Genomic DNA, 56,621 nt, shown 5'->3' with positions numbered 1-56,621 from the left:
ACCGGCGGCGTCAGCCGTGGGCTGCCGCTCAACCGGTCCGGCAGAGGCGGTCACGCACGACGGTAAGCGGCAGCGCCCACGGGAAGGCATGCTGGTGCCGCTCACCCGTCCCCGGCGGATGCAGGGGGTAGACGTCATCGCCGAAGAGCACGCCCACCCCCCATTCGGAGAGCCGGGCGAGGCCCGCCCGGAAGGCGGGGTGGGCGGCCATCGCCGCGTTGGTGTACGGCACGGCCACCAGCGGTATCTCCCGGCCCTGGGCCTCCACCAGCAGCCCCAGGGCGAGGGTGTCCGCGATGCCGGCCACCCACTTGTTTACGGTGTTGACCGTGGCCGGGCAGACGATCATGGCGTCGGCGGTGGGCAACACGTCGGGGTCGCCCGGGTTCTTGTAGTGGGTGCGTACCGGGTGACCGGTCTGGCGGGCCAGTGCGGTGCGATCGACGAACTTGGCACCGTCGGGCGTGGTGATCACGCAGACGTCCCAGCCGTCCTGCTGGGCCAGGTCGACGAGCCGGCCCACGTCTCGGGCCAATGGCGAACCACAGGCGATGATGTAGAGCACCTGGCGGCGCCCGTCGTGGCGGTGCGAACCGGTCATGCCGGCTCCGAGGTCATACCCCTACTCCCATGTGCTCAGCCAACTCTGCGATCGGAGAAGGCGGCGCACCACGTGTGCGACGAAGAACGTCCGACATCACCTCGTGGGCGATCGGGCGGCAGCGGATCTCGGACGGCGCCAGGCGGTCACCGCGCAGCAGCATCTCCCCGGCGTTGGCCACATCGCCGATCAACGCGAAGCCCCGGGCCAGGTCGAGCAGGTGGTGCGCCCGGCGCTCGGGCAGCATCGCGTCGAACGGCGCGGGCTGGATCTTCTGGCGGTGCACCTCGACGGCCCGCCCGCCGTCGCCCAGCTCGACGGCGGCTGCCGCCCGGTGCAGCTCCACATTGGTCGGCCCGAACGAGGTCCAGTAGTGGTTGTGGTCGCCGCCGAGCTCGACCGCCGCAGCATGGGCTCCGTCGAGCAGATCCTCCACGGTGGCGGTGTCACCGATGCGGGAGGCGGCCATCGCACCCTGGAGCAGCAGCATCCCGTAGACGGAGAGGCGCTCGGGTCGGCTGTCGTTGCCGCCGCCCGGGGCGAGTTGGTTGGCGATCCGCACGTTCAGCTCCAGCGCCGGCCGGGGCCGGCCCATCGCCACCAGGGCGTTGCAGACCCGGGTGGTGGCGACACCGGCGAGCAACTGGTCGTCGGCGCGTTGCGCGACGGCGATGGAACGGTCGGCGGCGAGCCAGGCGAGGTCGCACTCGCCCAGCTTGCGCAGCACCGAGGAGGCAAGCTGGTAGACCTGCCCGAGCAGGTGGGCGGCACGCTGGGCCTGGTCACCGCCGTACGCGGCGTCGGCCGCCTGGGCGTCGCGGAGCAGCTTCGGCAGGGCCCGGGTGAGCATCCCGTAGCGGCCGTACTGGTAGGTCAGCCAGGCGTGGGTGACCGCCTTGCTCATGTCGGCCAGCGGAGGTGGGCTCGGTGCCGCGTCGAAGTACGCGCTGATCGAGTCGTAACGTTCCAGTGCGGCCCGGATCTCCTCGACCTCGAACTGGTCGATGCAGTTGAGCGCGTCGGTGCGCCGCTCCGGATCCTTGCCGAGCAGCAGCTGCACGTCCATCTGGAGGATGTCGGCGATCTCGTAGAGCACGGAGAACTTGTCCAGTCGCCGCACGCCCCGCTCGATCTTGTCGACCCAGCTCTTCGATTTGCCCAACCGGTCGGCGAAAACCTGCTGCGACATCTTCCGCCGGCCGCGCCAGTAGGCCACCCGCCGCCCGATGGGTAGCTCGTCCATCTCCCCAGTCCTCCCCTTGCTGGAGCCCTGGCCGGGGGCCGGGGGCCGTTCGTGGGCGCGGCGATCCGTCCGTATCTCAGGTTTCCGCTGGTCGCACAGGAGGTGCGTCAGCCGTCCGGCCGAACCTCGTACTTTTCGTGCAAGTTGCATCAGCCACTTTGCCAAACAAAACGAGGACGGGCTGCGGCAGTGACGGGTCTCGACGTACGAGCTGACGCCGGTCGGGCGCGGCGAGGGGAGATGGCACCAATGTGGGGGAATGTCGGTCCGCATGTGGCGCGGCTGTCGCCGTTGGAACGGGTACGGCTGCGCCGGATCGCCGTGCGCTACGCCCTGCACGGCTGGGCGATCACCCCGGGTGCCTGCCTGGCACGGAGCCGCTTCGTCTGCGGCCGGGCCGGCTGCCCGACGGTCGGCTGCCATCCGGCCCTGGAGGACTGGGAGCACGCGGCCAGCACCGACCCGGCGCGGGTGGCCACCTGGTGGCGGTCCCGGCCACACGGCGTACTGCTGCCCACCGGCCGCTCCTTCGACGTGCTGGAGGTCCCCGCCCACCTGGGCCGGCTGGTCCTGGACGCGGTGTGCGTCCACCCGGTCGGCCCGGGGGTACGCGGACCGGTGCTGGTCACCCCGACCGGGCGGTGGATGTTCCTGGTCCGCCCGGGCGACCCGCTGCGACCGGAACTTGAGCACTGTTTCGACGTGGTGCTGCACGGTCGCGGCTCGTGGGTTCCGGCGCCACCGACCCGACTGCCCGAGGGACAGGTCCGCTGGGCGGTCGCACCGGAACAGGCCCGATGGCAGCTACCGGACGCCTACCTGGTGCAGAACACGCTGGTCGAGGCGCTGCGAGCGACCGGAGTGAGGCTGACCTCGGCACTGGTCCCCGGCCATCTACCGCTGCCCCGCCGAGGCCGCTGACCGGGCGCGCGGTGCGATGGCCACCGGCCCCTGCCAGACACTCCGGCACGCACGTCGCCGCACTCCCCGGCGCCGGCAGCGAGACCCGAACGCACCGGCGCTCGTTGGATCCTTCGACGGCGCGCCTGCGCCGGGAGCGGGGATGCGATGTCCACCGGCGACACCAGACACCACCCGGGCGGAGCAGAGCCGCCCCGGCGACACCGGCCCGGCCACCGATGGGCGGCCACCCGTCCACCGGGTGCCCGGCCCGGCCGTCCCCGACCGACCGGATCCCGCCCAGCCATCACCCACCGCCCGGCCCGCTGGCCCTGACCCGCCCAGCTATCACCCACCGCCCACCTTCGAGCGCCACCCCGACCCCGCCGTCTGCGCCTGGTCAACGCGCAGCCGCGATCCGTGGCAGTGGAGGGAGTTCCTGGCCGGCGTGTCGGCCACCTTCGCTGCCACCGAACACGGCTGGCCGGGCCGGAAGGGCGAGGGGGCGGGAGGGCGAGGGCGGCGTCGGTGCGGTCAGTCGACGGGGTTGTCGGCCAGCGGCAGGTTGACGGAGTGCAGGCACCGCGCGTCGTCGGTGACCACCACGTGCCGGTGCGCGGGCAGCCGGTCCAGCCAACCGATCCCGGCCACCCCCATGGCCACGGCTGCGGTGGCGTACGCGTCGGCCAGTCCGAGGTCGTGCCCGACCACCGTCACCGACCTCAGACCCCGGGCCGGGGCTCCACGACGCGGATCCCGAACGTGGGGGCCACGTTCGTAGACACCCGACGTGGCGACCGCCAGGTCCGTCCCGGTGAGCACCAGACAGACCGCCGACGGGTTCCAGGGGTGCCGCACACCGATCCGCCACGGCAGTCCGGTCGAGGAGTGGCCCCGCACCCGGACGTCACCACCGGCGTTCAGGCAGTGGTTGTCGGCACCCGCCGCGCGCAACCGGTCCGAGGCCACCTGGACCGCCCAGCCCTTGACGTACCCGGACGGGTCCAGTCCGCCGGTGGCGTACGCGTCGAAGAAGCCGTCCGTGGCACCCCACAGGTCGGCGCAGCGTTCCAGCACCCGGCGCAGGTCGGCCGACGCCTCGGAGAGCAGCAGTTCGCCCCGGTCGAAGCGGCACACCTCGCTGTCCGGCCGGTAGGTGCTGAACCTCGCGTCCACCTCCCGCAGCCAGGCGAACACCTCGTCGGCCAGCGCGGCCAACTCCGTCGTGGGCCGGTCGTCGGCGATGTCGAGGCTGACCGGGGTACCCATCACGTGTTCGACCCGCCGCAGCCCGGGTCGGGTCAAGGTGTCCACGCTCATCGGGTCTGGTCGATCGCGGCCTGCAACGACCGCCGGTAGGAGTCGCTGGTCGCGGTCGCACCCGAAACGGTGTCCAGGTCGGCGCCCTGCCGTTCCACCACCATCCCCACCGCACCGCTGTAGCGGCTGTCGACCTGGTCGCTGCGCTGGTCGGACTGGGCCGTCCTGCGCGGCAGCTGAAGTGCAGCCGCATTGACGATCTGGTCGCCGACCACCGTGATGCGGACCTGCACGTCGCCGAACTCGTTGCTCACCACCGGTCCGACGACCGTGCTGGCGGTGGGTTGCGCGGCGGCCGGGCCGGTCCGGGACGCGGCCGGGGTCTTCGGTGCACCACTCGAAGCGGACCGGCTCGCCCTGGGTGCGCTGCGCGTCGGTTTCGGCGAGGTGCTGGCCCGCGGCGTCGCCTCCTCCGGGCGGGCTGCTGGTGCCGGTCCCTCGGCGGCGGTGGGGGCCTCCTGGGCGGGTTGACCGGTGCCCGGGGCGGCCTTGAACACCACCAGCGCGGTGGTGCTGGCGGCCAGGCCGGTGATCGCGAGAAGCGCGCGACGCATGCGGTGTGGGCCCTCTCAGAGTTCGAAGGTGGCGAGGTGGATCTGGCGGCGGCGGACGCCGGCCTGGCGGAGCACTCGGCGGTACTGCTCGACCAGGCCGGGTGGGCCGCACAGGTAGACGTCGCGACGGGCCACGTCCGGCACCAGCTGGCGCAGCCCGTCCGGGGTCATCACCTGCCGTGGGCCCGGGTCGTTGCGGGAGCCGACGACGTACCAGACCCGCAGACCGCGGTTTCGGGCCAGCCAGTCCAACTCCTCCTGCAACAGCACGTCGGCGGGGGTACGGGCCCGGTAGATCAGGGCGGCACCCGGCGGCAGTTCCTCCAGCATCGCCCGCAGCGGGGTGATGCCGCTGCCGGCGGCGATCAGCAGCGCACGTTCCCGGGTGCGGTGGGCTGCCGTGCAGGTGCCCGACGGGCCGACCGCCCAGACCCGTACGCCCGGGTCGAGATTGCGGAGGTCCTGGGTGTGCCGACCGACCACCTTGACGGTCAGTCGCAGCCAGCGGTCGTTGGCCGCGGCGGAGACCGAGAACGGGTGCGACTGCCACCAGCAGCCCCGGGTCAGGAAGCGCCAGCGGAAGAACTGCCCACCCAACAGCTCCAGCCGATCGAGGCCCGACCCGGTCAGGTAGAGCGAGACGGCGTCGGGACTTTCGGTGACCACGTCAGCGACCCGTAGCCGGTGCCGCAGGTTGAACCGCAGCGGGACGACCAACCGACCCCACAGCCACGCGGCGGCCACCAGCACGTACAGGGCGATCCATCCGGTACGCGCCGGACCGGGCCGGAACAGCTGGCTGCCGTTGCTGAACTGGTGGGCGAAGCCGAGCAGCAGCACGGCGTACGCGGCCAGGTGGGTGGCGTGCCACAGCTCGTACGGCAGCACCCGACGTACCGCCCGCACGCTTACCAACCCGACAAGCACCAGCAGACCGGCAGCGGCGAACGCGGAGACCATGTCCTGGTACTCGCGCAGCATCACGCCGGCCTGACCGAGCAGCGAGCGACCCTCCAGCCCGGCGTAGCCGACCAGGATCAGGGCCGCGTGGGCGAGCACCGCGACCAGCAGCGTGGCGGCGACGTCGCGGTGCCAGCGGGCGATCCGCTCGCCACCGGCCCACCGTTCCAGCACCGGCAGGCGGCTCATCATCAGCACCTGGACCAGCAGCAGGTAGCCGGCGACCAGTCCGGTGATCTGCCCGGCGGCGGTGGTCATCGCGGTGGAACCGGTCAACGAGCCGGCCGGGGTGTCCAGCCACCACGGCAGCACGCTGGCCACGAGACCGCCCAGGAACAGCACGATCAGCAGTCGCCGGCCACCGGCGCCGCGCCGCGGCACGGCCGGCGGTGGGGCGGGTGGATGCGACCCGGGCCCGGCGCGGAGATCCGGCCGGGGACTGACGTACGGGCGGGGGTAGGTCGTCACGCCCGGCCGCCGCACTCGTCGAGCTGATCGGCCATGCACCGTTTCCGATTCCTGCCGGGCGTCGACCCAGGACGTGACCGGTCTCCCGAGGTGCGACGCCTGCTGCCTGAGGGTTTGCCCCGGGAAGGTAGTCACCGGTCGGCATCCCGACAAGGCCGTCGACCGCCCCCCGGCCGGAGCACTTAAGGCGGAACTCATCAGGGGCAGGCGTCGGGCGGTTCTCGGCCTATTCGGGTACGCACGTCACAAGCAGGGCCTTCGCTGGTCGCCGATGCTCAGCGGGCGGCAATCCGACAACCGGTACCGTCGCCGCGCCACCCCGCCGCGAAGGCGAAATTTAAGCCTCGGATAAGGGGCCGCTCAGCTCTCGCCCGGCCGCGCTCCCGAGCCGTGGGCGCCAAAGTAGCAACAGGAAGAGCGCGTGAGCCCTCTCCGCAGCGGGTATTCCGTCGCACCGTTGCTGAACGCGTGAGGGGAAGGCACATGCTCAGCAAAGAGGATCAACGCAGATTTGAGCAGATCACCCGCCATTTGCGGGAGAGTGATCCGGCGTTCTTCGCCCGGCTCGACCACCGGGCCCGGGGCCGTCACGGCCGCTGGCTGCTGTTGTTGACCGTCGTGCTCTGGGCGGCGCTGCCGGCGACCACCGTGCTCGCCGGCCGGCTGGCCGGGGCGATCTTCGCGGTGGTGCTGTTGACCAATGCGGCGCTGATGTGGCGGTTCCGGCAACGTTGGCTGTGACCCGGACGGTCGTGGTGGTTCACTCTTCGCCGAGCTGGCGGTAGGCGGGGCGCAGGCGTTCGACGAGTCCCGGCCCGCCGATGGCCGGCGCGGGTGCGCCCAGTTGCCGCAACAACAGGTCCGGGTGGGCGGTCAGGCTCGGCGGGCGGTCGGGCAGCGGCACGGGCGGCAACCAGAACCGGTCGACCGCCTCGGCCAGCGGCGTGACGGACAGGTCGGCCAGCGCCCGGGCGGCACCTGCGGCGGGCACGTCCGCCTCGTGGTGCCCGGGCCACCCGCCGCCATCGCGGCCGGTGTCGACCGGCCCGGTCGCCAGCGCGTCCGAGTGGCCATTGTGGCCGGTCGGGTGCGGCGATGCTGTGCCGCCCCGATCCGCAGGGAAACCGGCACCGGCTGTCGACTCGCCGTCCCGGGCTTGCGTTGTCGTCGACGCGTGGGCGTCGGCGCGCAGGTGCCGTAGCCGGGCGAGCAGGTCCGCCCGGCTGCGCCCACGCCAGTGCAGCAGGGTGAACGGGTCCGCGTCGAACGCCTCGGCGAGCAGGTAGAAGGTGGCGGCGAGGTGTTTACAGGGCACCGCGACGTCCGGGCACGAACACCGCTGGTCCAGGTCGCTGATCGCCGCCGGGAACAGCGGCGCCTCGGCCGCGATGAACAGCTCCTCCAACTCGGCCGGCAGGTCGCCGGCGAGCAGCCGCGCGCTGAAGAACGCCTGGTCGGCGAGTTTCCCCTCGATCCGGGCCCACAGCCGGGCCGGAAAGGGCGGCAGTGCGACGCTGACCTGGTACGGCTTGGCCCGGGAGCCCTGGACCACCGCGGTCACCACGCCCGGCGCGACGTCCAGGCTGAGCACCTGGCCGGCGCGGGCGTACGACCGGCCCCGGGTCAGCCGGGTGCCGAGCGCGAACGACTCCAGCACCTCCAGGAACCGGCGGGACCACCAGGAGACGCCGATCGCGCCCCGGGTGCTGCGGGCGCGCAGCCCACCGTCGACCCGGCGCGGCGGGCCGTAGTCGGCGAACCTGCCGCCATCGTCGGCGCTCACTCGGCCACCGCCCCCGCCTCCAGAGCGAACAACTCACGCAGCTGGGCGGTGGACAGCTCGGTGACCCACTGCTCGCCGGTGCCGACCACCGAGGCGGCCAGGCCACGCTTGTCGGCGATCAGCGCGGCTACCTTCTCCTCCACCGTGCCGGCGCAGACGAACTTGCGGACCTGCACCCGGCGGCGCTGTCCGATCCGGAACGCCCGGTCGGTGGCCTGGTCCTCCACCGCCGGGTTCCACCACCGGTCGACGTGCACCACGTGGTTGGCGGCGGTAAGCGTCAGCCCGGTCCCGCCGGCCTTGAGCGAGAGGACGAACAGCGCCGGACCGCCGGCGGACTGGAAGCGGGCCACCATCGCATCCCGGTCGGCCTTGCCGACCCCGCCGTGCAGGAACAGCACCTCCCGGCCGAACCGGGCCGACAGATGCCCGCGCAGCATCCCGCCGAACTCCGCGAACTGGGTGAACAGCAGGGCCTTCTCCCCTGCCGCGAGGGCCTCGTCGAGGATCTCCTCCAGCCGGGCCAGTTTTCCCGACCGTCCGTCCAGGGGCGAGCCGTCGCGTAGCAGCTGGGCGGGATGGTTGCAGACCTGCTTGAGCCGGGTCATGGTGGCCAGCACCAGCCCGCGCCGCTCGATGCCGTCGCTGGATTCGATCCGGGCCAGCATGTCGTCGACGACCACCCGGTACAGCGCCGCCTGCTCGGCCGTGAGGTTGCAGAAGACCTCCATCTCCAGCTTCTCCGGCAGGTCCGAGATGATCGACGAGTCGGTCTTGAGCCGGCGCAACACGAACGGCCCGGTGATCCGGCGAAGCCGTTCGGCTGCCTCGGTGTCCCCCTGCCGCTCGATCGGCTCGGCGAACCGCTTGCGGAACGTCGCCGCCGGGCCGAGCAGGCCCGGGTTGGCGAACTGCATGATGGACCAGAGGTCCGCCAGCCGGTTCTCCACCGGCGTGCCGGTGACCGCGATGCGGTGCCGGGCGGGCAGTGACCGGACCGCCTCGGCCTGCCGGGTGGCGGCGTTCTTGATGGCCTGGGCCTCGTCGACCACGACCCGGTGCCAGTCGACGCCGGCCAGCTCCGCGGCATCGCGGGCGGCCACCGAGTACGTGGTGAGGACCAGGTCCGCGGCGTGCACGGTGGCGGTGAACTCCGCGCCGCGTGCCCGCTGCGCGCCGTGGTGCACGTGTACGCGCTTGTCCGGGGTGAACCGGGCGGCCTCCCGCTGCCAGTTGCCGACCAGCGACATCGGACAGATCAGCAGGGTCGGACCGGCCTGTGGCGGGTCGGCGGCCAACAACGCCAGCAGCTGCACCGTCTTGCCCAGCCCCATGTCGTCGGCGAGGACCCCACCGAGCCCCAGTGACTGGAGGAACGCCAGCCAGGCCAGCCCCCGCCGCTGGTACGCCCGCAGCGTGCCGTGGAAGGACGGCGGCTCGTCCAGCGGGGCGAGCCGCCGGTCCACGGCCCCGGCGAGCAGGTCACCGAGCGCGCCGTCGGCACTCACCTCGAGCACCGGCAACGCGTCCGGCTGCTCGGCGTCGGACAGGCCGAGCCGCAGCAGGTCGGCCACGGTCAGCTCGCCGGTGGACCGCAGCAGGCGCAGGCCGGCGGCGAGTCGCTTCGGGTCCAGTTCGACCCAGCGCCCCCGCAGCCGCACCAGCGGGGTCTTCAGCGCCGCCAGACGGGTCAGTTCGTCCTCGGTCAACGGCTCGTCGCCGAGGGCCAGCTCCCAGCGGTAGTCGACCAGGGCGTCCAGTCCCACCCGGTCGGCCGGGCCGGTGACCGCGCCCGGTGCGCTGCGGGAGCGGGCCCGCAGCCGGGCGCCGAGCCGCGACGCGGGCCGCCGCCACCACGACGGCAGCAGCACCGTGAAGCCCGCCGCGTGCAGCGTCGGTGCGCCCTCGCGCAGGAACCGGTGCGCCCCCTCGGTGTCCAGCTCCAGCACCTCCGGCCGGGCGGTACGCAGGGCCACGTCCAGTTCCGGCCACAGTCGGCTGGCCCGGCCGAGCTCGGCCAGCAGGATCTCCTGCGGATGGTCACCGACCACGGTCGTGCCGTCGCCGCGCCACACCTGTCCGGCGTCGACGTGCAGGCCCGGCTCGTCGTTGGCGCGCAGCCCGAACTCGACCCGCCACCGGCCGGTGGTGGCGACGACGGCGTCGGGGGCGGCCGGCACCACCGTCACCGGTTCGGTCAGCTCGTCGGCCGACGGCTCGACCAGCCGGAAACTGGCCCGCACCGGGCCACCGGCGGCGTCGCGCTGCCACTGGTCCAGCTCGGCGCGGAGCGTGCGCAGCGCCGCCGCCTCGGCGGTGAACCCGCGCTGCGGTCCGGTCAACCCGCCCAGCCAGGCCGCCACTGCACCGTTCGGTCGCACTCCCCGGGCCAGCGTCATCGGCGGCAGTGCGGCGCGCACGGCCGCGTCGGTCAGGGCGTCGAGCGCGTCGGCGACCAGCAGCCCGGGCACCTCGACCGACATGTCGGACGGGCCCGCCGCCCGGTTCGTGGACCGTCGGCCGGATTCGTCCGCACGCTCGCCGGCCGACGCCGGCCGACGCGGGTCGGCGTCCGGCGGGGCCGCCCGGCGTCGCCCGTGCCGGTCGCCGGGGACCAGCGCGGGCAGCTCCGCCTCGATCACGGCCCGGGCGGCAGGGGGCAGGGCCAGCGCCAGCGACCGGGCCCAGGCGGCGTCCGTACCGGTGAGCAACGGCCGCCACACCGCCCAGGCGTCGGACGCCGCGGTGGCCGAGGACGGGTCGGTGGCCGAGGACGGGTCACTGGCCGAGGGCGGGCCGGCGAGGCTGGGCAGGACCCGGCCACGGGCGGCCAGTTCGGTGGCGAAGTCGGCCAGTTCGGCCAGGTGTCGCAGGCTCGCGCCGGGTGCGGCGGCCAGCTTCTCGACGGTACGCAGCAACGACAGCGCGGCGTCCGGGGCGTACGCCAGCACCGGGACCTGCCACCCGGCGAGGGTGACCGGGCCACGGACCGGTTCCACGACGGCGGTGCGGACCAGCTCCGGCGAGTCCACCGGCGAGCCGGCCCGGGTGGGCAGGCGCAGCAACGCTGTGCCGAGGTCGTCCGGTTCGGCGGCATCGGCCAGCAGCGCGACAAGCGTGGCGTGCGCGGCGGCGAACGGGTGTGGGCGGGCTCGCGGTGCCCGACCGGGACGACGCGGGGCGTGGGGTGGCAGGGTGCTGTCCTCGGCCCAGACCGCCAGCGCCCGGCCGGGCAGCCACATCCCATGGACGACCAGCACGCACTCCCCCTCGGACCGGACAGGCCCGCTCGACGCCGCGCGGCCCGGGGGCCCTGACGACACCCGGGGCCAGGATAGGCGGCACCGACCGGCTAGCGTCGGCGCCATGTGCGACCTCCTGGTGATCGGCGGCCTCGGCGTCGACGTGCGGGTGCGGGTGCCCCGACTGCCGCTGCCGGTGGTCGACTCGGTCACCGTCGACCCGATCGAGCTGCGCATCGGCAACACCGGAGCCGGTGTGGTGCTCGCCGCGCACTCGCTCGGGCTGCGGGTGACGGTGGTCGACACGGTGGGCGTGGACCCGGCCGGCACCGTCGTGCGGGCCGCGCTGGCCCGTACCGGCGTGCGCGCGGTCCTGGCCGACGACCCGGCGGGTACCCGACGATCGGTGAACCTGGTCGACCCCGGCGGGCGGCGGATGTCGCTGTACGACCCCCGAGCCTCGGACGGTCCACCACCGTTCGCGGCGGCCCGGGTGGCGGAGCTGATCCGGGACGCCAACCACGTGCACCTGTCGATCATCGGTTGGGTGCGGGAGCTGCTGCCCGACCTCGGTGACCTGCTGGGCGAGGGGGTGGGCAGCTCGACCGATCTGCACGACTGGGACGGGCACAACCCGTACCACCGCCCGTTCGCCGACATCGCCGAGCTCGTGCTGGTCAGCGGCGCGGCGCTCGGCGACCGGGCGGCGACCGTGGCCGGCACGCTGGCACCGCGCCCGGTCCTGGTGACCCGGGGCGCGGACGGCGCCGATCTGTACCTGGGCGGGAACCTCCACCGGATTCCGGCGGCCGTGCCACCCGGCCCGGTGGTCGACACCAACGGCGCCGGGGACGCCTTCGCGGCGGGGATCATCACGGCCCGGTCGCGCGGCGCGACCTGGGCGGAGGCGGCCGGCTACGCGTCCCGGGTCGCCGCCGCTGCCTGCACCCACGACGGCATGGAGTACCCGCCGGGGCTGCTTCCCCGCGATTGACCGGTCGGAGTGCACCGTCATCGACCGGCAGGCCGGCACCCGGCGGGTCTACCGGCTCAGCCCGGCAGGCGTGGCCGCTCTGTGCGCCGCGCCCGACCGACGGCGGGATCATCCCGCTTCGCCCTGCGGGTCACCGACGGCCGGGGCAGGATGGGCGCATGGCATCCACGGTTGAGATCCCACTTGTGGGCGGCACGGCCGACGGCGAGCACGTCACCGTCGAGCTGGACCCGAATGGCCGGCCCCCACTGACCCACCATCACCTGGGGCCACAAGGGCTGGCGGCAGCGGAGATCTACGAACTGGAGTCTGTCGACACCGACCGCCAACAGTGGCGCTACTGCTGGCGGGGGCCGGCGGTCTGAAGCCGACCCCCGCGCCACCGATCAGGCACCGACCTCGACCAGGGACCGGTTGCGCAGGCTCTCCAGTACCGCCCGGGTGACCTGAGAGGTGCCCCTGGCCTCGTCACACACCCGCGCCACCCGCTGGGCGGTGACCTCGGCCCGCTGCTCACGCTCATCCCACAGCTGGTCCACCTCGGCCAGCAGGGGGCCCTCCACCTCGCGCTCCACGCCACGCAACGCCGGCACCCCGAGTCGCTGCGCGAGGTCGAAGACCTTGCCGGCGTACGGCAGGGGCAGGAACGGCGTACCCATCATCGCGGCGAAGATCAGAAAATGCAGGCGCATACCGACCGCCAGGTCGAAGTGCCGCATCAACCCGAGCACCTGCTGCGGGGAGTAGGTGCCGTGCAGGATCCGCCCCCGCTCGGCGGCGATCATGTGCGACAGCACGCCGTGCGAGTGCCGGATGTCGTCGCGTTCCATCGGCACGAACAGCACGTGCGCGTCGATCCGGTGCACCAGGAAGTCACCGATCTGCGCCAGCAGGCGGTGGTATCCGTCCACGTCCAGCCGTTCCGCCGCCCGGCCCGGCTCCCGCACGCTCATCCCGACCAGCCGTTTGCCGGCTGGCACGCCCTCCTCCCGGAGGAACTGCGCGGGAAAGTCCTCCGGTTCCAGCAGGAACGCCGGATCGCCGGTGACGGTGATCGGATTGAGCAGGCCGGCCTCTTCCAGCACCATCCGCGACTCCTGGTCGCGTACGGTCACCTGGACCGCACCGGCCAGCGTCTCCCGGACCATGCCGGTGTCCACCATCTCGTTGAGCGGCCCGACGCCGACGGCGTACGTCAGCAGCGGCAGACCCCGCTCCTGCGCCACCCGGACCACCCGCAGGTAGCGGCGTGCCTCCTTGTCGTAGAGGATGCCACCGCCGCCCAGGATGAGCAGGTCGAGTTGAGACAGCACGAGGGCGGAGTCGGTTCGGCTGACCCCCTCCCACGGCACCGCCTCAACGTCCGGGTGGGCGACCGCGGTGTGCGCGGGATTCCGCGAGAACACGATGATCCGCGCATGCGGCTCCTGCTGCCGCAGATCGGTCAGCAGACCGGTGAGGATCGCCTCGTCGCCCAGGTTGCGCCCACCGTACGAGCCGAGCACGCCGATGGTCAGTCCGGCACGCGTCATCCGTCGCTCCTCCCCAGGTGCGTCCGCTCCGCCGTTTCCCCGCTGCGCTGGTGAACAGTCCTCGAGGGCTCCTCGGCCACCCGATCAGACCGTGCGGCTGGCGGATCTGGCGTGGCCGAGACCAGCGGCCGACCGCACAGACTGCGGCATTCCAGGCGGGGCCGCTGTCGACAATTCGACTTCCCCGGCACGCGCCGACCCCGACGCGCCACAGACGGTCACACATTAGCCCGATGGGGTGACAGACCGTGGTTGACCCTGGTTGACGGCTTTGCGAGGGTGGCCGGCGGATCCCCTCGACCCCGAGCGGCTGATCCACGCGGCGGCCGGGGTACGACTGGGGCTGCATCCTGGCCGCCGTCACAGCCCCCGCAGCCCCGAGCGGAGAACTCGATGTCGTCAGGTAGCACCCTGCCTCGCACCGGAGTCGACGTAATCACCATCGGCGGCACGGCTGGTGTCGGCCTCGTACAGCTGTCGTTGCCGCTTGTCATCGCGGCTGTCGGTGTGCTGATGGTGATCGTCGGTGCCGGCATGATCCGGCTGACGTTCCGACGCGGACGGTCGATCAACGGATGAGCGCGCGCATCGTACCCAGACGGGTCTTGCTCGCGGCGGCGGTCGTGCTGGCTGCCGCGGCAGTGTGGGCGATACATCATGTGTTCGCGGTTCTTGGCGCCTTCGACGGCGCCGGACACCGCTTCACCTACGTGTACGCGGGCATGTTCCTGTTGTTGTTGTGGCAGATCGGCGGCGCCTACCTGGAGCGGCCGGCGACTGCGACCTGCCAGGCTCGTGAGTACCTCGACGCGTTGCGGGTGGTGGCGATCGTGCCGGTCTACAACGAGGATCCGGCGGCACTGCGTGCCTGCCTCGAATCCATGGTCGGGCAGACCCGGACCCCTGACGTCATCTACGTGGTGGATGACGGCTCGACCAATGTCGACGAATACGAGACCGTGAAGCGGTGGTTTCTCGATGCCGCCTCCACGCGCGGGATCAACGTGGCATGGCATGTCCAGGAGAACGCCGGCAAACGACATGCGCAGGCTGTGGCCGTGCGGACCACCGGCGACGCGGACATCTACTGGACGGTCGACTCGGACACGGTCTCCGATCCGCGGGCGCTCGACGAGTTGTTGCTGCCGTTCGCTGATCCTCGCGTGCAGTCGGTTGCCGGGGTCGTGATGGCCGCGAACGTCCGGTCATCGTTCCTGGCGCGGATCACTGACCTGTGGTTCGTCACGGGTCAGCTCACGGACCGGTCGTCGTTGTCGGTGTTCGGGGCGGTGTGGGTCAACTCCGGGCCGATCGCCGCCTATCGGGCGGCTGTCATCCGGGACAACCTCGACGGCTACCTGACGGAGACGTTTTTCGGCCGGAATGTGCTCTTCTCGGATGATTCGCTGTTGACGTTGTTCGCGATGGTCAGGGGCCGCACCGTACAACAGCCGACCGCGTTCGCCTTCGCGTTGATGCCGAACCGGTTCGGGCACCTGTGCCGCATGTATCTGCGGTGGATGCGGGGCAGTTTCATCCGCTCCTGGTGGCGGGTGCGGTACCTGCCGCTGCGGTCGTACGCCTGGTGGGCGCATCTCCTGCGGTGGGCGTCGATGGTGGTCGCCACGGTGGTGTTCGTGACCGTCGTGTTCGTGTCACCGGTGGTCGACCCGACGCTTACCGCACTGCCGTGGTTGTTGTCGGTGACGTTCATCGTGGGGTGGGCACAGACGTTGCGCTATCTGGCGGTCTGCCGGTCCGACGAGTCGACTGGCCGGCGGGTGTGGACATGGTTGTTGGCGCCGGTGGCGGTGGTGTTCGCGGTGGTGGTGCTGAGAGTGATCCGCTGGTACGGGGTGGCCACGTGTTGGCGGACTGGTTGGGGTACCCGACAACAGGTGGAGGTCGTTCTCGCGCATTGACCGGCGGTGCCGCTGCTCGACGCCGCTCGGGCGGCACGCGTGCCGCCCTCCCGCCTGGCAAGACGCTGTTGCCAGGCGGGAGGGCGCGACAGGTTACGAACCTGGTGGTCCCTCGCGTGGGCGAGTGCTTCCCGCTGAGCTACGCGCCCGGAATGCCGTACGACCGACGGGAAACGACTTGCCCGCCCGGGTGCCTGACCGGCAGCGTGAACGACATGCAGGCGCAGACGCGGAATCGGCTACGGTGGGCCGAGTTGCCCCCTGATATCCGATCTGCCGTGGAGAAGATCCTCGGCGACCGGGTGGTCGAAGCGGTGTCACAGCCGGGCGGGTACTCCCCCGGCACCGCCGACCGGGTACGCACCGCCAGTGGCCGTCGCGCCTTCGTCAAAGCGGCCAGCCCGGCCCAGAACCCGGACACCCCGGACATGCACCGGGCCGAGGCGCGGATCACCGCCGCACTGCCCGCGTACGCCCCGACCCCCCGGTTGCTCGGCTGTCACGACGACGGCCACTGGGTGGCGCTGGTGCTCACCGACGTCGCCGGGCGGCACCCGGTCACTCCGTGGCGCACCGAGGAACTCGACGCGGTGCTGGACGCCCTGGAACGGATGTCGACGGCGCTCACGCCCAGCCCGGTGACGGAGGTGCCGGCCATCGCCGAGCGGCTGGCCGATGAATTCGCCGGCTGGCGGCGGATCGTCGACGACCCGCCGCCGGAGTTGAACTCCTGGGCCCGGGCCCATCTCGACGAACTCTGCTCCTGGGCGGACCATGGCCTGCTGTCGCTGACCGGCGACACCCTGTGCCATGTGGATCTTCGTACGGACAACCTGCTCGTCGACCAGGCCGGCCGCGTCACCGTGGTCGACTGGCCCTGGGCGGCTCGCGGCCCGAACTGGCTGGACACCGCGATGCTGCTGCTCGACGTACGCCTGCAGGGCGGGCACGACACCGAGGCCCTGCTACGTCGGCTTCCGCTCACCGCCGCAGCCGACCCAGACGCGGTGACCGGCCTCTACGCCGGCCTCGCCGGCTTCTTCACCGACCGAGCGCGCCTGCCCCCGCCGCCGGGCATCCCCACCCTCCGGGCGTTCCAGCATGCCCAGGCCGAGGTCCTGCTCACCTGGCTGGCCGAGCGCGTCGCCACCTGACGCTCGCCGCCCCGCCCGCACCCCGCACATCTTTCGAGGCAGCAACATCCCCGAACCTGCTGCCCCCGAGCAGCCGTGACCCCGCAACACTCAGGTGGGTGGGGTGGACGGGTGGGTGAGGAAGGGGAGGACCGCCGCGGGGAGGGCGGGTGAGTCGACGATGTCGTAGTGGGTGAGTCCAGGGAGGACGGCCAGCCGGGCAGCAGGGCGATCGGTGCCGTCCCACCCGGCGTCCCGGTGGCCACCGCCGAGCAGACCGAAGAACTCCACCATGTGTGCCGGGCGAACCGAGTCGGCGTCGGCGAAGACCAGCATCGTCGGCGTGGTGATCGCCGCGACCTCCGATGACCAGTCGTAGTCACGGCGCAGCAGCTCACCGGTGCTGGCCCAGAGCCGCGGCCAGTCCTGCGGCCGGGGCGCCACCCGTCGGTAGAGCTGCTCGGGCGGAGTGCCACGCATCCGCTCGGCGTCCGCCTCGTCGGGCTCGGGCATGCCGGCGAGCACCTCGGGAAACCAGCCCTGCCGCCGACACGGCGCGGAGACCACCACCAGACGGCGGAGCAACTGCCGGTGCTGCACCGCCAACCGCACGGCGACCCCACCGCCGAGGGAGAAGCCGAGCACCTCGGCCTCGGCCAGCCCGAGGTGCACGATCAGCGCCGCCACGTCGTCGGCCATCGACTCGTACCGCAGGGGGCGGCCGACGTCGGCGGTGCGGCCGTGGCCCGGCAGATCGACGCTGACCACCAGGCGACGCCGCGCCAACGCCGGCCGGATCGCGGCAAAGGTCTCCACCGCGCCGAACCCGCCGTGCAGCAGCACCAACGGCCGCCCGGCACCGTGCGTCTCGTACCAAAATCGGACGCCGTTGACCTCGGCGAAAGCCACCTGGTCCCCTCTCATCGAGCTGCGGAGCTTGACACGGTCGCGCTGGGGCGCCGATCGGCGGGGGCCCAGGCGTCAGACGCAATCCCAGAAGAAGCGGCCTTCGCGCAAATCTGGAGACAGGAAGCTGTAGCCGGTCCCGCCGCCGAAGTTGAGAGCGTAGGGGTCATCGGGTCCGTGGCCCTCTCCGCCGTCAAGTTGGAAGTGGAACCGCCAGTCGGCCGGTACTTTCTGAAAATCGGTCTGCCACAGGTGGGCCTTGCCGCCGACGTAGCTGTAGGGCGGAAGCGCACTGGCGGGTGCATCGTCAGCGTCGGGAAGGTCCAGCAGTACGCCCGCCCGCTCGGCCTCTTGAGGTGCGATGTCCGCATCCAGGGATGCCTCGGCGGCTGGGTCCGGCGGGACCAGGTCTATGGCGAGTTCCACGCCTACATGCTCGTTCCACGTCATGCCCCGTCGCCACAGGGACGGACCGGTGGCCGTGCCGGTCGTAACGATGAAGTGTGGGATTCGGCCACCCGGTTGGACCAGTAGTGCGTTCTCGCCGGCCTCAGCGTCGAAAGTCTCGGCCATGCATTGAGGGTCGTCGGTGACGAACAGGTAGGCGAGGCTCGCTGGTTCACCGGGGATGGGAATCTGACCGACGAACATCATGGGCGTTCCCAGGCTGCGAGACAGCGGCCAGGTGGGCGGCTCCAGCCACACGGGTTGGCCACCCAGCTTGGCTCGCGGGGCGTGGATCGGCGCACTGACCGGTCGCAGCCGCATCTGCAATCGGGGAAGTAACCAGGCATCACCAGGGCCGTTGCAGTCCGGCTGGATCGTGACGGGGACCGGCGGTACTCCATACATCAGGCGATGCTAGGCGGGGTCGAGCGGCATCAGCAGCTGCGGAGGTGGTCCAGGCTGCGGCTGACTGTCGTGGCCGCCCCTGCTGTCACAGTTGCTGTCACGGCCCGGAGAATTGATCTCCGGGCCGTCGTTGGTGCTGGTGGTGTGTGGTGGGCGCGGCAGGTTTCGAACCTGCGACCCCTCGCTTGTAAGGCGAGTGCTCTCCCACTGAGCTACGCGCCCGGAACGCCGTACGGCGGGCCGGCGGTTGGCAAGCTTACCCTGCCACCCGCCGGCCCGGACGGACGCCTCGCACCCGGTGGACCGGGTCAAGCCGTGGCCTCCGCCAGAGCCTTGCGCCAGCCCTGCTGGTCGCGGGCCTCACCGGGCATGTTCATCTCGGCGAAGCGGACCACGCCGGTTTGGTCGATGACGAAGGTGCCCCGGTTGGCGATGCCGGCCACATCGTTGAAGACGCCGTACGCCTGAGCGACGGCGCCGTGCGGCCAGAAGTCGGACAGCAACGGGAACTGGTAGCCCTCCCGCTCCGCCCAGACCTTGTGGGCGTAGACCGAGTCGACGCTGACGGTCAGCACCTGGACCTCGTCGTTGACGTACTCGTCGAGGTTGTCCCGTACCTCGGTCAGCTCACCCTGGCACACCCCGGTGAACGCCAGTGGGTAGAAGACCAGCAGGACGCTGCGCCGGCCCCGGAAGTCGGAGAGTTGGACCTGCTGGTTGTTCTGGTCCTTCAGCACGAAGTCGGGCGCCTCGGCGCCAACCTCGATGGGCATGCGAACTCCTCGAATCGATTCGGACGGCTCGCCGTGGGTCGGGTTACTTCTTGCCCTTGGCGCCGCGACGTAGCACGAGTCGGGCACCGCTCCAGTCCTTGCCAGCGTTGACCGTGGAAGTCTGCTGAAGGCCGGCGGTGGGTGCCGACTCGGCGATCTCGCTCGGCTCGACGTGGCCTTCGCGGCCGGCCTTGGGCGTCAGCAGCCACACGACTCCGTTGTCGGCCAGCGGGCCGAGGGCGTCGACGAGTAGCTCGAAGAGATCACCGTCGCCGTCCCGGTACCAGACCAGCACCGCGTCGACCACCTCGTCGGTGTCCTCGTCGACCAGATCTCCACAACGGTCGGTCAGGGCGTCCCGGAGATCGGAGTCGACGTCGTCGTCGTAGCCCATCTCCATGACGACCATCCCCGGCTCGATGCCGAACCGGTCCGCCAGGCTGCGTACCCCGTCAGCAGCCTGACCAGCGGTCGCGCTCACTGTCGCGTGCCTCCTCATCTCGTCCGAGCCGGCGTCTGCTCGACGCCGTCAGGCAAAGTCCACACAGTTGTGCCCTCCTGCGCAAGTGGCGCACCGGGTGGAACGAAATTTACCGTGCCAGCAGCGTACGGGCACCCTGGGTGATGGCCTCCTCGGACACCAGGACCTGTCGGGCAGCCGGACCCAGCGGCACAAAAGAGTCAACTGCGGCCACCCGCCGTGCCGCCCCGACATATCCGGCGTCCACCAGCGCGGCGATCACCCCCTCACCCACCCCACCGGACCGGCGGGTCTCGTCCACCACCAGCACCCGGCCGGTCGCGGCGGCCTCCCGGATGAGGTCGGCCACCGGCAGCGGCGCGAGCCAGCGCAGGTCCACGACCCGGGTGCCGATCCCCTCGTCGGCCAGCGCCGACGCCGCCCGCAACGACATCCGTACGCCGTTACCGAAGGAGATCATGGTTACGTCTGCGGCCGAACCGACTCCGTACACGCGGGCCCGTCCCACCGGGACGTGGCCGCCGGCCCAAGCTCCCGGCTCGGCGTAACCAGCCAGCCACTCACCGTCACCGTCGGTGTAGAGATCGCGGGTGTGGTAGAGCGCGATCGGCTCCAGGAACACGCAGACGCTGCCGTCCACCGCCGCACTCGCCAGGCAGGTCCGCAGCATCGCCGCCGCGTCGTCCGGCCGCGCCGGCACGGCGATCACCAAGCCCGGCACGTCCCGCAGTACGGCCACCGAGTTGTCGTTGTGGAAGTGCCCGCCGAAGCCCTCCTGGTACGCCAGCCCGGCCACCCGCACCACCATCGGATTGCGCAGCGCCCCCTGGGAGAAGAAGCGCATGGTCGCTGCCTCGCCCCGCAGCTGGTCCTCGGCGTTGTGCAGGTACGCCAGGTACTGGATCTCCGGCACCGGCAGCATTCCGGCCAGCCCCGCACCGAGACCGAGGCCGAGGATCGAGGTCTCGTCGAGCAACGTGTCGAACACCCGGGCGGCACCGAACCGGTCACGCAGCCCCTTGGTGACCCCGTAGACCCCGCCCTTGGCGGCGACGTCCTCACCGAAGACCGCCATCTGCGGATGGCTGAGCAGCCCGTCGGTGAGCGCCGCGTTGATGCTCTGCGCGAGGGTGAGCGGCCCGGCCAGTTCCGGTGGCTTACCGCCGAACGCCTCGGCCCGCGTCGCGGCGTCGGAGCCGGCGGCGCGGGCACCCGCGTCGGCGACCGCCAGGGCGACCCGCACCGGGCGGCGCGGTGCCAGCGGGGCGATCACCTCGGCGGCGTCGGCCAGCTTCGGCTCGTCGAGCACCTCCTCGGCGATCCGGCGGACCTGCCAGCCGATCTCGTCGTAGCGGTCCAGCAGTTCCGGGCCGCTGGCCAGGCCCGCGTCGACCAGCAGCCGCGCGGTGGCGACCACCGGATCACGGGCCACGTCGGCGGTGATCTCCGAGGCGGGGCGGTACGCGCTCTCGGCGTCCGCGCCGGCATGGCCCATCAACCGGACCGTGGTCAGGTGCAGCACGGCCGGGCGGCGGTGCCGGCGTACCCAGGCCGCCGCCTCGGCCGCCACCTCGTAGGTGCCGACCAGGTCGGCACCGTCGGCGGCGAAGTACCGGATGCCGGGCTTGGACCGCAGGGCCGTCGCCACCCACCCCTGCGGAGACCGGACACTGATGCCCAACCCGTTGTCCTCGCACACGAAGAGCACCGGGATGCGCAGGCCGGTGTGGTCGTACCAGCCGGCGGTGTTGAACGCCGCCGTGGCGCTGGCGTGGTTGATCGAGGCGTCCCCGAAGGAACAGACCACGATGGCGTCGGCCGCCCAGGGTGTCGGTTCGGGTTCCGCGACGGGTCGGTTCGCTTCTCCTCGGGCGTCCAGCCGGCGTAGCCGCTCCACGGCGAGCCCCATCCCGACCGCCCGGGGCAGGTGCGAGGCGATGGTCGAGGTCGTCGGGACCACCGCGAGGTCGGCACGGCCGAACACCTTGTGCCGGCCACCGGCGATCGGCTCCTGGCTGGAGGCCACCATGCCGCGCAGAACGTCCCGGGCCGCCTCGGCGTACGCCCGGGGCACCGGCCGCTTGACCACCGTCATCCTGATCCCGTCGGGTCCGACGCCGTCGCCCGGCCCGGGGATCGGCTCGGTCACGGTGGCGGGTCGGGAGCCGGCCAGTGCGGCTGCCGGTTGGTCCCCGGCTGCGGTCACCTCCGACTGCGGGGCCGCTCCGGGCTTGGCGGCGGACCGGGCGGGGTCGGCGGCGGACCGGGCGGGGTCGGCGGCGGACCGGGCGGGGTCGGCGGGGTCACCCTCCGCCCGGTCGACCGCCGTCGCGTCGGGCCCACCGCCGGGCGAGTCGGTGCCCGCCGTGACCGGGCCCGTCGCCGGTTCGTCCAGCGCGGCGGGGGCGGTCCCCCGTTCGCTGGCCTCCGGCTGGTCCTGGGTGACGGCGGACCGGCCGGACGAGCCGCCCTCGGCGTCCCCAGCCTGGCCAGCCCCGGCCGCCTGCGCGGCCGGTAACGGCGGCGCAGGCGGCGACACAGACCGCGACGCGGACGGTACAACCGGCGCGCTCGACACAGCAGGCGCGGACGACGACGCAGCCTGCGGCGCGGTCGACACAACCGGCGTGGACGGTACAGCCGGCGTGGACGGCGACGCAGCCGGCGTGGACGGGTCGGCCTGGGCGGCGCGGACGCAGTAGAAGGCGCCGGAGCGGTAGTGCAGCAGGGCCGGGTCCGTGGGCCGCAGGGCCGCCGCCACCGCGGCGTTGCCCTCGTGACCGGCGGAGCCGATGGTGTAGTAGCCCTCGCCGAAGCTGCGCAGCCAGCGGCCGGCCAGGTCAAGTTGCCGGCTGGTGACCTGGGCGTCGAAGAGGTCCAGCAGTTGGGCACCGGTCAGCGCGCTGTCCTCGGCCACCGGCTGCGCCGGGTCGCTCCGGTGCGGCGGCGCGGCGAGGGCGGCCAGGGACTCCCGGAACCGGTCGTCGAGATCCTGCGGGGTGGTCACGTCCGACAGCATTACCGACCGGGGCACGCCGCGCACAGTCGAGTGCGTTTCACGCCGGCCCGGCCGGGCCGCAGTCCTCCGGGCAGCCGCCGTCGGAAACCTTCCACACCAGGTCACGCAGTGCGGCGAGTTCCTCGTTGTCGAGCGGGGTCAGCAGCCGGGAGTCGGAGAGCACGAGATGGACCCGCTCGCGCATCCGCCGACCGGCGTCGGTGACCACCAACGATTTCTGCCGTCGGTCGGTCGGGTCGACCCGACGCTCGACCAGCCCGGCCTGCTCCAACTTGTCGACCAGGGCGGTGACGTTGGACCGGTCGCAGCGCAGCTGGTCGGCCAGCTCACGGGCGGGCAGCGGACGGTCCGGGTCGAGCTGGTACAGCGCGCGGGCCACGGCCGGGGTCAGGCCCAGCGCGGCGATGTCGAGATCCTGGTGGTGCCGCAGGGCAGCGGCGACGTGCATGATCCGGCGTACCGCGTCACCGGCCAGCCCGGTCCGGTCGGCCGGTTCCGGGCCGGCCGGGGCGATGATCGGCCGTGACATGGTCACATCCTAGGGTCGCGGACCGCCTTCGACCTCGTCCACCTGGCGACGATGCGGACGGCGGACGTCCGTCGGTTCTGCTCCGCTCGGCCCTTGTTCGGAGAACAGCTCGGCCCTTGTTCGGACAACAGCGGCGGGAAAGGGTTCTTTCTTTCACCCACGATTCATCGACGGAAGCGAGTCTCCCGGTGGACCACGTACCGACCTGGGGAGGCAATCGTGCCGTTGTCCCGACGTACCATCCTGCTCTCCGGCCTGACGGCGAGCGCCGCCGGAGTCGCCGGTGGCGCCCTGCCCGCGAGCGCCGCGCCGGCTCCGTCCCGGTCGCTCGCGAGGGCCCTGGCCTACCCGTTCACCCTCGGTGTCGCCTCCGGTGACCCCGACCACGAGGGCTTCGTGCTCTGGACCCGGCTGGCACCGCAGCCGCTGGCCGCGGACGGTCTCGGTGGCATGCCCGATCGCACCGTGCCGGTTTTCTGGGAACTCGCCGCCGACGAACGGTTCCGGCATGTTGTCCGGCGCGGAGTGGTCGACGCGCACGCGGCGAGCGCACACAGCGTCCACGTCGAACTCTCCGGCCTGCTGCCCGGCCGCGAGTACTTCTACCGGTTCCGGGTTCAACGGCACCTGTCGCCGGTCGGGCGGACCCGGACCGCTCCTGCGCCGTGGAGCCTGCCCGCGACGCTGGCGATGGCCTTCGCCTCCTGCTCGCAGTACGAGCACGGGTACTTCACCGCGTACCGGCGGCTGGCCGAGACCGAGCCGGAGATCGTCCTGCACCTGGGCGACTACCAGTACGAGTACGCCCGCGACACCTACACCGCACCGGGTGGGAACCCGCGCGACCACGACGGCCCGGAGACCCGCACGCTGGCCAACTACCGGCAGCGGCACGCCCAGTACAAGACCGACCCGGATCTTCAGGCGGCCCATGCCGTCGCGCCGTGGGCGGTGGTCTTCGACGACCACGAGGTGGAGAACAACTGGGCCGACGACGTCCCCGAGGCACCCGACCCGGACTTCCCGGCCCGGCGGGCGGCGGCCTTCCGCGCGTACTACGAGAACATGCCGCTACGCCGGACCTCGCTGCCGCGCGGCATCGACATGCAGCTCTACCGGCGGCTGCGGTGGGGCCGGCTGGCCACCTTCCACCTGCTCGACACCCGGCAGTACCGCGACGACCAGTCCTGCGGTGACGGCTACCAGTCGTGTCCGGAGGCGGCCGAGCCGAGCCGTTCCATCCTCGGCGAGCGGCAGGAAGCATGGCTGCTGGACGGGTTCCGCCGTTCCTCGGCTCGCTGGGACCTCCTCGCGCAGCAGGTCTTCTTCGCCCAGCGGGACCGTGACTCCGGCCCGCTCACGGTGACCAGCATGGATGCCTGGGACGGCTACCTCGCCTCGCGGGACCGGATCACCCGGGGTTGGCTGGCGGCCGGGGTACGCAATCCGGTCGTCCTCACCGGCGACGTGCACGCGCACTGGGCCAGCGACCTGAAGCTCGACTACGCCGATCCGACCTCACGCACCGTCGGCAGCGAGTTGGTGTGCTCCTCGATCACGTCGGGTGGCGACGGGGCGGACTCGGCGACCGGCTCGCACCCGTGGCTGGCCTGGAACCCGCACCTGCGCTTCCACAACAACCTGCGGGGGTACGTCCGCACCACGATCAGCAGGGAACAGCTCACCGCCGACTTCGACGTGCTGCCGTACGTGAGCAGCCCGGGTGCCCCGGTCCGCACCCGGGCCCGGTTCGTCATCGAGGACCGTCTCCCGGGGCTGCACCTGACCCGGGACGATCCGCCGGCCGCCGCGCGGGCCGCCGGTCCGGACGCCGACGCCGGGCACCACACGGTGGAGAGCGAGACCCGTCGTCCCTGACCGGCGAGCCCGGTCGGGCTCGCCGGTGTTGCCGGGCCGCGCCGCCTGCTGAGGCGGCGCGGCCCCCGGCGGCGGTACGACGGGGGCGGGCGAAGCGGACGGACCGTGTGAGCGGGGACGAGGGGACGCAATCAGCCGGACAGGAAGGAGAAGCGGACCTGCCGGGTGGGATTGTCACCGTTGGTGTCGACCAGGCAGATCGACTGCCAGGTGCCCAGGGCCAGCCGCCCGCCGAGTACGGGCAGCGTCGCGTACGGGGCGACGAAGGCGGGCAGCACGTGATCGCGGCCGTGCCCCGGTGAGCCGTGCCGGTGCCGCCAGCGCCCATCGGTGGGCAGCACCGCGTCCAGCGCGGTGAGCAGGTCGTCGTCCGAGCCTGCCCCGGTCTCGATGATGGCCACGCCGGCGGTGGCGTGCGGCACGAAGACGTGCAGCAGGCCGTCAGCCGCGCTGGCGACGAACTTTTCGGCCTCGGCCGTGATGTCCCGGACGGTCGGCCGGGAACCGGTCCGGACGGTGATCAGCTCACTGCGCACGCCCGTATTCTTCCGCACCCGGCCAGCGCCCGCCGGTCCCGCTCGACGCGCCTGCTCGCCGCCGTCACGAAACCGACATAGTTACTGGTGGGTACCTGTGTCGAGCGTCGCCCTTCGGCCGGGTGGACGTGACGCCGAGCGCCACGACGGGGCAGGATGGCGCTAGAGACCTATCCCACACACAACCGAGGGAACGCCTGTGGCTACGGAACGCAAGCGCCCGGTGATCACGGCCGGCCTGCCTAGCCAGCTTCCGGACATCGACCCCGAAGAAACCAGCGAGTGGGTCGAGTCGCTCGACGGTGTCATCGACGACCGTGGCACCAAGCGAGCCCGCTACGTCATGCTGAGGCTGCTGGAGCGCGCCCGGGAGCGTCAGGTCGGGGTGCCGTCGCTGACCACCACCGACTACATCAACACCATTCCGCCGGAGCGCGAACCGTGGTTCCCCGGCGACGAGCACGTCGAGCGCCGGATCCGGGCGTACGTGCGGTGGAACGCGGCGATGCTTGTACACCGCGCGCAGCGGCCGGAGATCGGCGTCGGTGGCCACATCTCGACCTACGCCAGCTCGGCCTCGCTCTACGAGGTCGGCTTCAACCACTTCTTCCGGGGCAAGGGCCACCCGGGTGGCGGCGACCACATCTTCTACCAGGGGCACGCCTCCCCCGGCATGTACGCGCGGGCGTACCTGGAGGGTCGGCTCAGCGAGAACCAGCTCGACGGGTTCCGGCAGGAGCTGTCCCACCCCGGCGGCGGTCTCCCCTCGTACCCGCACCCCCGGCTGATGCCGGACTTCTGGGAGTTCCCCACGGTCTCCATGGGTCTGGGCGGTCTGAACGCCATCTACCAGGCCCGGTTCAACCGGTACCTGCAGCACCGGGGCATCAAGGACACCTCCGACCAGCACGTCTGGGCCTTCCTCGGCGACGGCGAGATGGACGAGCCGGAGACGCTGGGCGCGATCGGGGTGGCCGCCCGCGAGGAGCTGGACAACCTCACCTTCGTGATCAACTGCAACCTGCAGCGCCTGGACGGGCCGGTACGCGGCAACGGCAAGGTCATGCAGGAGCTGGAGGCGTTCTTCCGGGGCGCCGGATGGAACGTCATCAAGGTGGTCTGGGGGCGGGAGTGGGATCCGCTGCTCGCCGCCGACACCGACGGCGCGCTTGTCAACCTGATGAACACCACGCCCGACGGCGACTACCAGACCTACAAGGCGGAGTCCGGGGCGTACGTGCGGGAGCACTTCTTCGGCCGTGACCCGCGCACCCGCAAGATGGTCGAGGGGCTGACCGACGACGAGATCTGGAATCTCAAGCGGGGCGGGCACGACTACCGCAAGCTCTACGCGGCCTACAAGGCGGCGACCGAGCACACCGGCCAGCCGACCGTGATCCTGGCCAAGACGATCAAGGGCTGGACGCTCGGCTCGCACTTCGAGGGCCGCAACGCCACGCACCAGATGAAGAAGCTGACGCTGGAGGACCTGAAGACCTTCCGCGACCGGCTGTACCTCGACATCCCGGACTCGGCGCTGGAGGAGAACCCCTACCTGCCGCCGTACCTGCGGCCGGACGAGAAGTCCGACGAGATGCAGTACCTGCACGAGCGGCGCAAGCAGCTCGGCGGTTACCTGCCCACCCGGCGGACCAGCACCAAGAAGCTGGGCATCCCGGCCGCGGAGCGCTTCGCCGACGTCAAGCGTGGTTCGGGCAAGCAGAAGGTGGCCACCACGATGGCCTTCGTCCGGCTGCTCAAGGACCTGATGAAGGACAAGGAGTTCGGCAAGCGTTGGGTGCCGATCATCCCCGACGAGGCGCGCACCTTCGGTCTGGACTCCATCTTCCCGACCGCCAAGATCTACTCGCCGCACGGCCAGCGGTACACCTCGGTCGACCGGGAGCTGTTCCTGTCGTACAAGGAGTCGACAGTCGGGCAGATCCTGCACGAGGGGATCAACGAGGCCGGCTCGGTCGCCTCGTTCACCGCGGCCGGCACGTCGTACGCCACCCACGACGAGCCGATGATCCCGATGTACATCTTCTACTCGATGTTCGGGTTCCAGCGCACCGGCGACGGCTTCTGGGCCGCCGCGGACCAGATGACCCGGGGCTTCGTGCTCGGTGCCACCGCCGGACGCACCACGCTCAACGGTGAGGGGCTCCAGCACGAGGACGGTCACTCCCTGCTGCTGGCCGCCACCAACCCGGCGGTCGTCGCGTACGATCCGGCGTTCGCGTTCGAGATCGCGCACATCATGGAGAGCGGCCTGCACCGGATGTACGGCGAGGAGCCGGAGAACGTCTTCTACTACCTCACCGTCTACAACGAGCCGATCCACCAGCCGGCGGAGCCTGACGGCGTGGACGTCGAGGGCATCGTCAAGGGCATCCACCGCTACTCCCCCGCCCCCTCCCTGGACGGGGACGCCCCCCGGGCGAACCTGCTGGCCTCCGGCACCGGCATGCAGTGGGCGCTCAAGGCGCAGCAGCTGCTGGCGCAGGACTGGGGGGTGGCCGCCGACGTCTGGTCGGTCACCTCGTGGACGGAGCTGCGCCGCGACGCGGTGGAGTGTGAGGAGTACAACCTCCTGCACCCGGGTGCCGAGCAGCGGGTGCCGTACATCCAGCGCAAGCTGGCCGACGCCGACGGCCCGAAGGTCGCGGTCAGCGACTGGATGCGCGCGGTGCCGGACCTGATCTCCCGGTGGGTGCCGGGCGACTGGACCTCGCTGGGCACCGACGGCTTCGGCCTGTCCGACACCCGCCACGCCCTGCGCCGGCACTTCCACGTCGACGCCGAGTCGGTGACGGTGGCGACCCTGCGCCAGCTCGCGCTGCGCGGGGCGGTACCGGCCCACGTACCGGCCGAGGCGGCCAAGAAGTACGCCATCGACGACGTCAACGCCGCCCCGGTCGGCGAGACCGGCGGCGACAGCTAAACAGTTCCACCCCGAAGGGCCCGGCGCGCACCCCACGCCGGGCCCTTCCCCACCCCACCCTCCCCCCACCCCCTCTCCCACCCGCTCCCCCCACCCCCAGCCCTGTTGATCATGAGGTTAGCGGCGTTTTGAAGATCAACAACTGCCGCCAACCTCATGATCAACAAAGGGTGGGGGTGGGGAGGTCGGGATGGGGGGTGGTATGACGCAGGTGGTATTGGATGGTGCTATCGCCTGTAACAGGGACTAATTCAGAATGGTCGATAGGCGTTGGCCCTTGCGGGCATTGGGTCGGTTCGGTGGACTATCCCGTCGCGCCGTCCCACCGCCGGCCCGGACGCTGTCGACGCTCCGGCGCGACGGAAGGGAGTGCACATGCGACCTGTCCGGATCGGTCTCGCCCTGACCGTCGGCGTCCTGGTGGTGTCGATGTTCCCGGCGAGCTCGCCGTCGGTGGCACACGACCCGGCCACCCCGGCCGGGCGCGCGTCGGCCCAGGAGTTCATGGCCCAGCGCGAACCCACTCAGCAACTCGTCGCGGCCGCTGCCGCGACCTGCACGAACGGCCAGGCGGCGGGCTACCCCTGCCGCAACGTGGACCTGCTGTCGTTCATGCCGCTGTCCAGCATCGGTGGCAGCCAGGCCAACGACATCTGGGGCTGGACGGACCCGCAGACCGGCAAGGAGTACGCGCTGGTCGGTCGCCGCAACGGCACCTCCTTCGTGGACGTGTCCAACCCGACCGCCCCGGTCTACCTGGGCAACCTGCCCGCGTACCAGAACCGCACCGCGATCTGGCGGGACATCAAGGTCTACCGGGACCACGCGTACGTGGTGGCGGACGTCTCCGGGCACGGCATGCAGGTGTTCGACCTGACCCGGCTGCGTGGCGTCACCGCACCGCAGACCTGGACGGCCAACACGCACTACAGCCGGTTCGGCAACTCGCACAACATCGCCATCAACGAGCAGACCGGGTACGCGTACGCGGTCGGCACGAACACCTGTAGCGGCGGCCTGCACATGGTCGACATCCGCACCCCGAAATCCCCGGTGTACGCCGGCTGCGTCAGCAACGACGGCTACACCCACGACACCCAGTGCGTGGTCTACCGGGGTCCGGACACCACCTACACGGGACGGGAGATCTGCGTCAGCTCCAACGAGGACACGGTGACCGTGGTCGACGTGACCACCAAGTCGGCTCCCCGGCAGCTGTCCCGCATCGGCTACAGCGGGCGGGCGTACACCCACCAGGGCTGGTTCACCGACAACCAGCGGTACTTCCTGCTCGACGACGAGTTGGACGAGACCCGGCGCGGGGTACGGACGCAGACCTACATCTGGGACCTGGCCGACCTGGACGCACCTCGGCACATCGGCACCTACAGCGCCCCGTCCGGGGTCCAGGCCACCGATCACAACCAGTACGTCAAGGGCAGCTACAGCTACCAGGCCAACTACCGGGCCGGGTTGCGCATCCTGGACCTGCGTAACGTGGCCAGCGGTCAGGCCACCGAGGCCGGGTTCTTCGACATCTACCCGTCGAGCAACAGTGCCTCGATGAACGGGGCGTGGAGCACCTACCCCTACTACCCGAGCGGCATCGTGGTGGTCAGCGGGATCGAGCAGGGGCTGTTCGTACTCCAGCCCCGCTTGTCATGACCGCCACCGACCATCGGCCGGGGACGGTCGCCGGCCAGGTCGAGGGGGCGTCCCAGCCGGGGCGCCCCCGCCCCGACCCGGTGCCCGCGGCACCGACGGGCGGCACGGCGTGGCGGTACGCCGCCGCCGCGCTGGTGCTCGGCCTGACCCTGACCGTCGGCTTCTTCGCCGGTCGCGCGAATGCGCCGGCCTCCGGTCCGGCACCGCAGGCGGCGTCCACCGCGCACCTCGGTCACGGCCCGGGCGGGCTTGAGGTGTCCCGCGACGGCTGGACGCTGGCGCTGGACACCCCGAGCCTGACCGTCGGCCGACCGGGCGAACTGGCCTTCCGGATCACCGACCCGGCCGGCACGGCGCTCACCACTTTTCAGGAGAACCACGAGCGCCGGATGCACCTGATCCTGGTCGGTCGGGACCTCTCCGGCTACCAGCACGTACACCCGGAGATGTCGACCGACGGCACCTGGCGGGTCACGGTCACGCCGAGCACGCCCGGCCCGCTCCGGGCCATCGCGGACTTCTGGCCGCAGGGTGCGCCCGCGGGCGTCACGCTCGGCGTCGACGTACCGGTCCCCGGCCGGTACGCCGGCGGCCCGCTGGCCCCACCCGAGGAGACGATCCTGGTGGACGGCTACACGGTCACCCTCGACGGTGGGCTGCGGGCGGGCGAGTCCAACCAGGTGCTCGTCTGGCTCGGGCAGGACGGGCGGCCGGTCAACGACCTGCAACGGCACCTGGGCGCGTACGGGCATCTGGTGGCACTGCGCCAGGGCGATCTGGCGTACCTGCACGTTCACCCGGCGGCGGCCAGCCAGCCCAGCTCGGTGGTGGCGTTCGGCGTCACCGTGCCGTCGACCGGCACCTACCGGCTGTTCTTCGAGTTCCGGCACCTCGACGAGGTACGCGTCGCCGCGTTCACCGTGGTCGTGTGAGGTAACTGGGCTGCGACGAGCGGTGGCGGCCCGGGTGCCTCTGGAAGGGGACACCGGGGCCGCCACCTTCGCGGGTGACGCCGGGACGTGGCCCGTCAGCCGACGGCGGCCAGATCGGTCAGCCGGGCCAGCGAGTCCTCCAGGTCGGCGCCGACCCGACGCAGGCCGAGCCGAAGCAGGGCGGCCTTGACCGGGCCGGCCGGCCAGCGTACGACGATGAGCCGCACGACCGTGCCGCCCTCCTGTTCGTCGGGCGTGAGCTGGACGTATATCTCGGTGCGCGCCTCCGCTCGGGCACCGGCGCCCTTGGCGCGTTCGCGCCAGCCGATCAGGGTCGGCTCCTGATAGGCGATCACCTCGGCCTCATGCGCGGCACCGCGTCCGGCCTGGACCAGCTGCCGCCGACCGAAGCCCTCCCCCGAGAGGACCTCGGCCGCGCGGACCCCGGCCAGCCAGGCCGGCAACTGCTCGGCCCGCTGCACCACGTCCCAGACCGCTTCCACCGGCGCCGCCACGTGCGCGCTGCGTTCCACGAGGATCATTTCCGTCTTCCTCCAGTGAGGACATCCCACAATATTCGGCACTCTATGCGCAAAAACGGACGTATATGGACGGGTTCGTAAAAGACACGCCGAAAGGTATTGCTCCTCGTCGCCCGGGAGCCTATGGCGTCCGGTCTCGACGCCCCCTAGAGTTCCGAGCACGTTTCGCGTTTACCGGGAGGGCGCATGTCGACCGCACCGATGCCCGAGTTCCCCACCGGCTTCCGCTGGGGCGTCTCCACCTCCGCGTACCAGATCGAGGGCGCCACCGGCACCGACGGACGTGGACCGTCCATCTGGGACACCTTCGCCCACACCCCCGGCCGGATCGTCGACGGCAGCAGCGGCGACGTGGCCTGCGACCACTACCACCGGTACGCCGAGGACGTCGCCCTGATGGCCGGGCTGGGTGTCAGCGCGTACCGCTTCTCGATCGCCTGGCCCCGGGTGCTGCCCAGCGGCACCGGCCAGGTCAACCCCGCCGGGCTGGACTTCTACGAACGGCTGGTCGACGAGTTGCTCACGCACGGCATCGATCCGGTCGCCACCCTCTTCCACTGGGACCTGCCCCAGCCGCTGGAGGACGCCGGGGGCTGGCTGAACCGGGACACCGCGCACCGCTTCGCCGAGTACGCCGACCTGGTGGCCGCCCGGCTCGGCGACCGGGTGCGGCTCTGGATCACGCTCAACGAACCGTTCATCCACATGAGCCTCGGGCACGCCACCGGCGTCCACGCCCCCGGCCGGATGCTGCTCTTCGACGCCTTTCCGGTCGCCCACCACCAGTTGCTCGGCCACGGGCTCGCGGTCGCCGCGCTGCGGGCCCGCAGCACCAGCCCGGTGGCCATCGCCAACAACTACTCCCCGGTACGCGTGGTCGGTGGCAGCCAGGCCGACGCCGCCGCGGCGGCGACCTACGACGCCCTGCACAACCGGCTCTTCACCGACCCGCTGCTCGGTCACGGGTACCCGGCGGAGCTGGGCTTCGACACCGCCGTGGTCCGCGCCGGCGACCTGGACGTGATCGCCACGCCGATCGACGTGCTCGGCGTCAACTACTACAACCCCACCGCGATACGCGCCCCCGAGGAGGGCTCGCCACTGCCCTTCGAGCTGGTGCCGCTCACCGGCTACCCGCGTACCGCCTTCGACTGGCCGGTGGTCCCGGACGGACTGCGTGAGCTGCTCGGCTGGCTGCACGACCGCTACGGCACCGCACTGCCGCCGATCCAGGTCACCGAGAGTGGCTGCGCCTACGACGACGCGCCCGACGCCGACGGGCGGGTGCCCGACCCGGACCGGATCGCCTACCTCGACGGCCACCTGCGGGCCGTCCGCGCCGCGATGGACGACGGGGTGGACGTGACCGGCTACTTCATCTGGTCGCTGCTGGACAACTGGGAGTGGGCCGAGGGCTTCACCAAACGCTTCGGCCTGGTGCACGTGGACTTCGACACCGGGCAGCGCACGCCCAAGTCGTCGTACGCCTGGCTGCGCGAGGTGATCGCGACCAACCGGCGGGAACCTCGGTGACCACCGTCGACCCCACCCCGGCCTCGCTGCCGGCCGCGCTCGCCGAGCCGACCGTGCCGGTCCGGCGCGGATGGATCGCGCTGCTGTTCGCCGCCAACCTCGGCGTCTGGATGGCCTTCTTCACCCCGATCCAGGTGCTGCTTCCCCAGCAGCTCGGGCAGATCGCACCGGCCGACAAGGAGACCATGCTGGCGGTGGTAACCGGGTTCGGCGCCCTCGCGGCGGTGCTCGCCAACCCGCTGGCCGGGGCGCTGTCCGACCGGAGCTGTCTGCGGATCGGCCGACGGGAGTTCGGCCGGCGGCACGTCTGGACCCTCGGTGGCGCGGTGCTCGCCGCGCTGGCGCTGGTGCTGCTCGCCCAGGCGCAGACCGTGCTCGGGGTGGCGGTCGGCTGGGTCGCCGCGCAGGTCTGCCTCAACGCGATGCTGGCCAGCCTCACCGCCGCCGTACCGGACCGGGTGCCAGTCGTCCAGCGTGGCGGCGTCTCCGGCTGGGTCGGCATCCCGCAGGCGCTGGGGTTGGTGCTCGGGGTGGTCCTCGTCACCGCAGTGTTCACCGGCATCACCGCCGGTTACCTGGCGATCGCCGGGGCCATCCTGCTGCTGGCCGTGCCGTTCGCCGTGCGCACCAAGGACGATCCGCTGCCCCATGCCCACCGGCTGACACTACGTGGCCTGTTCCGCTCGATGTGGGTGTCGCCGCGGCAGCATCCCGACTTCGGCTGGGCCTGGATCACCAGGTTCCTGGTCCAGCTCGGCAACGCCCTGGGCACCCTGTACCTGCTCTACTTCCTCACCGACGAGGTCCGGGTGGCCGACCCCGAGGGTGGCCTGCTGGTGCTGATCCTGCTCTATACCGCCGGGCTGATGGCCACCACGGTGGTCGCCGGTCGGCTGTCGGACCGGTCCGGCAGACGGAAGGTCTACGTGATCACTTCCGGGATGGTGATCGCACTGGCGGCGCTGCTGCTGGCCGTGGCGCCCACCTGGCCGATGGCGATGGCCGCCGCACTGCTGCTCGGTGCCGGCTACGGGGTGTACCTGTCGGTGGATGCCGCGCTGATCACCCAGGTGCTGCCCAAGGCCACCGACCGGGCCAAGGATCTGGGCGTGATCAACATCGCCAACTCCGCCCCGCAGGTACTCGGCCCGGCCATCTCCGCGCCGATCGTGGTGTACCTCGGCGGCTACCCCGCGCTGTACGCGACCACCGCCGCAGTGACCGTGCTCGGCAGCGTGCTGGTCCTGAAGATCCGCTCGGTGCCGTGAGCCGTACCCCTTGGCCGAAGGCGGTAGCGCGCCGCCGTAGGCTGGAGGTCGTGACGGTACGTGTGCGCTTCGCCCCTTCCCCGACCGGTATGTTCCACGTCGGCGGTGCCCGCTCGGCACTACAGAACTGGATCTACGCCAGGCAGCAGGGCGGGGTGTTCGTGCTGCGCATCGAGGACACCGACGCGGCCCGTAACAAGCCGGAGTGGACCGAGGGCATCCTGTCGGCGTTGGACTGGATCGGTATCGAGCGGGGCAGCTACGAGGGGCCCTACTTCCAGTCCTCGTACGCCGGCGAGCACCGGGCTGCCGCGCGGCGGTTGCACGAGGCGGGCCGGGCGTACTACTGCGACTGCACCCGCGAGGCGGTGCAGGCACGCACCGGCAACCAGTACACCGGTTACGACGGCTACTGCCGCGACCGGGCGCTGCCTCCCGGTGAGGGCCGGGCGCTGCGCTTCCGGACCCCCGACGAGGGTGCCACGGTGGTGACCGACCTGATCCGGGGCGAGCCGACCTTCGAGAACAAACTCATCGAGGACTTCGTCATCGCCCGGGGTGACGGCTCGCCGGTCTTCCTGCTGGCCAACGTCGTGGACGACATGACGATGGGGATCACGCATGTGATCCGGGCCGAGGAGCACCTGCCCAACACCCCGAAACAGCAGCTGCTCTGGGACGCGCTCGGGGTGAAGCCGCCGATCTGGGCGCACGTGCCGGTGGTGGTCAACGAGAAGCGGCAGAAGCTCTCCAAGCGCCGCGACAAGGTCGCGCTGGAGGCGTACCGCGACGAGGGGTACCTCGCCGAGGCCATGCGCAACTACCTGATGCTGCTCGGTTGGGCGCCCTCCGGTGACCGGGAGATCGTGCCCTGGTCGGTCATCGAGGACGAGTTCCGCCTGGCGGAGGTCAATCCCTCGCCCGCGTTCTTCGACGAGAAGAAGTTGCGCGCGTTCAACGGCGAGTACATCCGGGCGCTGCCCGTCGCGGAGTTCATCGAGGCGTGCCAGCCCTGGCTGACCGGCACCGGCACCATCGCGCCGCCGCCCTGGCAGCCGGCCGAGTTCGACGCGGCCGTGTTCGCGGCGGTGGCCCCGTTGGCGCAGACCCGGATCGCGGTGCTCAGCGAGATCGTGCCGAACGTCGACTTCCTCTTCGTCGACTCCCCGCTGATCGACGAGGCGGCCTGGACGAAGGCGATGAAGGAGGGGTCGGCGGACTTGCTCGACGCCGCCATCGCCGCCTTCGAGGCGGTCGATTCATGGGACGCGGAGACGCTCAAGGCCACCCTGGAGGCGGTCGGCGCGGAGCGCGGCCTCAAGCTCGGCAAGGCCCAGGCACCGGTACGCGTCGCGGTCACCGGCCGTACCGTCGGCTTGCCGCTGTTCGAGTCGTTGGAGGTGCTCGGCCGCGAGCGCGCCCTGACCCGGATGCGCGCGGCCCGGGTCCGCCTGGTCTGACGCTCCGCAGCGGCGCCGGCGGAGCGGCCGGACCGTCAGCGCTCAGCCACGGCGGGAGGCGCGGCGGCGGATCAACCGGGCCGCAACCAGGATGGCCAGCAACGGCAACGCCGCGACAGCCGCCCACCACCACCCGCCGCCGGTGGACTCGTCCGACCGGGGCACGGGTGTGGCCGCCTCGGAGGTGGCCGGCGCCGGGGTGGTCCCGGTCGTACCGGAGGTCGTCGGATCGACGGCGGTGGGTTCCGGGGACGGGTCGGCGGGGGTGTTCGTGGTCAGCGTGAACCGCACCTCGCCGGTGATCGGGTGACCGTCGGCGGACACCAGTCGGTAGCCGACGATGTACAGCCCGGCGGCGCCGGGAGCGAACGGCACGCTGACCCGGTTGCCGGAGAAACGCGGCTGGCCACCCGCCGCGTCGACATTGTCCGGCCCGGTGATCGTGACCTTCGTCGTGGCCTCGTCAAGCCGGGCCAGGAAGCGCAGCTCGACGCGGTCCGGTGCCTCGGCCACCCGGGCACCCGCGCGAGGGCTGCTGCCGGTCAACTGGTTGTGCGCGGCGGCCGGCACGGCCGGCATCAGCAACGACACGCCGAACGCCACGCCGAGCACCGCTGCCCAGGAACGCGTCAAACGCGCTATCCTGCCCCCCATCATGGCCTCCGCAAAGGTAAGATCCGCCCGCTGCTTCGCGGCTGGTCGTTGGTCGAGTCGCGATCGCGGATAGTTCCAATTAGTGTTTCATCAGCTGCAACCGATCGGCGTTCCGCGGAGTCTTTGAGTGGGTACCTGTCCTGTGGGCACGGTCACCACCGTCGGCCTTCCAACGTGTGACCCCTGCAGCACAGCCACCCATCGAACGGGGCGAGGAGGCGGCATGGTCCGACGGATGAGGCGACTGGCCGGAGCGACTGTGGGTGCGGTGGCGGCACTGCTGCTGTCGCTCAGTTCGGCCGAGATGGCCGGGGCGGCACCGAAGACGCCGCCGGCTGGCGTGGACATCACCGGGCACGGGCTGGCCGAGCCGTTGCGGCTGCGCGCCGACACCCACCCCGCGCATGTCGTCGCAGTCATCGAGCAGGTCAACCACAAGGGCCTGGTCCGCCAGTCCGGCGGCCCGAAGAAGGCCGACCTCGGTCCGAAGTACACAGTCCTGGTGCTGGCCGGCGACGCTCCGAAGCAGACCTACGACCTGTACCCGAAGGCGGTCGGTGGGCCGCGCGTGTACCGCCCGGCGAAGCAGCCCGACCGCAAGGTCAGCGCAGCCTGGTACCTCGGACGGGTCAGCATGTCCGAGACGCTGCGGACCGCCGGTGTGCCGCTGGAACGGACCTACGAGGCGGTCAGCGGGGGTGCCGGCGGGGGTGAACGCATCATCCCGGAGGACGCGCTCAACCCCGCACAGGACATCAACGAGGCGTTCAGCGAGCTGCGCCGCCTGCTCCTGCTGAACGTCGCGGTCGTGCTGGTGATCACCCTCGGGCTCGCCGGGATCGCGCTACTGATCCGCCGCCGTACCCGCTGACGCCACCTCCCGGCGCGGGGTCGCGGTCCGACCCGCGAGTGCGCCGCAGCGGCCTGTCCCGCCGCTCAGCACCAACGACCCGGCGGGCGTTGCCGCCGCAGGCTGCGGTGGGCCGGGCGAACCGGGCCGTGCCGGTGCGCCCCGGCCCAACCGGGCAGGTCACTACGGCACCCGCCGGCCGTCGGGTCGGTCTGCCCGGCCGTCGACGGCTCGATGGTGCGCTGGCGAGGCACCGGCGGCTCACCACCGCGCTGCCGGGCGGATGGGTCGTCCTCGGGGCGTTCCGCCACCCGACCGGCGACCGGCTCGACCGGATGCGCCAGGCCGGGCGGCCGGCGGTGGTGCTTGGCGAGGGCCGGCTGCTCGTGCGGGCCCGGTCGGCACGGCTCCCCCTGGGCACAGCCGTGGTCGGCCTCCCCGTACGCCATCGGCGTCTCCTCACGCTCGCCCTCACCCGCCGGTGCCCACCCGACGTGCCCTGTCACCGTACTGGCCGGTTCGGACCGGCCGCGCAGCGCGTACCGGGTTCACCCGCCGCCGGTGCCGGTGTCGACGCCTGCCGTCGAGGTCCAGGTCAGCGCATGTCAGGCTAGGCGGGTGAGCGAGTCGGGCGGCACGGACCTGTCAGCCACGCTGCGCCGGATCGAGCGGGCGGCCGGTGCGCTGGCCACCGCGAGCGTGGTCCGGATGGACGAGACCCTGCCCTGGTTCCGGGAGCTGCCGGCCGACCAGCGCTCCTGGGTGATGCTTGTGGCCCAGGCCGGCGCCCGCTCCCTGGTCCAGTGGTTGCGTGCCGGCGGCGGGGCCGCCGAGGGCACCCAGGAGGTTTCCGACGAGGTGTTCGCCACCGCGCCGCAGGCGCTGGCCCGCTCGATCACCCTTCAGCAGACCGTCGCCCTGATCAAGGTCACGATCGACGTCGTCGAGGAGCAGGTCGGCGACCTCGCTGCCCCCGGTGAGGAGCCGCAGTTGCGGGAGGCGGTGCTGCGGTACTCCCGGGAGATCGCCTTCGCCGCCGCCCGGGTCTACGCCCGGGCCGCCGAGTCGCGCGGTTCCTGGGACGCCCGGTTGCAGGCCCTGCTGGTTGACGCGTTGCTGCGCGGCGACTCGCCGGACGTGCTGGCCAGCCGGGCCGCCGCGCTCGGCTGGACGGACGCGCCACCGGTGGCGGTTGCGGTCGGTCCCTCCCCCGGCGGTGAGGTCGCCGCGGTCCTGCACACCGTCTACCGGCAGGCCCGGCGGATCGGTGTCGAGGTGATCGGCGGCGTACACGGCGACCGCCTGGTGATCGTGCTCGGCGGAGCGGCGGACCCGGTCGCGGCGACGGGCAAGCTGCTCACCGCCTTCGGCGACGGACCGGTGGTGGTCGGTCCGGCGGTGCCGAGCCTGGACGAGGCGACCGAGTCGGCCCGGGCGGCGTTGGCCGGATACCGGGCCGCCCCGGCGTGGCCGGCGGCACCACGCCCGGTGCACGCCGGTGACCTGCTGCCCGAGCGGGCCCTGGCGGGCGACACCGAGGCCCGTCGCCGGCTGCGCCATGACGTGTACGCGGTGCTGGTCCGCGCGAGCGGTGAACTGCTGGAGACGTTGGACGCCTTCTTCGCCGCCGGTGGCACGTTGGAGAGCGCCGCCCGGGCGCTGTACGTGCACCCGAACACCGTGCGCTACCGGCTGCGGCGGATCTCCGAGGTGACCGGCTTCAGCCCGCTGACGCCCCGGGACGCATTCGCGCTGCGGGTCGCGCTGACCGTCGGCCGGCTCGACCCGGTGGTACCGACCCAGACATTGGCCCCACCAGTCAGTAAAAGATCACAGCATGGTGATGACCAGCGTCAGTCTTTGTAGGATCCCTCCAACTGTCCTAGTGCGGTTTGGTGCCAGCCGGCACAGCGCAACCCATGGGTATCCAGGAGAGTCATAGACGTGCTCGCCGTACTCTGCCCCGGCCAGGGTTCCCAGAAACCCGGCTTTCTGACCCCCTGGCTCGACCTGCCCGACGCCGAAGCCCGACTGCACTCGTGGTCCGAGATGGCCGGCGTCGACCTGGTGCACCTGGGCACCACCGCCGACGCCGACGAGATCCGGGACACCGCGCGCACCCAGCCGCTGCTGGTCGCCGCCGCGCTGCTCGCCGCCGAGCACCTGCCGATGCGCCAGGTCGCGGTGACCGCCGGGCACAGTGTCGGTGAACTCGGCGCGGCGGCGCTGGTAGGGGCGCTGCCGGCGGAGGCGGCGATCACCCTCGCCGGCGTACGCGGCCGGGAGATGGCCGCCGCCTGCGCGCTGGAGCCGACCGGCATGGCCGCCGTGCTCGGTGGTGACCCGGACGAGGTGACCGCCGCGATCAGCGCCCACGGGCTGCACGCCGCCAACCGCAACGGCAAGGGCCAGGTTGTCGCCGCTGGTGCGCTCGACGGGCTGGAGAAGTTGGCTGCCGAGCCCCCGGAGCGGGTCCGGGTCGTCCGGTTGCAGGTGGCCGGCGCCTTCCACACCCCGTACATGGCTCCGGCGGAGGCGGCGCTGGCCACCGTCGCCGCCGGGATCACCCCGAGCGATCCGGACCGCATCCTGCTGTCCAACCTCGACGGGACGGCGGTCGACAACGGCCGCGAGCTGCTCGAACGGCTGGTCCGCCAGGTGACCGCCCCGGTCCGCTGGGACCTCTGCATGGCCACTCTCGCCAGCCTCGGCGTGACCGGCGTGATCGAGCTGCCGCCCGCCGGCACGCTCGCCGGCCTGGTCAAGCGCGAACTCGCCGGTGCCGGTGCGCCGGAGATCGTCACCTTGAAGACCCCGGACGACCTGCCCGCCGCCCGGGAGCTCATCGCCCGGCACGGCACGACGGCGGGCGGTCCGGTAAACGAAAACAGTCCGCTCACGTCTCGCGACAACACCGACGCTGGGGAGGCCTCGTCATGACGGGCAGCCGGATCCTGTCCCTCGGGCACTACCAGCCGTCCCGGGTGGTGACCAACGACGAGATCGCCCAACTGGTGGAGACCAGCGACGAGTGGATCCGTGACCGGGTCGGCATCGCGACCCGCCGGATCGCCGGTGACGAGACGGTCGCCGACATGGCCGCTGCCGCGGCCGACAAGGCGTTGGCCAACTCCGGCCTGACCGCCGCCGACATCGACCTGGTCGTGGTCGCCACCTGCACGTCGATCGACCGCAGCCCGAACGTGGCCTGCCGGGTGGCCGCCAAGCTGGGGATCAACGTCCCGGGGGCGTACGACGTAAACACCGCCTGCTCCGGCTTCGCGTACGCGCTGGGCACGGTCGACCACGCGATCCGCGCGGGCGCGTCACGCAACGCCCTGGTGATCGGCGCGGAGAAGCTGTCCGACTTCACCGACTGGACCGACCGCTCCACCTGCATCATCTTCGGCGACGGCGCGGGCGCGGCCGTGGTCACCGCCACTGCCGAGGACGAGCCGGCCGGCGTCGGTCCGGTGGTGTGGGGCTCGGTGCCGGAGCGCGGCGACGCGGTACGCATCGAGGGTTGGCGACCGTACGTCGCCCAGGAGGGTCAGACGGTGTTCCGCTGGGCCACCACAGCGCTGGCGCCGCTCGCCCTGCAGGCGTGTGAACGCGCCGGTGTCGACCCGTCGGAGCTGGCCGCCTTCGTCCCGCACCAGGCCAACGCCCGGATCATCGACGGCATCGCGAAGCGGCTGAACATCCCACAGGCGATCATCGCCAAGGACATCGTCGAGTCCGGCAACACCTCCGCGGCCAGCATCCCGCTGGCCCTGTCCAAGCTGGTGGAGCGCCGCGAGGTGCCCTCCGGCGCCCCGGTGCTGCTGTTCGGCTTCGGCGGCGGCCTGACCTACGCCGGTCAGGTCGTCCGCTGCCCCTGATACCCCCACGGCGCGTGGCGCCGAGGAGCGACGGGTGGCGTCGCCGCCCCGTCGAGAGAACCCGATGAGAGGAACCCACCGCAATGACCCGTGACGAGATCACCGCCGGCCTCGCCGAGATCCTCGAAGAGGTTGCCGGGGTGAACCCGGACGACGTGGCCGAGGGGAAGTCCTTCACCGACGACCTGGACGTCGACTCCCTCTCCATGGTGGAGGTCGTGGTCGCCGCCGAGGAGAAGTTCGGCGTCAAGATCCCTGACAACGAGGTGCAGAACCTCAAGACCGTCGGGGACGCCGTCAGCTACATCGAGGCGCAGTCCTGATCATGAGTCGCATCGACGTCGTCGTCACCGGGCTCGGCGCGACGACCCCGCTGGGCGGGGACGTCGCGTCGACCTGGGACGCCATGCTCGCCGGCCGCTCCGGGGTGAGTTCGCTCGCCCAGGAGTGGGCCGCGCAACTGCCGGTCCGGATCGCCGCCCAGCTCGCGGTCGATCCGGCCGGCCTGCTGGACCGGGTGAAGCTGCGCCGGTTGGACCGATCCGAGGCGATCGCGCTGATCGCCGCCCACCAGGCCTGGTCGGACGCCGGCCTGGCCGACTCCGGGCTCGATCCGGAGCGGCTCGGCGTGAGCGTCGGCTCGGGCATCGGCGGGGCGCTGACCCTGCTCGCCCAGGACGACGTCCTGGAGGCGTCCGGGCCACGGCGGGTCTCGCCGCACACCATCCCGATGCTGATGCCGAACGGCCCCGCCGCGTGGGTCGGCCTGGAACTGGGCGCCCGCGCGGGCGTGCACTCCGTGGCCAGCGCCTGCGCCACCGGTGCGGAGGCGATCGCGCTCGGCCTGGACATGATCCGCGCCGGCCGCGCCGACGTGGTGGTGGCCGGCGGCACCGAGGCGGTCATCCACCCGCTGCCGATCGCCGGTTTCTCCTCGATGCGGGCGATGTCGACCCGCAACGACGAGCCGGAGCGGGCCTCCCGCCCCTGGGACAAGGGCCGCGACGGCTTCGTGCTCGGCGAGGGCGCCGGCGTCATCGTGCTGGAGCGCGCCGACCACGCCGCCGCCCGGGGCGCCCGGGTGTACGCGCGGCTCGCCGGCGCGGGCATCACCTCCGACGGCTACGACATCGTCCAGCCGCACCCGGAGGGTGCCGGCGCGATCCGGGCGATCGCGAAGGCGATCTCCGACGCGGACGTGGCGAAGTCCGACATCGTCCACGTCAACGCGCACGCCACCTCGACCCCGGTGGGCGACATCGCAGAGATCACCGCGTTGCGGGCCGCGTTGGGCGATCATCCACTGATCACCGCCACCAAGTCCATGTCCGGTCACCTGCTCGGCGCGGCCGGCGCGCTGGAGTCGATCGCCACCATCCTGACGATCCGCGACAGCGTGGTGCCGCCGACGATCAACCTGGACGACCCGGACGACGGTCTCACCCTGGAGGTGGCGGCCAACAAGGCACGGCACATGGACGTGCCCGCCGCCCTGAACAACTCGTTCGGCTTCGGCGGTCACAACGTGGCGCTGGTCTTCACCCGGCCCTGAGCCGACCCGGGTGCCGGGAAACCCGCCACGACCGCGGCGTTTCCCGGCACTCCCGGACCGGCGAGCGGTGGTCGCCCCGACGACTTGACTTCCACTCGGGACACCGCTTTGCTGGCTCCCTTGTTGATCACTGACGGGGGTTGGGTACGTGGGACGACGGACGATCGCGGCAGCGCTGACCATCGGGCTGCTCGCCGGGTGCAGCGGCACCGGGGAAGGTGCCGGCGGCGCGACCGGAGAGCCGTGGCACGACGAGGTGGCCGCCGCGGAGTCCGCCGGCACCGTCGGCGGCGGCGCGCCCTGCCCGCTGCCGGTCACCTTCGGGCTGGCCGACGGCTGGGCGGCGGAGCCGATCGAGACACCGGAACCCACGGACGAGCTGGGTGACGCGGTGGCCGAGGCGCTGACCCGCCGCGGCGGTTCGACCGTGCGCTGCGAGCTGGACGGCCGCGCGGTGGCGCCGGGATTCCTGCGGGTCTGGACGGCCGACGACGCAGGCGTTGCGGCCCGGCAGGCGCTGGAGACGTTCGTCACCGCCGAGTCGGAGTCGAGCGGCCAGCAGTACCGCGAGACCCGTGCCGGCAACCTCGACGTGGTGGAGGCGACCTGGCTCAGCCGGCGGGCGCTTACCGACTCCGACGTGCGGGAGTGGGCGCTGGCCGTGACGGTGGCCGACCGGACGGTCCTGGTCGAGGCGAGCAGCACCAGCCTCGGTGAGCCGCTCGACGTGCTGCCCGCGTACCGGCTGGCCCGCGACACCCTCGTCGCGGCGCCCTGAGCCGGAGGGGGCGCGGCGCTTGGCAACCGAGGGACGCGGTGCCCTTCACCGAGAGCGCGGTGTCGTGACCCCGAGGGGTCAGTCCGCGCAGGTGGTTCTTGGCAGCCCGGACACCTTGACCGGGGAGCGGCCCGCCGGGCGGGTCTTGCCGGCGAGCACGTCGGCCAGCGCGGTCATCGAGGCACGGCTCGACGAGTAGGTGGCCAGCAGCGTGGCCGACTTCGCCCTGGCCAGCACGTACGGGGTGTCCATGGCGACGGTGACGGCCGCGTCGGCCCGCAGGTCGTTCGCGCCGTCGCCGTAGCCGACCAGATGCACGACGGTGCCACCGCTGGGCACCACCTTCACGCCGGCCGAGGTCAGCGCCTCGGTCAGGGCCGCCCGGGTGTGTGCCCGTCCGCCCGACGAGGTGACGGTGACCGGACCGCGTACGCCGGTGGTGTCGCACCGGCCGCGCAGCACGGTCACCGCGCCGGCGGCCAGCGCGTTGGCCGCCTCGCGGTGCGCCGGTGCGCCCAGCGTGGACAACTGAGGTGCGGGTGTGTCGCCCAGGGTGAACTTCATGGTCAGCACGCGGGTGGCCGCCTCGACCAGTCGGCTGCGGGGCAGCGTGCCGTCGCGCAGCGCGGTCAGCAGCCCCTCGTACGCCTGGCCGACGTGCGGCGGCATGAGGATCAGGTCGTTGCCGGCCTTCAACGCCCGCACCGCCGCCTCGCCGGGCGGGAAGCGACGGGCCGGCGGCATGTTCATCCCATCGGTGATCACCACGCCCTGGAAGCCGAGTTCTCCGCGCAGCACCTCGGTGAGCAGCTTGTACGAGAAGGTGGCGGCCACACCCGGGTCGACCGAGCGTACGTCGAGGTGAGCGGACATCACGGCCAGCGCGCCGGCCTCGATGCCGGCGGTGAACGGCGGCCACGCCTCGGCCGCCAGCTTGCCGCGGGACTGGGAAAGCCGGGGCAGGTCCTTGTGCGAGTCGACGGCGCTGTGACCGTGGCCCGGGAAGTGCTTGAGAGTGGCGGCCACCCCGGCGGTCTGCAGCCCGCGTACCGCGCCGCCGACCTGGTCGGCCGCCCGCTGGGGGTCCGAGCCGAACGAGCGGGACCCGATGACGGTGCTGCGGGTCACCAGCACGTCGGCCACCGGCGCGAAGTCGACGTTGATGCCCATGGCGGTCAGTTCGGTGCCGGCGGCACGCCAGGCGGCCTCGGTCAGGTCCGGGTCACCGGCGGCTCCGGCACCGAGCGCGCTGGGCAGCATGGTGACCCCGTCGGTGATCCGGGTGACCACCCCGTACTCCTGGTCGGTGCCGATCAGGAAGGGTGCCGCACCGGCGGGCAGCCGCCCGGCGGCCTCGCGCAGCCCGGTGGTGAGCCCGCGGACCTGCTTCGGGTTGTCGACGTTTGTGGTCTCCTGGTTGCCCTGGGTGGGGTCGTCCGCGCTGAAACCCACCAGGATCAGCCCACCGAGGCGGTACTTCTCGATCATTTCGGCAGGTGTGTCCACCCCGGCCAGCGTCCGGTTACCGGCCGCCGAACCGGCCGACACCTTCGTCGCGTGGTCGCCGTACGCGTACGGCATCAGCACCTGGCCGACCAGGTCCTCGTCGGCGAGTTCGGCGACGAGAGCGGCGGCCAGGGTGGCCGGGTCCTCGGGTGGGCCGCTCGACGGCGGCGCGGGCTCCGTGACCGGGGCCGAGGCGGGGCCCGCCGAGGGGCGTTGGCCGGCCTCGGAACAGCCGGCGACGAGCAGCGCGGTCACCAGGACGAGCGCGGCGGCGACGCGCCGAGGGGTAGTCGACACGCGGACCATCCCACCAGTTCACCGCGTACCGGGCAACTCGACCGCTGCCCGCGCGACCGGGTGGACCTGCCTATCCGACCCGGGTGAGCAGGGTCACCGGTGCGCCGTCCCCGGCGTGGCGGTACGGCTCCAGTTCGGCGTCCCAGGCGGTGCCGAGCGCCTTGTCGAGGGCGTGTGCCAGGGCCTCCGGCGCCCGCGCGCCGGCCATGATGCTGCGCAACCGGTCCTCGCCGAGCTGGATGTCCCCGGCGGCGCCCACGGTCGCCCGGAACAGACCCCGGCCCGGCACGTGCATGAAACGCTCGCCGTCGACCCCCGGACTGGGCTCCTCGGTGACCTCAAAACGGATCATGGGCCACTGCCGGAGGGCAGCGGCCAACTCGGCGCCCGTTCCAGGGCGACCGGACCACCCGCACTCGGCCCGGCGGGCGCCGGGATCGACGGGCTGAGCCGTCCACTGCAGGTTGACCGGCGCGGCGAGGACGCGCGCGATCGCCCACTCGACGTGCGAGCACACGGCGAGCGGGGTCGAGTGGACGTATACGACGCCACACGTTGGCACGGTGACCTCCCGGAGTGCGAGGTGCGTCTTCCCCTACGACCTCGCCCGATCCGGGCTTGTGGAACACATGATGACTGGTGTGACGGATGGTACGCCAGAGAATCGGAAAATCCGCCGCTCGGAATACCCGGACAGGTGACCGCGGTTCCACCTCGTGACGCCGCGATGACCAGCCGGCATCGTGGGTCGTGTACAGTTCCATCGGCGGCCTGTGCCGCATAAGCCTCCGCGGGTCTCGCCTCCGACGGCGCCCGCAACAGCCCCCGGACGTTCCGTCCTCCGTACGTCTTGCAAGGAGTACCTCCGTGGCGAGCAACACCTCTAAGACCGCGCGCGCGTCAGTCCGGGCCGGCCAGGCTGGCCAGGGTGGCGCCCTCAGCGTGCTGGGCGAGTTCAAGTACGTCATCCCGCTCAACGGCGGCAAGCACGCCTACGTGCGGAACCTGACCAACGGCAGGACGGCGCACCTGCGCACCGACTCCGAGGCCTTCATCGAGGAGATCCGGGTGCTGGCCGCCGCCGGCCACGCCGCCAAGATCCGGGCCGAGCTCAACGGTCTCAACGCCGCCCACCCGGGTGACGGCTGGGACGCCACCGAGAAGCGCCTGGTCGAGGCCGGCGTCTTCGAGGCCTGATCGACCGAGGGCGGCGTGCCCTCTCCGTACCACCTGTGAACGCCCGTCGGGTCGCGCCCGGCGGGCGTTCGCCGTTCGCACAGACGGAGACCTCGCAGCCGCTGCGGCGGACCCAGCGGTCTCCCGACGGTCCGTCAGGTCCGTTCCGGCGAATCTAACAGGGCGACCTCGCCGGTGGCGAGGTCGTAGAGGGCCCCGGCGACGGCGACCCGGCCGGCGGCGACCGGCGGCGCCAGCCTCGGGTCGGCGCGCAGTGCGGCCACGGTGCGGACCACGTGCCGGCGGACCGCGAGGGGCAGCAGGTTCGGTTCGTCCATCCCCACCTCGGTGGCCGCCGGCGCGATCCGGTCGACCAGATGGGCCAGCGCACCGGCCGGACGCCGGCCGGTACGCAGCGAATCGACGGTCGCCTGCACCGCGCCGCACCGCTCGTGGCCCAGCACCATCACCAGCGGTACGCCCAACACCTCCACCACGTACTCGATCGAACCCAGCACCGCCCGGTCCAGCACGTGCGCCCCGGTGCGAATGACACAGATCGAGCCGAACGTCTGGTCGAAAATCGCCTCCAACGGCACCCGCGAGTCGATGCAGCCCAGCACCACGGCGTACGGCTGCTGGTCGCCGGAGGCGGTGGCGGCCGCTGCGGTCACGTCGTGGCCGTGCACCGGCTGCCCGCTGACGAAGCGCCGGTTACCGGCGAGCAGTTCGGCCAGGGCCGCGCGCGGGGTGCCGCCGCGGGCCTGGCCGGCGAGCGCGGAGCCGGCGGGTACTCCCCCCTTGGATGCCATCTCCTAAGCCTGGCCGGGCCGTCGCCCGGACGGAGCCGATCGACGAGATCTTCTCAACACCCGGGTTGGCGTGTTGTCATGGCGGGTAGCCGGTGTTACCACCGGGTATCCCCGGTGTTACGCATCCGTGCGCCGTGGGGAGGTGGCGATGCCGGAGCCGACCGAGGTACGGCTGGGCGACGACGTACGCCTGCACGTGGAGACCACCGGCCCGACCGACGCCGAGGTGACCGCCGTGCTGCTGCACGGCTGGACCCTGGACGGACGCAGTTGGCACCGGCAACTCGCCGCCCTCCGCGAGACGTTCGGCTCGGTCCGGGTGGTCACCTACGACGCGCGTGGTCATGGCCGGTCCAGCTGTATGGCGCTGCCCACGGCCACCCTGGCCCAACTCGGTGACGACCTGGCCGCGGTGCTGGACACGGTGGCGCCCACCGGCCCGGTGGTGCTTGTCGGTCACTCGATGGGCGGCATGACAATCATGGAGTACGCGCACCGCCACCCGGGCCACTTCTCCCGACGCACCGCCGGTCTGGTCTTCGTCTCCACCACCGCCGAGGGGCACACCCACACCGTCTACGGCCTTTCTCCCCGGATCGCCCGGATCATCCGGCTGGCCGAAACCACCGGAGCCGGGGTCCTCGCCCGCTGCGGCGCCTGGCGACCGCCTCGGGCCCTGCTGCGCGCGCTACGCCCGAGCATCCGGTGGATGCTCTTCGGCGACCGTTGCGACCCCACGGACATCCGACTGGTCACCTCGGCGGTGGCCCGCGCCTCGCTCCGGTCGATCGGCGGGTTCCGGGCCTCCATCGGCACCCAGCACCGGCTGGCGACGCTCACCGCGCTGGCTCACCTGCCGGCGGCGGCGCTTGTCGGCGACCGGGACCGGCTCACCCCGCCGCCGTGCGCGGAGTCGATCGCCGCCGCGCTACCCGCCACCGAGCTGACCGTCTGTTCCGGTGCCGGGCACATGCTGATGATGGAGCGGCCGGAGGAGGTCAACGCCGCCCTGGCCGGCGTGTTGCGCCGGGTCCTCGATGACCTCCCGGCCGGGCAGCGCGTCCTCGGCTGACCGTCACCCGCTGCGGCCACGGTGCCCTGCCGCCGGGTCCGTCGCAGGTCGGCGAAGATCCGGGAGAAACGCCCGGGGACGCGGGGCGTAATCTCGTGCGGTTGGCCGGGCGGCGTCACGAGGAGAGCGAGCGGTGGATCAGAGCACCCTGGATCAGGAGATCGCCGCCGAGCAACGGCATCTCGACCGGGTGTACGCGCGACTGGCCGAGCTGCGCCGATCCGCGGTTCGTGCGGAACGGGAGGGCTACCGGCTCGCCCGGGTCGGCAACTTCGGTGCGCTGGTCGAGCGCGACGCCATGGTCTTCCACGCCGCGCAGCGACGCCACCTGCTCGACGCCGAGTACGAGGGGCTGGTCTTCGGCCGGCTCGACCTGCGTGACGGGCAGACCCTCTATGTCGGGCGACTCGGTATCCGCGACGAGGACGCCACCACCCTGGTGGTGGACTGGCGGGCCCCGGCCGCCGCCGCCTTCTACCAGGCGACCCCGGCCGAGCCGCTCGGCGTCGTCCGGCGCCGGACGATCCAGTCCAGCGGTGAGCGGGTCACCCGGATCGAGGACGACCTGCTGGACCCGGACGCCGCCCCACCGGACATGCCGGTGGTCGGGGACGGTGCGCTGCTGGCCACCCTGTCCCGAACCACCGGTCGGGGCATGCGGGACATCGTGGCCACCATCCAGCGCGAGCAGGACGAGGCGATCCGCTCCCCCGGCTCGGGGGTCACCCTCGTCTCCGGAGGCCCGGGCACCGGCAAGACGGCGGTGGCGCTGCATCGCGCGGCGTACCTGCTCTACGCCGACCGCAGCCGGTATGCCGGCGGCGGCATCCTGGTGATCGGCCCCTCCTCGGTTTTCGTCGAGTACATCGCCTCGGTGCTGCCGTCGCTGGGCGAGGACACCGCCACCCTGCACTCGCTGGGCAGCCTCTTCCCCGGGGTGATGGCCACCCGCACCGACCCACCCGAGGTGGCGGCGGTCAAGGGGTCGCTGCGGATGCGCCGGGTGTTGGAACGGGCGGCCCGGGACGCGGTGCCCGACTCCCCGACCGAGTTGCGCCTGCTGTACCGGGGCACGCTGCTGCGACTGGAGCGGGCCGAACTGGACGCCATCCGGGAGCGCGCGCTGCCCCGCGGTGCCCGCCGCAACGAGGTGCGTCGGGCCGGCTTCGACGGCGTGCTCGCCGGGCTCTGGGCGCAGGCCCGCCGGCTGGGCATCGCCGGGCTGCCCGAGCAGCGCGCCTTCGAGGACGAGCTGATCGACCGGACGGACTTCCGTGACTTCCTGAAGGCGTGGTGGCCACGGCTGCATCCGCGGCACGTGCTCGCCTGGTTGGCCGATCCGCAGCGGCTGCGCCGGTACGCCGGCGGCCTGCTCTCCGGCGCCGAGATCCGGCTGCTCGGTGCGGCGTACCGAGGGCTGGCCCAAGACGGCCCGTCCGTCGCCGACGTCGCGCTGCTGGACGAGTTGGACGCGCTGCTCGGCAAGCCGATGCGCCCCGCCAAACGGAAGCGGGACCCGTTCCAGCTGGCCGGCGGGGTGCGCGAGCTGAGCACCTTCGCCGACCGGCAACGGGCCGCCCGGCAGGCTGCCCGGGAACGGCCCGAGGACTACCGCGACTACGCCCACCTGGTGGTCGACGAGTCCCAGGACGTCTCACCGATGCAGTGGCGGATGGTCGGCCGACGCGGGCGGCTGGCGTCCTGGACGGTGGTGGGTGACCCGGCACAGACCGCCTGGACGGGGGATCCACAGGAGTTGGCCCGGGCCCGCGACCAGGCGCTGGGTCGCCGTCGGCGGCACCGGTTCACCCTCACCACGAACTACCGCAACTCGGCGGAGATCTTCGCGGTGGCGGCGGCCGAGATCCGGCGGGCGTACCCGGATCTCGCGTTGCCCACCGCGGTCCGTTCCACCGGGATCGATCCGGTCCAGCTCCAGGTGCCGGCGCCCGAGTTGGAGACCACCGTCGTGACGGCCGTCAGCGCCCTGCTCGGCGAGGTCGAGGGCACCGTCGGCGTGATCACGCCGGTGCCCCGCCGGGACCAGGTCGCGGCCTGGCTGGGGGCGCTGGGCGGGGAGCGGTTGCAGGTGGTGACGAGCCTGGAGGCCAAGGGCATGGAGTACGACGGTGTGGTGCTGGTCGCCCCGGCGGAGATCCGGGCGGAGCCCGGCTCCGGTGTCCGTACCCTCTACGTCGCGCTGTCCCGGGCCACTCAGCGGTTGACCACCGTCGACCCGACCGGTTGAGCCCGAGCACCGCGAGCCACCCGACGATTGCACACATAGCGATGTTGGCATAGCTCCGTCCCCGGCCCGGCGGACGACGCAAGGTGTCTGGGTGGGTGCCGGCCATGACCACCACCATGCTGCGGTGTCGAACGCCGCGCACCGCCACTCCGGCCGGCTGTGGGCAGCATTCGCCCTGCTCAGCGCGCTGACGCTGGTCGAGGCAGCCACCGCTCTACGGACCGGTTCGCTGGCCCTGCTCTCCGACGCCGGGCACATGTTCACCGACGTGCTGGGCATCGGGATGGCTCTCGCGGCCGTGGCCGCCACCCGACGGGCCGACACCGACCCGCAACGCACCTTCGGGCTCTACCGGCTGGAGGTGCTCGCGGCCCTGGCCAATGCGGTACTGCTCTCCGGCGTCGCGGTGTACGTGCTGGTCGAGGCGGTACGCCGGTTCGGGGATCCACCCGAGGTGCTCGCCGGCCCGGTACTGGTGGTGGCGGCCCTCGGCCTGCTCGCCAACATCGCCGCGTTCGCTCTCCTGCGACCGGGGGCGCGGGAGAGCATCAACCTGCGCGGTGCCTACCTGGAGGTGCTGGCGGACCTGCTGGGCTCGCTGGGCGTGATCGCGGCCGCCCTACTGATCACCGTGACCGACTGGTGGTGGGCAGACCCGCTGGTCGCGGTGGCGATCGCCACGTTCATTCTGCCCCGGACGTGGCGCCTGGGTCGGGCGGCGGTACGCATCCTGGTCCAGGCCGCGCCGGAACACCTTCAGGTCACCGCGGTGTACGACCGGCTGGCCGCGGTGCCGGGCGTGGCCGGCGTCCACGACCTGCACGTCTGGACGTTGACCTCCGGCATGGAGGTCGCCTCGGCGCACCTGACCGTCAGCCCGGGCGCCGACGTCGGCGCCGTGCTGGCAGCGGCCCGCTCGGCACTGCACGAGGACTTCCAGATCGAGCACGCGACACTGCAGATCGAGCCGCGATCGGATCCGGGGGACTGCGGGGCAGCCCGGTGGTGACGGGAGCAATAGCCCCAAAAAGGGTTATTGTCCGCTTTTGATCTGGTCTACTAGTCAACAACTGAACACCAGCAGTAACAGCAGCTGCACCGGTCACATGGGCACCGGTAGGCTCGGACCCGGCCCCCGCCAGGCGGCACCCACCGGTGCCGGCGGCGGCCGCCGCCTAATCGCCCGCCAGGGCGAACCGGGGAACCATGTTCCTGGGGTGTATCCGCGTCAGCGGTAGGGATCTTCCGTCCCGAACCCGTCAGCTAACCCGGTCGGCGGCTGACGGAAGGAAATGTGCATGCCAGCAGTGGCAACGGTAAGACCGGCCGCCCGTACGGCGGCCCTGATCGCCGCCGCGCTCGCCCTCACCCTCGGCGTCGCGCTGGCCCCCTTCTCCCCAGCCGCCGCGGCACCGCAGCCGCTGCGGGCGGCGGCCCCGGGCGATGTGGACGACGAGGGTGGCACCCCGGCGCTGCGGGCCCAACTGGAGGCCGCCAGCAAGGGCTACCTCGACGCCAAGACCGCGCTCGACCGCTCGGTGAAGCGTCAGAAGAAGCTTGCCGAGCAGCTCAAGACGACCGAGAGCCAGGTCGCCGAGCGCGGCACCAAGGTTGCCGAGATCGCCGCGCAGGCGTACCGCACCGGGCGACTGGGTGCCGCGTCGGCGCTGCTCAACAGCGGGTCACCGGCCGGTTTCATGGACCGGGCAGCGGCGCTGGATGCGGTGGCCGCCAACGAGGACCGCGCGCTGCGCGAACTCCAGACGGCCCGGGACGAGGTCGGCGCCACCAAGCAGGCGCTGGACGCGGAGATCCAGGAACAGCGCAAGCAGGTGGCCGTGATGGCCAAGCGCAAGGACCAGGCCGAGCGGGCGTTGACCGTGGCCATCGAGCGGGACGAGGCGGCCGAACGGGCCAGGGCCGCCGAGCGGGCCGCCCGGTCACCCTCGCGCAACAGCGGGTCGAGCCCCACCGCCAAGCCCGCTCCCCGTAACTCGGACGGGTCATGGCCCTCGGAGTCGTGCAGCGTCAACGACCCCACCCCGGCCAACGGCTGCATCACCCCACGCACCCTGCACGCGCTGAAGCAGGCCAAGTCAGCCGGCTTCACCCGGTACGTCTCCTGCTACCGCTCGGGCGGCTCGGGCGAGCACCCGAAGGGCCGGGCCTGCGACTTCGCGGCCCAGAAGAACGGCTTCGGCGGGGACGCGACCGGGGGCGACCGGTCCTACGGCAACAACCTGGCGGCGTACTTCGTGAACAACGCCGACCGGCTCGCGGTGCTCTACGTGATCTGGTACAGGCAGATCTGGCTGCCCAGCAGCGGCTGGAAGTCGTACAGCGGCGCCCGGGGTGACCCGTCCAGCGACCACACCAACCACGTCCACCTGTCGGTGTACTGAGTCCATCGTCGCGCCGGGTGAGCCGCTCTTCACGAGCGGTTCACCCGGCGCTGCGTTTCCACCGCTGGTCGGCGGGGCACCGTCCCTTCGGCGCGCGATGACGCGTCTCCTTGGTTACCGTCGTACCAGGAAGCGGTATTTGTCCGCTAACGGGAGGGACGCCCCATGAACGAGCGAATCGCCAGGCGCGACGGCGGTACGGACAACGGGGAGCGGTCATGAGCGACCGCGTCATGATCTTCGCCCCGACCCCGCTGCTGACCGTGACCATCGACCAGCCGAGCGACGCGCCGGAGCTGCACCTGCACCCGGGCGGGCAGGGGGTGTGGCAGGCCAGGATGGTGCTGTCCCTCGGCGTCGACGTGGTGCTCTGCGCGGCGCTCGGCGGCGAGGTCGGGCAGGTACTGGAGCCGTTGCTGGTCAGCGAGGGAGTCGACCTCAAGGTGGTGGCCCGCGACTCCGGCGGCACCGGCGGGTACGTGCACGACCGCCGCGAGGGAACCCGTCGGGAGATCGTCGACGTGGTCGGCCAGCCGTTGAGCCGGCACGAGCTGGACGAGCTGTACAACCTCGCACTCGGCGAGGGCTTGCGCGCGCCGGTCAGCGTGTTGAGCGGGCCGAACCATCCGTCACTGGTCCCGGCCGACCTCTACCGGCGCTTCGCCGCCGATCTCGGCGCCAACGGTGGCCTAGTGGTGGTGGACCTCTGCGGCGAGCATCTCGCCGCAGTTCTGGAGAGCGGCGTCTTCTTCCTCAAGGTCAGTCACGAGGAACTGATCACCGACGGGCGGGCTGACGGTGACGACGAGGAACAGCTCACCCGCGCGATGTACGACCTGCACGCCTCCGGTGCCGAGAACGTGGTGGTCAGCCGGGCCGACAAGCCCGCGTTGGCGCTTGTCGACGGCGAGGTGTTCGAGGTGCAGATGCCGCGACTGGAGGCGGCCGACCCGCGCGGGGCGGGCGACTCGATGACCGCCGGGGTGGCCGCCGTGGTGGCCCGGGGTGGCGATGTCCGCACGGCGATCCGTACCGGCGCGGCAGCCGGCGCGCTCAACGTCACCCGACACGGCCTCGGCACCGGCCGCCTCGACTCGATCAACGGCCTCGTCGACCGGGTCCGGTTGGAACCGGCGGGCAGCCGTCCGCAGGAGCGGACCACCCCGGACGAACTGGCACAACGGGCGGGTGGCCGATGACGCTGCGGGTGCTGATCACCAACGACGACGGGATCGCCGCGCCGGGAATCCAGGCGCTGGCCCGGGCAGCCGTCGACCGGGGCCTGGACGTGGTGGTGGCCGCCCCGTTGGAGGAGGCGAGCGGCACCAGCGCCGCGATGAGCGCCATGGAGCAGGACGGGCAGGTGGTGGTCCGCGAACATCCGCTGCCAGAACTCGACGGGGTGCCGGCGTTCGGCGTCGGCGGCTCACCCGGGTTCATCGCCCTCATCGCCGTGCACGGCGCCTTCGGACCACCACCGTCGGTGCTGCTGTCCGGCATCAACCGGGGCGCCAACGCGGGGCGCGCGGTGCTGCATTCCGGCACCGTGGGTGCCGCCTTCACCGCCGCGGCGAACGGCTGTCGGGCGATGGCGGTGTCGCTGGACGTGCTCTCGGCCGGCGAGGCCACCGCGGCCAGCGGCGGTGCCGCGGTGGCGGCTGCCGCCCGGGTACGCGACGCCGAACGGAACTGGGCCACGGCCGCCCGCGTCGCCCTGGATCTGCTGCCCCGACTGACCGCCGCGCCGACGGAGAGCGTGCTCAACGTCAACGCGCCGGATCTACCGCTGGCTCGACTGCGTGGGGTACGCCAGGCCACCCTGGCGACCTTCGGCCAGGTGCAGATGACCGTCGCCGAATCCGGGCACGGCTTCGTGCGTACCTCGTTGGAGGAGCCGGGACAGGCGGTACAGCCCGGCACGGACCTCGCTCTGCTCGCCGACGGCTATGCCTCGGTGACCGCGGTCCGGGCGATCACCGAGGTGGCCGACGTGGACCTGTCCGGCCTCGACGGGGAGTGATCAGGGCCGCGCGGTAGTCGAGGCGGTCAGGCCCCGGGAAGCACCTCGGGAGCCGTGGCAGCCCCGGCGTAGTAGGGCTCGGGTGCGCCGAAGAGACCGAGCAGGCCGGTCACCCAGAGCTGCCGGTGCACGAACCGGCTCGGCTCGGTGACGATCAGCTTCACCCCGCTGACCTCGGCGGTCTGGAAGCCGGCGACCATCGCGCTGATGCCCACCGAGTCGATGAAGGTGACCAGCCGCATGTTGAGCTCGATCCGGGCCGGACGCCCCTTGGCCAGCACCTCGGCGATGGCCTCTTTCACCTCGTACGCGGTGTCGACGTCGATCTCGCCCCGAGGGGCGATCTCGATGACACCACCGGGCCGAACCGTCTGCAGGATCGACAGGCTCACGCGAGCACCTCCACTCGCCCGTACGACGGGCGCCTCATCAGTACGCGGGCCGCGACCGACAGTATTCCTTCAACCGCCTCGGTCGCCACCCCTCGGGATGAGCAATTCACGGATGCGGGCACAGCAAATCACCCATATCCGAACTTTATTGGCCTTATCACTCGGCGTCGGCCTCTGCCGACGCCGCCGAACCAGGGTAGCGGGCCGACGCCATCCCCGTCGTTTCCCGGCACTACCGGCGTGCCCCGCGACAACCGGCCTGACCTGCGCTCGGTGCGCGACACTGGCGTGGTGTGCCTAGCATCACGGGTGACCCCTATGACGGGAGGACGACATCATGCTCCGCAGACTCGCCACGCTCGCCGGTGTCAGTGCACTACTCGCCCTCGTACTTGCCTGCGGGTTCGGCGGCGGTGACGACGACGACGATGACGATGACGACGACTTCGCCCGCGCCGCGGTGGTGGCGGTCGTCGTCCGCTGACCCTGGCCCCCACGGCGTCACCCCGGTGCGGTCCGGACCGCAACGCACCGGGGAACGCACCGGCGTTTCGGGCCGGGGCGAGAGTTTCGCTGGTTTGCGGCCGGGCCGGTTCGGGCACAGCCTCCGATGCGAACCGCCACCGGCCGGACAACGCCGCCGACAGCTGATGCGTGCACCGGCTCCGGCACTGTCGAGGAGGAACCACATGTTCGGAACACATCTGCTGGAGCGCCGCAGCAAGCCGGAGCGGATCGCGGACCAGGCGTGGCAACACCTCGTCTCGGCGGTGAACAACGCCGGCGACAGCATCCGCGACACCGCCCGCACCGCCCGACACAGCTCCGCCGGTTTCGCCGGCGACGCCGGTGACCTGGTCGAGTCGGCCGCCGAGGAGGCCCGCCACCGCGCCAGCCGCGCCTTCGACGCGCTCGCCGGACGCCGCCCGGCGCTGCCGTGGACGTTGCTGATCGGCGCCGCCCTGGTCGGTGCCGCGGTCGGCTGGGCCGCCGGCACCGCCGCACGCGCCG

General features: G+C 72.0%; 52 protein-coding genes, 2 tRNA genes and 1 riboswitch (1 of these 55 only partly in view). Of the genes, 30 read left to right on the top strand and 24 right to left on the bottom strand.

Annotated features, from left to right (window positions below; genetic code table 11):
* Window positions 1–28 precede the first annotated feature (28 nt).
* Window positions 29–601, bottom strand: a complete 573-nt coding sequence (locus AB0J93_RS18345; RefSeq protein WP_363923271.1) for a flavoprotein — start codon at window positions 599–601, stop codon at window positions 29–31.
* Window positions 602–614: 13 nt separating this feature from the next.
* Complete coding sequence (locus tag AB0J93_RS18340) at window positions 615–1,844, bottom strand: helix-turn-helix domain-containing protein (RefSeq protein WP_363923269.1); 1,230 nt, start codon at window positions 1,842–1,844, stop codon at window positions 615–617.
* A 240-nt stretch (window positions 1,845–2,084) separates the two neighbouring features.
* Here AB0J93_RS18340 and AB0J93_RS18335 point away from each other — a divergent pair, with 240 nt between their 5' ends.
* Complete coding sequence (locus AB0J93_RS18335) at window positions 2,085–2,765, top strand: bifunctional DNA primase/polymerase (RefSeq protein ID WP_363923267.1); 681 nt, start codon at window positions 2,085–2,087, stop codon at window positions 2,763–2,765.
* Window positions 2,766–3,278: 513 nt separating this feature from the next.
* Here the strand turns inward: AB0J93_RS18335 and AB0J93_RS18330 are convergent.
* Genes AB0J93_RS18330 through AB0J93_RS18320 form a run of 3 tightly spaced genes read right to left on the bottom strand, consistent with a single transcriptional unit; the run spans window position 3,279 to window position 6,046 of the window.
* Window positions 3,279–4,013, bottom strand: a complete 735-nt coding sequence (locus tag AB0J93_RS18330) for an FAD:protein FMN transferase (protein ID WP_363923421.1) — start codon at window positions 4,011–4,013, stop codon at window positions 3,279–3,281.
* Window positions 4,014–4,060: 47 nt separating this feature from the next.
* Window positions 4,061–4,618 (bottom strand): FMN-binding protein, encoded by a 558-nt coding sequence (locus AB0J93_RS18325; protein ID WP_363923265.1) that lies wholly within the window; start codon window positions 4,616–4,618, stop codon window positions 4,061–4,063.
* Between the two features lie 15 nt (window positions 4,619–4,633).
* Entirely contained in the window at window positions 4,634–6,046 is a 1,413-nt protein-coding gene (locus AB0J93_RS18320; RefSeq protein WP_363923263.1) for a ferric reductase-like transmembrane domain-containing protein, read from the bottom strand.
* 483 nt (window positions 6,047–6,529) lie between these two features.
* Between AB0J93_RS18320 and AB0J93_RS18315 the strand changes: the two genes are divergently transcribed.
* Entirely contained in the window at window positions 6,530–6,787 is a 258-nt protein-coding gene (locus AB0J93_RS18315) for a DUF3040 domain-containing protein (protein WP_093401288.1), read from the top strand.
* Between the two features lie 19 nt (window positions 6,788–6,806).
* On the opposite strand, the gene AB0J93_RS18310 is transcribed toward AB0J93_RS18315, so the two are convergent.
* Complete coding sequence (locus AB0J93_RS18310) at window positions 6,807–7,829, bottom strand: SWIM zinc finger family protein (protein ID WP_363923261.1); 1,023 nt, start codon at window positions 7,827–7,829, stop codon at window positions 6,807–6,809.
* Complete coding sequence (locus AB0J93_RS18305) at window positions 7,826–11,089, bottom strand: SNF2-related protein (RefSeq protein WP_363923259.1); 3,264 nt, start codon at window positions 11,087–11,089, stop codon at window positions 7,826–7,828. Before AB0J93_RS18305 ends, AB0J93_RS18310 begins: the two co-directional genes overlap by 4 nt.
* A 106-nt stretch (window positions 11,090–11,195) precedes the next feature.
* Between AB0J93_RS18305 and AB0J93_RS18300 the strand changes: the two genes are divergently transcribed.
* Window positions 11,196–12,065, top strand: a complete 870-nt coding sequence (locus AB0J93_RS18300; RefSeq protein WP_363923257.1) for a carbohydrate kinase family protein — start codon at window positions 11,196–11,198, stop codon at window positions 12,063–12,065.
* Between the two features lie 158 nt (window positions 12,066–12,223).
* Window positions 12,224–12,430, top strand: coding sequence for a hypothetical protein (locus AB0J93_RS18295; protein WP_093401294.1), 207 nt, complete (start codon window positions 12,224–12,226; stop codon window positions 12,428–12,430).
* A gap of 21 nt (window positions 12,431–12,451) precedes the next feature.
* On the opposite strand, the gene AB0J93_RS18290 is transcribed toward AB0J93_RS18295, so the two are convergent.
* Complete coding sequence (locus AB0J93_RS18290; protein ID WP_357589547.1) at window positions 12,452–13,597, bottom strand: polysaccharide pyruvyl transferase family protein; 1,146 nt, start codon at window positions 13,595–13,597, stop codon at window positions 12,452–12,454.
* A 393-nt stretch (window positions 13,598–13,990) separates the two neighbouring features.
* Between AB0J93_RS18290 and AB0J93_RS18285 the strand changes: the two genes are divergently transcribed.
* Together AB0J93_RS18285 and AB0J93_RS18280 are read left to right on the top strand one after the other, a co-directional pair.
* Window positions 13,991–14,176: a hypothetical protein gene (locus AB0J93_RS18285; RefSeq protein WP_363923254.1), complete on the top strand. Its 186-nt coding sequence runs from the start codon at window positions 13,991–13,993 to the stop codon at window positions 14,174–14,176.
* The gene (locus AB0J93_RS18280; RefSeq protein ID WP_363923252.1) at window positions 14,173–15,519 is read left to right on the top strand and encodes a glycosyltransferase; all 1,347 of its coding nucleotides are present in this window, start codon (window positions 14,173–14,175) and stop codon (window positions 15,517–15,519) included. Before AB0J93_RS18285 ends, AB0J93_RS18280 begins: the two co-directional genes overlap by 4 nt.
* An 80-nt stretch (window positions 15,520–15,599) precedes the next feature.
* Here the strand turns inward: AB0J93_RS18280 and AB0J93_RS18275 are convergent.
* Window positions 15,600–15,668, bottom strand: a tRNA-OTHER gene (locus AB0J93_RS18275).
* A 66-nt stretch (window positions 15,669–15,734) separates the two neighbouring features.
* Between AB0J93_RS18275 and AB0J93_RS18270 the strand changes: the two genes are divergently transcribed.
* Window positions 15,735–16,673 (top strand): phosphotransferase, encoded by a 939-nt coding sequence (locus tag AB0J93_RS18270; RefSeq protein ID WP_363923250.1) that lies wholly within the window; start codon window positions 15,735–15,737, stop codon window positions 16,671–16,673.
* Window positions 16,674–16,763: 90 nt separating this feature from the next.
* Here AB0J93_RS18270 and AB0J93_RS18265 read toward each other — a convergent pair whose 3' ends face one another.
* The 7 genes from AB0J93_RS18265 to AB0J93_RS18235 all read right to left on the bottom strand — a co-directional run bounded on the left by AB0J93_RS18265 (window position 16,764) and on the right by AB0J93_RS18235 (window position 23,212).
* A complete protein-coding gene (locus AB0J93_RS18265; RefSeq protein WP_363923248.1) occupies window positions 16,764–17,561 on the bottom strand; it encodes an alpha/beta hydrolase in 798 nt (265 codons plus the stop codon).
* Window positions 17,562–17,633: 72 nt separating this feature from the next.
* Window positions 17,634–18,410 (bottom strand): hypothetical protein, encoded by a 777-nt coding sequence (locus AB0J93_RS18260; RefSeq protein ID WP_363923246.1) that lies wholly within the window; start codon window positions 18,408–18,410, stop codon window positions 17,634–17,636.
* Window positions 18,411–18,557: 147 nt separating this feature from the next.
* A tRNA-Val gene (locus tag AB0J93_RS18255) sits at window positions 18,558–18,632 on the bottom strand.
* Window positions 18,633–18,718: 86 nt separating this feature from the next.
* Entirely contained in the window at window positions 18,719–19,183 is a 465-nt protein-coding gene (locus AB0J93_RS18250) for a peroxiredoxin (RefSeq protein ID WP_363923244.1), read from the bottom strand.
* Between the two features lie 43 nt (window positions 19,184–19,226).
* Entirely contained in the window at window positions 19,227–19,664 is a 438-nt protein-coding gene (locus AB0J93_RS18245; protein ID WP_164449321.1) for a DUF3052 domain-containing protein, read from the bottom strand.
* A 109-nt stretch (window positions 19,665–19,773) separates the two neighbouring features.
* Complete coding sequence (locus AB0J93_RS18240) at window positions 19,774–22,671, bottom strand: thiamine pyrophosphate-dependent enzyme (protein ID WP_363923242.1); 2,898 nt, start codon at window positions 22,669–22,671, stop codon at window positions 19,774–19,776.
* 49 nt (window positions 22,672–22,720) lie between these two features.
* Complete coding sequence (locus AB0J93_RS18235) at window positions 22,721–23,212, bottom strand: MarR family winged helix-turn-helix transcriptional regulator (protein WP_363923240.1); 492 nt, start codon at window positions 23,210–23,212, stop codon at window positions 22,721–22,723.
* A 219-nt stretch (window positions 23,213–23,431) separates the two neighbouring features.
* Between AB0J93_RS18235 and AB0J93_RS18230 the strand changes: the two genes are divergently transcribed.
* Complete coding sequence (locus AB0J93_RS18230) at window positions 23,432–25,090, top strand: alkaline phosphatase D family protein (RefSeq protein ID WP_363923238.1); 1,659 nt, start codon at window positions 23,432–23,434, stop codon at window positions 25,088–25,090.
* A gap of 131 nt (window positions 25,091–25,221) precedes the next feature.
* On the opposite strand, the gene AB0J93_RS18225 is transcribed toward AB0J93_RS18230, so the two are convergent.
* Window positions 25,222–25,626 (bottom strand): secondary thiamine-phosphate synthase enzyme YjbQ, encoded by a 405-nt coding sequence (locus AB0J93_RS18225; RefSeq protein ID WP_363923236.1) that lies wholly within the window; start codon window positions 25,624–25,626, stop codon window positions 25,222–25,224.
* A gap of 199 nt (window positions 25,627–25,825) precedes the next feature.
* Between AB0J93_RS18225 and aceE the strand changes: the two genes are divergently transcribed.
* The 3 genes from aceE to AB0J93_RS18210 all read left to right on the top strand — a co-directional run bounded on the left by aceE (window position 25,826) and on the right by AB0J93_RS18210 (window position 31,167).
* The gene (aceE, locus tag AB0J93_RS18220) at window positions 25,826–28,570 is read left to right on the top strand and encodes a pyruvate dehydrogenase (acetyl-transferring), homodimeric type (protein ID WP_363923234.1); all 2,745 of its coding nucleotides are present in this window, start codon (window positions 25,826–25,828) and stop codon (window positions 28,568–28,570) included.
* Between the two features lie 375 nt (window positions 28,571–28,945).
* Window positions 28,946–30,235: a choice-of-anchor B family protein gene (locus AB0J93_RS18215; protein ID WP_363923232.1), complete on the top strand. Its 1,290-nt coding sequence runs from the start codon at window positions 28,946–28,948 to the stop codon at window positions 30,233–30,235.
* Window positions 30,232–31,167 carry a hypothetical protein gene (locus tag AB0J93_RS18210; protein WP_363923230.1) on the top strand — a complete coding sequence of 312 codons (936 nt, stop codon included), beginning with the start codon at window positions 30,232–30,234 and terminating at the stop codon, window positions 31,165–31,167. Before AB0J93_RS18215 ends, AB0J93_RS18210 begins: the two co-directional genes overlap by 4 nt.
* Before the next feature lie 95 nt (window positions 31,168–31,262).
* On the opposite strand, the gene AB0J93_RS18205 is transcribed toward AB0J93_RS18210, so the two are convergent.
* Window positions 31,263–31,709 (bottom strand): SRPBCC family protein, encoded by a 447-nt coding sequence (locus AB0J93_RS18205; protein WP_093401307.1) that lies wholly within the window; start codon window positions 31,707–31,709, stop codon window positions 31,263–31,265.
* 186 nt (window positions 31,710–31,895) lie between these two features.
* Between AB0J93_RS18205 and AB0J93_RS18200 the strand changes: the two genes are divergently transcribed.
* Genes AB0J93_RS18200 through gltX form a run of 3 tightly spaced genes read left to right on the top strand, consistent with a single transcriptional unit; the run spans window position 31,896 to window position 35,970 of the window.
* Complete coding sequence (locus AB0J93_RS18200) at window positions 31,896–33,242, top strand: GH1 family beta-glucosidase (RefSeq protein WP_363923228.1); 1,347 nt, start codon at window positions 31,896–31,898, stop codon at window positions 33,240–33,242.
* Window positions 33,239–34,510 carry an MFS transporter gene (locus tag AB0J93_RS18195; RefSeq protein WP_363923226.1) on the top strand — a complete coding sequence of 424 codons (1,272 nt, stop codon included), beginning with the start codon at window positions 33,239–33,241 and terminating at the stop codon, window positions 34,508–34,510. The genes AB0J93_RS18200 and AB0J93_RS18195 overlap by 4 nt, the downstream gene beginning before the upstream one ends.
* A 50-nt stretch (window positions 34,511–34,560) precedes the next feature.
* Complete coding sequence (gene gltX / locus AB0J93_RS18190; RefSeq protein ID WP_363923224.1) at window positions 34,561–35,970, top strand: glutamate--tRNA ligase; 1,410 nt, start codon at window positions 34,561–34,563, stop codon at window positions 35,968–35,970.
* Window positions 35,971–36,012: 42 nt separating this feature from the next.
* On the opposite strand, the gene AB0J93_RS18185 is transcribed toward gltX, so the two are convergent.
* Window positions 36,013–36,603 carry a copper resistance CopC family protein gene (locus AB0J93_RS18185; RefSeq protein WP_363923222.1) on the bottom strand — a complete coding sequence of 197 codons (591 nt, stop codon included), beginning with the start codon at window positions 36,601–36,603 and terminating at the stop codon, window positions 36,013–36,015.
* A gap of 244 nt (window positions 36,604–36,847) precedes the next feature.
* Between AB0J93_RS18185 and AB0J93_RS18180 the strand changes: the two genes are divergently transcribed.
* Window positions 36,848–37,495 (top strand): hypothetical protein, encoded by a 648-nt coding sequence (locus AB0J93_RS18180; protein WP_363923220.1) that lies wholly within the window; start codon window positions 36,848–36,850, stop codon window positions 37,493–37,495.
* A 65-nt stretch (window positions 37,496–37,560) separates the two neighbouring features.
* Here AB0J93_RS18180 and AB0J93_RS18175 read toward each other — a convergent pair whose 3' ends face one another.
* Window positions 37,561–37,923: a hypothetical protein gene (locus AB0J93_RS18175; protein ID WP_363923218.1), complete on the bottom strand. Its 363-nt coding sequence runs from the start codon at window positions 37,921–37,923 to the stop codon at window positions 37,561–37,563.
* Between the two features lie 112 nt (window positions 37,924–38,035).
* Here AB0J93_RS18175 and AB0J93_RS18170 point away from each other — a divergent pair, with 112 nt between their 5' ends.
* From AB0J93_RS18170 to AB0J93_RS18145, 6 genes are all read left to right on the top strand, one after another.
* Window positions 38,036–39,340 carry a helix-turn-helix domain-containing protein gene (locus AB0J93_RS18170; protein WP_363923216.1) on the top strand — a complete coding sequence of 435 codons (1,305 nt, stop codon included), beginning with the start codon at window positions 38,036–38,038 and terminating at the stop codon, window positions 39,338–39,340.
* Between the two features lie 78 nt (window positions 39,341–39,418).
* On the top strand, window positions 39,419–40,414 hold the full coding sequence (locus tag AB0J93_RS18165; RefSeq protein ID WP_363923214.1) for an ACP S-malonyltransferase: 996 nt from the start codon (window positions 39,419–39,421) through the stop codon (window positions 40,412–40,414).
* Window positions 40,411–41,355 (top strand): beta-ketoacyl-ACP synthase III, encoded by a 945-nt coding sequence (locus AB0J93_RS18160; RefSeq protein ID WP_363923212.1) that lies wholly within the window; start codon window positions 40,411–40,413, stop codon window positions 41,353–41,355. The genes AB0J93_RS18165 and AB0J93_RS18160 overlap by 4 nt, the downstream gene beginning before the upstream one ends.
* Window positions 41,356–41,438: 83 nt before the next feature.
* Window positions 41,439–41,678, top strand: a complete 240-nt coding sequence (locus AB0J93_RS18155) for an acyl carrier protein (RefSeq protein WP_007072348.1) — start codon at window positions 41,439–41,441, stop codon at window positions 41,676–41,678.
* A 2-nt stretch (window positions 41,679–41,680) separates the two neighbouring features.
* Complete coding sequence (gene fabF / locus AB0J93_RS18150) at window positions 41,681–42,907, top strand: beta-ketoacyl-ACP synthase II (RefSeq protein WP_363923210.1); 1,227 nt, start codon at window positions 41,681–41,683, stop codon at window positions 42,905–42,907.
* Between the two features lie 148 nt (window positions 42,908–43,055).
* Complete coding sequence (locus AB0J93_RS18145; RefSeq protein ID WP_363923208.1) at window positions 43,056–43,685, top strand: lipoprotein; 630 nt, start codon at window positions 43,056–43,058, stop codon at window positions 43,683–43,685.
* 78 nt (window positions 43,686–43,763) lie between these two features.
* On the opposite strand, the gene AB0J93_RS18140 is transcribed toward AB0J93_RS18145, so the two are convergent.
* Both AB0J93_RS18140 and AB0J93_RS18135 read right to left on the bottom strand, forming a co-directional pair.
* Window positions 43,764–45,497 (bottom strand): glycoside hydrolase family 3 N-terminal domain-containing protein, encoded by a 1,734-nt coding sequence (locus AB0J93_RS18140; protein WP_363923206.1) that lies wholly within the window; start codon window positions 45,495–45,497, stop codon window positions 43,764–43,766.
* 61 nt (window positions 45,498–45,558) lie between these two features.
* Window positions 45,559–46,050 carry a DUF3145 domain-containing protein gene (locus tag AB0J93_RS18135; RefSeq protein WP_363923204.1) on the bottom strand — a complete coding sequence of 164 codons (492 nt, stop codon included), beginning with the start codon at window positions 46,048–46,050 and terminating at the stop codon, window positions 45,559–45,561.
* 305 nt (window positions 46,051–46,355) lie between these two features.
* On the opposite strand from AB0J93_RS18135, the gene AB0J93_RS18130 reads away from it, so the two are divergent.
* A complete protein-coding gene (locus AB0J93_RS18130) occupies window positions 46,356–46,685 on the top strand; it encodes a hypothetical protein (protein ID WP_093401320.1) in 330 nt (109 codons plus the stop codon).
* Window positions 46,686–46,819: 134 nt separating this feature from the next.
* Here the strand turns inward: AB0J93_RS18130 and AB0J93_RS18125 are convergent, their stop codons facing one another.
* Window positions 46,820–47,476, bottom strand: a complete 657-nt coding sequence (locus AB0J93_RS18125; RefSeq protein WP_363923202.1) for a carbonic anhydrase — start codon at window positions 47,474–47,476, stop codon at window positions 46,820–46,822.
* Window positions 47,477–47,624: 148 nt separating this feature from the next.
* Between AB0J93_RS18125 and AB0J93_RS18120 the strand changes: the two genes are divergently transcribed.
* The 6 genes from AB0J93_RS18120 to AB0J93_RS18095 all read left to right on the top strand — a co-directional run bounded on the left by AB0J93_RS18120 (window position 47,625) and on the right by AB0J93_RS18095 (window position 55,218).
* A complete protein-coding gene (locus AB0J93_RS18120; RefSeq protein WP_363923200.1) occupies window positions 47,625–48,548 on the top strand; it encodes an alpha/beta hydrolase in 924 nt (307 codons plus the stop codon).
* Window positions 48,549–48,681: 133 nt separating this feature from the next.
* Window positions 48,682–50,796 (top strand): AAA family ATPase, encoded by a 2,115-nt coding sequence (locus AB0J93_RS18115; RefSeq protein ID WP_363923198.1) that lies wholly within the window; start codon window positions 48,682–48,684, stop codon window positions 50,794–50,796.
* 91 nt (window positions 50,797–50,887) lie between these two features.
* Entirely contained in the window at window positions 50,888–51,805 is a 918-nt protein-coding gene (locus AB0J93_RS18110) for a cation diffusion facilitator family transporter (RefSeq protein WP_363923196.1), read from the top strand.
* Between the two features lie 153 nt (window positions 51,806–51,958).
* Window positions 51,959–52,090, top strand: a riboswitch (cyclic di-AMP (ydaO/yuaA leader).
* 4 nt (window positions 52,091–52,094) lie between these two features.
* Window positions 52,095–53,198, top strand: a complete 1,104-nt coding sequence (locus AB0J93_RS18105) for a hypothetical protein (RefSeq protein ID WP_363923194.1) — start codon at window positions 52,095–52,097, stop codon at window positions 53,196–53,198.
* Window positions 53,199–53,416: 218 nt separating this feature from the next.
* Window positions 53,417–54,397, top strand: coding sequence for a PfkB family carbohydrate kinase (locus tag AB0J93_RS18100; protein WP_363923193.1), 981 nt, complete (start codon window positions 53,417–53,419; stop codon window positions 54,395–54,397).
* Window positions 54,394–55,218: a 5'/3'-nucleotidase SurE gene (locus tag AB0J93_RS18095; protein ID WP_363923191.1), complete on the top strand. Its 825-nt coding sequence runs from the start codon at window positions 54,394–54,396 to the stop codon at window positions 55,216–55,218. Before AB0J93_RS18100 ends, AB0J93_RS18095 begins: the two co-directional genes overlap by 4 nt.
* Before the next feature lie 26 nt (window positions 55,219–55,244).
* Here the strand turns inward: AB0J93_RS18095 and AB0J93_RS18090 are convergent, their stop codons facing one another.
* The gene (locus AB0J93_RS18090; protein WP_093401327.1) at window positions 55,245–55,610 is read right to left on the bottom strand and encodes an STAS domain-containing protein; all 366 of its coding nucleotides are present in this window, start codon (window positions 55,608–55,610) and stop codon (window positions 55,245–55,247) included.
* Window positions 55,611–55,947: 337 nt separating this feature from the next.
* Here AB0J93_RS18090 and AB0J93_RS18085 point away from each other — a divergent pair, with 337 nt between their 5' ends.
* Entirely contained in the window at window positions 55,948–56,094 is a 147-nt protein-coding gene (locus AB0J93_RS18085) for a hypothetical protein (RefSeq protein WP_363923188.1), read from the top strand.
* A gap of 205 nt (window positions 56,095–56,299) precedes the next feature.
* Window positions 56,300–56,621 carry the 5' portion of a hypothetical protein gene (locus tag AB0J93_RS18080; protein WP_363923186.1) on the top strand. 92 nt of this gene lie beyond the right edge of the window, so only the first 322 of its 414 coding nucleotides appear in the window; it begins with the start codon at window positions 56,300–56,302; the stop codon falls past the right edge of the window.

The sequence above is a fragment of the Micromonospora sp. NPDC049374 genome, from assembly GCF_040677165.1.
Taxonomy (GTDB): domain Bacteria; phylum Actinomycetota; class Actinomycetes; order Mycobacteriales; family Micromonosporaceae; genus Micromonospora.
This window is presented reverse-complemented; position numbering and strand designations above follow the sequence as displayed.

Coding starts and splice junctions, on each gene's coding strand:
- AB0J93_RS18250 (WP_363923244.1), bottom strand. CDS start 19,183: ATGCCCATCGAGGTTGGCGCCGAGGCGCCCGACTTCGTGCTGAAGGAC.
- AB0J93_RS18200 (WP_363923228.1), top strand. CDS start 31,896: ATGTCGACCGCACCGATGCCCGAGTTCCCCACCGGCTTCCGCTGGGGC.
- AB0J93_RS18100 (WP_363923193.1), top strand. CDS start 53,417: ATGAGCGACCGCGTCATGATCTTCGCCCCGACCCCGCTGCTGACCGTG.
- AB0J93_RS18210 (WP_363923230.1), top strand. CDS start 30,232: ATGACCGCCACCGACCATCGGCCGGGGACGGTCGCCGGCCAGGTCGAG.
- AB0J93_RS18235 (WP_363923240.1), bottom strand. CDS start 23,212: ATGTCACGGCCGATCATCGCCCCGGCCGGCCCGGAACCGGCCGACCGG.
- AB0J93_RS18280 (WP_363923252.1), top strand. CDS start 14,173: ATGAGCGCGCGCATCGTACCCAGACGGGTCTTGCTCGCGGCGGCGGTC.
- AB0J93_RS18300 (WP_363923257.1), top strand. CDS start 11,196: ATGTGCGACCTCCTGGTGATCGGCGGCCTCGGCGTCGACGTGCGGGTG.
- AB0J93_RS18260 (WP_363923246.1), bottom strand. CDS start 18,410: ATGTATGGAGTACCGCCGGTCCCCGTCACGATCCAGCCGGACTGCAAC.
- AB0J93_RS18330 (WP_363923421.1), bottom strand. CDS start 4,013: ATGGGTACCCCGGTCAGCCTCGACATCGCCGACGACCGGCCCACGACG.
- AB0J93_RS18160 (WP_363923212.1), top strand. CDS start 40,411: ATGACGGGCAGCCGGATCCTGTCCCTCGGGCACTACCAGCCGTCCCGG.
- AB0J93_RS18180 (WP_363923220.1), top strand. CDS start 36,848: ATGGTCCGACGGATGAGGCGACTGGCCGGAGCGACTGTGGGTGCGGTG.
- AB0J93_RS18095 (WP_363923191.1), top strand. CDS start 54,394: ATGACGCTGCGGGTGCTGATCACCAACGACGACGGGATCGCCGCGCCG.
- AB0J93_RS18295 (WP_093401294.1), top strand. CDS start 12,224: ATGGCATCCACGGTTGAGATCCCACTTGTGGGCGGCACGGCCGACGGC.
- fabF (WP_363923210.1), top strand. CDS start 41,681: ATGAGTCGCATCGACGTCGTCGTCACCGGGCTCGGCGCGACGACCCCG.
- AB0J93_RS18315 (WP_093401288.1), top strand. CDS start 6,530: ATGCTCAGCAAAGAGGATCAACGCAGATTTGAGCAGATCACCCGCCAT.
- AB0J93_RS18340 (WP_363923269.1), bottom strand. CDS start 1,844: ATGGACGAGCTACCCATCGGGCGGCGGGTGGCCTACTGGCGCGGCCGG.
- AB0J93_RS18335 (WP_363923267.1), top strand. CDS start 2,085: ATGGCACCAATGTGGGGGAATGTCGGTCCGCATGTGGCGCGGCTGTCG.
- AB0J93_RS18085 (WP_363923188.1), top strand. CDS start 55,948: ATGCTCCGCAGACTCGCCACGCTCGCCGGTGTCAGTGCACTACTCGCC.
- AB0J93_RS18125 (WP_363923202.1), bottom strand. CDS start 47,476: ATGGCATCCAAGGGGGGAGTACCCGCCGGCTCCGCGCTCGCCGGCCAG.
- AB0J93_RS18345 (WP_363923271.1), bottom strand. CDS start 601: ATGACCGGTTCGCACCGCCACGACGGGCGCCGCCAGGTGCTCTACATC.
- AB0J93_RS18290 (WP_357589547.1), bottom strand. CDS start 13,597: ATGACGCGTGCCGGACTGACCATCGGCGTGCTCGGCTCGTACGGTGGG.
- AB0J93_RS18175 (WP_363923218.1), bottom strand. CDS start 37,923: ATGGCGTACGGGGAGGCCGACCACGGCTGTGCCCAGGGGGAGCCGTGC.
- AB0J93_RS18285 (WP_363923254.1), top strand. CDS start 13,991: ATGTCGTCAGGTAGCACCCTGCCTCGCACCGGAGTCGACGTAATCACC.
- AB0J93_RS18325 (WP_363923265.1), bottom strand. CDS start 4,618: ATGCGTCGCGCGCTTCTCGCGATCACCGGCCTGGCCGCCAGCACCACC.
- AB0J93_RS18205 (WP_093401307.1), bottom strand. CDS start 31,709: ATGATCCTCGTGGAACGCAGCGCGCACGTGGCGGCGCCGGTGGAAGCG.
- AB0J93_RS18155 (WP_007072348.1), top strand. CDS start 41,439: ATGACCCGTGACGAGATCACCGCCGGCCTCGCCGAGATCCTCGAAGAG.
- AB0J93_RS18270 (WP_363923250.1), top strand. CDS start 15,735: ATGCAGGCGCAGACGCGGAATCGGCTACGGTGGGCCGAGTTGCCCCCT.
- AB0J93_RS18105 (WP_363923194.1), top strand. CDS start 52,095: ATGCCAGCAGTGGCAACGGTAAGACCGGCCGCCCGTACGGCGGCCCTG.
- AB0J93_RS18215 (WP_363923232.1), top strand. CDS start 28,946: ATGCGACCTGTCCGGATCGGTCTCGCCCTGACCGTCGGCGTCCTGGTG.
- AB0J93_RS18120 (WP_363923200.1), top strand. CDS start 47,625: ATGCCGGAGCCGACCGAGGTACGGCTGGGCGACGACGTACGCCTGCAC.
- AB0J93_RS18140 (WP_363923206.1), bottom strand. CDS start 45,497: ATGGTCCGCGTGTCGACTACCCCTCGGCGCGTCGCCGCCGCGCTCGTC.